This is a genomic window from Bacillus pretiosus (assembly GCF_052947655.1).
Genome location: NZ_CM129593.1, coordinates 310,001 through 367,671, shown reverse-complemented (window position 1 = coordinate 367,671; position 57,671 = coordinate 310,001). Strand labels below are relative to the sequence as shown.

52 protein-coding genes, 2 rRNA genes, 1 pseudogene and 3 riboswitches (2 of these 58 running past the window's edge) are annotated in these 57,671 nt (G+C 37.1%); of the genes and pseudogenes, 15 read left to right on the top strand and 40 right to left on the bottom strand.

Annotated elements, in window-relative coordinates; genetic code table 11:
* Positions 1 to 301 carry the 5' end (the start) of a transcriptional regulator gene (locus ACU8YW_RS01965; protein ID WP_106383453.1) on the bottom strand. It extends 971 nt beyond the left edge of the window, so 301 of the gene's 1,272 nt are visible here — the first part of the coding sequence; the start codon lies at positions 299 to 301; its stop codon lies beyond the left edge, outside the window.
* A 92-nt stretch (positions 302 to 393) separates the two neighbouring features.
* On the opposite strand from ACU8YW_RS01965, the gene ACU8YW_RS01960 reads away from it, so the two are divergent.
* Both ACU8YW_RS01960 and ACU8YW_RS01955 read left to right on the top strand, forming a co-directional pair.
* The gene (locus tag ACU8YW_RS01960) at positions 394 to 1,503 is read left to right on the top strand and encodes a mandelate racemase/muconate lactonizing enzyme family protein (RefSeq protein ID WP_106383454.1); all 1,110 of its coding nucleotides are present in this window, start codon (positions 394 to 396) and stop codon (positions 1,501 to 1,503) included.
* Between the two features lie 14 nt (positions 1,504 to 1,517).
* Complete coding sequence (locus ACU8YW_RS01955; protein WP_097889283.1) at positions 1,518 to 2,213, top strand: GNAT family N-acetyltransferase; 696 nt, start codon at positions 1,518 to 1,520, stop codon at positions 2,211 to 2,213.
* 201 nt (positions 2,214 to 2,414) lie between these two features.
* On the opposite strand, the gene ACU8YW_RS01950 is transcribed toward ACU8YW_RS01955, so the two are convergent.
* The 5 genes and pseudogenes from ACU8YW_RS01950 to rlmD all read right to left on the bottom strand — a co-directional run bounded on the left by ACU8YW_RS01950 (position 2,415) and on the right by rlmD (position 9,040).
* Positions 2,415 to 3,122 carry a M48 family metallopeptidase gene (locus tag ACU8YW_RS01950; protein ID WP_426934235.1) on the bottom strand — a complete coding sequence of 236 codons (708 nt, stop codon included), beginning with the start codon at positions 3,120 to 3,122 and terminating at the stop codon, positions 2,415 to 2,417.
* Between the two features lie 94 nt (positions 3,123 to 3,216).
* A complete protein-coding gene (locus ACU8YW_RS01945) occupies positions 3,217 to 3,735 on the bottom strand; it encodes a YehS family protein (protein ID WP_098856828.1) in 519 nt (172 codons plus the stop codon).
* A 490-nt stretch (positions 3,736 to 4,225) separates the two neighbouring features.
* Positions 4,226 to 6,243: pseudogene (locus ACU8YW_RS01940) on the bottom strand (GAF domain-containing sensor histidine kinase).
* A 182-nt stretch (positions 6,244 to 6,425) separates the two neighbouring features.
* Complete coding sequence (locus ACU8YW_RS01935) at positions 6,426 to 7,415, bottom strand: tRNA dihydrouridine synthase (protein WP_097889279.1); 990 nt, start codon at positions 7,413 to 7,415, stop codon at positions 6,426 to 6,428.
* A 248-nt stretch (positions 7,416 to 7,663) separates the two neighbouring features.
* Positions 7,664 to 9,040 carry a 23S rRNA (uracil(1939)-C(5))-methyltransferase RlmD gene (gene rlmD, locus ACU8YW_RS01930; protein WP_097889278.1) on the bottom strand — a complete coding sequence of 459 codons (1,377 nt, stop codon included), beginning with the start codon at positions 9,038 to 9,040 and terminating at the stop codon, positions 7,664 to 7,666.
* A gap of 121 nt (positions 9,041 to 9,161) precedes the next feature.
* Positions 9,162 to 9,263: riboswitch (purine riboswitch) on the top strand.
* A gap of 202 nt (positions 9,264 to 9,465) precedes the next feature.
* Between rlmD and ACU8YW_RS01925 the strand changes: the two genes are divergently transcribed.
* The 4 genes from ACU8YW_RS01925 (at position 9,466) to ACU8YW_RS01910 (ending at position 14,723) form a co-directional block, all read left to right on the top strand.
* Positions 9,466 to 10,662, top strand: coding sequence for a NupC/NupG family nucleoside CNT transporter (locus ACU8YW_RS01925; protein ID WP_001200509.1), 1,197 nt, complete (start codon positions 9,466 to 9,468; stop codon positions 10,660 to 10,662).
* A 280-nt stretch (positions 10,663 to 10,942) separates the two neighbouring features.
* Positions 10,943 to 12,046 (top strand): polysaccharide deacetylase family protein, encoded by a 1,104-nt coding sequence (locus tag ACU8YW_RS01920; protein WP_097889277.1) that lies wholly within the window; start codon positions 10,943 to 10,945, stop codon positions 12,044 to 12,046.
* A gap of 248 nt (positions 12,047 to 12,294) precedes the next feature.
* The gene (locus tag ACU8YW_RS01915; protein WP_097889276.1) at positions 12,295 to 13,377 is read left to right on the top strand and encodes a polysaccharide deacetylase family protein; all 1,083 of its coding nucleotides are present in this window, start codon (positions 12,295 to 12,297) and stop codon (positions 13,375 to 13,377) included.
* 116 nt (positions 13,378 to 13,493) lie between these two features.
* Positions 13,494 to 14,723: an aminopeptidase gene (locus tag ACU8YW_RS01910; RefSeq protein ID WP_097889275.1), complete on the top strand. Its 1,230-nt coding sequence runs from the start codon at positions 13,494 to 13,496 to the stop codon at positions 14,721 to 14,723.
* 40 nt (positions 14,724 to 14,763) lie between these two features.
* On the opposite strand, the gene ACU8YW_RS01905 is transcribed toward ACU8YW_RS01910, so the two are convergent.
* From ACU8YW_RS01905 to ACU8YW_RS01860, 10 genes are all read right to left on the bottom strand, one after another.
* A complete protein-coding gene (locus tag ACU8YW_RS01905; protein WP_000263259.1) occupies positions 14,764 to 15,087 on the bottom strand; it encodes a DMT family transporter in 324 nt (107 codons plus the stop codon).
* A 47-nt stretch (positions 15,088 to 15,134) separates the two neighbouring features.
* Positions 15,135 to 16,586 carry an NADP-dependent succinate-semialdehyde dehydrogenase gene (gabD, locus tag ACU8YW_RS01900; RefSeq protein ID WP_426934236.1) on the bottom strand — a complete coding sequence of 484 codons (1,452 nt, stop codon included), beginning with the start codon at positions 16,584 to 16,586 and terminating at the stop codon, positions 15,135 to 15,137.
* The gene (locus tag ACU8YW_RS01895; protein WP_097889274.1) at positions 16,579 to 17,946 is read right to left on the bottom strand and encodes a sigma-54 interaction domain-containing protein; all 1,368 of its coding nucleotides are present in this window, start codon (positions 17,944 to 17,946) and stop codon (positions 16,579 to 16,581) included. Before ACU8YW_RS01895 ends, gabD begins: the two co-directional genes overlap by 8 nt.
* A 115-nt stretch (positions 17,947 to 18,061) precedes the next feature.
* Positions 18,062 to 19,426 carry a 4-aminobutyrate--2-oxoglutarate transaminase gene (gene gabT / locus ACU8YW_RS01890; RefSeq protein ID WP_176518829.1) on the bottom strand — a complete coding sequence of 455 codons (1,365 nt, stop codon included), beginning with the start codon at positions 19,424 to 19,426 and terminating at the stop codon, positions 18,062 to 18,064.
* A gap of 154 nt (positions 19,427 to 19,580) precedes the next feature.
* Positions 19,581 to 20,327, bottom strand: a complete 747-nt coding sequence (locus ACU8YW_RS01885; protein ID WP_097889272.1) for an HAD family hydrolase — start codon at positions 20,325 to 20,327, stop codon at positions 19,581 to 19,583.
* 137 nt (positions 20,328 to 20,464) lie between these two features.
* A complete protein-coding gene (locus ACU8YW_RS01880; RefSeq protein ID WP_000977669.1) occupies positions 20,465 to 21,370 on the bottom strand; it encodes a diacylglycerol kinase in 906 nt (301 codons plus the stop codon).
* A 469-nt stretch (positions 21,371 to 21,839) separates the two neighbouring features.
* Positions 21,840 to 23,267, bottom strand: a complete 1,428-nt coding sequence (gene gatB / locus ACU8YW_RS01875; RefSeq protein ID WP_001047688.1) for an Asp-tRNA(Asn)/Glu-tRNA(Gln) amidotransferase subunit GatB — start codon at positions 23,265 to 23,267, stop codon at positions 21,840 to 21,842.
* Positions 23,268 to 23,281: 14 nt separating this feature from the next.
* Entirely contained in the window at positions 23,282 to 24,739 is a 1,458-nt protein-coding gene (gene gatA / locus ACU8YW_RS01870; protein WP_446894028.1) for an Asp-tRNA(Asn)/Glu-tRNA(Gln) amidotransferase subunit GatA, read from the bottom strand.
* Between the two features lie 15 nt (positions 24,740 to 24,754).
* A complete protein-coding gene (gatC, locus tag ACU8YW_RS01865) occupies positions 24,755 to 25,045 on the bottom strand; it encodes an Asp-tRNA(Asn)/Glu-tRNA(Gln) amidotransferase subunit GatC (RefSeq protein WP_000086999.1) in 291 nt (96 codons plus the stop codon).
* Positions 25,046 to 25,186: 141 nt separating this feature from the next.
* Positions 25,187 to 25,423 (bottom strand): YiaA/YiaB family inner membrane protein, encoded by a 237-nt coding sequence (locus ACU8YW_RS01860; protein WP_001254393.1) that lies wholly within the window; start codon positions 25,421 to 25,423, stop codon positions 25,187 to 25,189.
* A 231-nt stretch (positions 25,424 to 25,654) separates the two neighbouring features.
* Between ACU8YW_RS01860 and ACU8YW_RS01855 the strand changes: the two genes are divergently transcribed.
* The 4 genes from ACU8YW_RS01855 to ACU8YW_RS01840 all read left to right on the top strand — a co-directional run bounded on the left by ACU8YW_RS01855 (position 25,655) and on the right by ACU8YW_RS01840 (position 28,107).
* Positions 25,655 to 26,137: a MarR family winged helix-turn-helix transcriptional regulator gene (locus ACU8YW_RS01855; RefSeq protein WP_098133545.1), complete on the top strand. Its 483-nt coding sequence runs from the start codon at positions 25,655 to 25,657 to the stop codon at positions 26,135 to 26,137.
* Positions 26,138 to 26,212: 75 nt separating this feature from the next.
* Positions 26,213 to 27,394 carry an ArsA family ATPase gene (locus tag ACU8YW_RS01850; protein WP_088061535.1) on the top strand — a complete coding sequence of 394 codons (1,182 nt, stop codon included), beginning with the start codon at positions 26,213 to 26,215 and terminating at the stop codon, positions 27,392 to 27,394.
* Positions 27,387 to 27,578, top strand: a complete 192-nt coding sequence (locus ACU8YW_RS01845; protein WP_087982231.1) for a DUF3926 domain-containing protein — start codon at positions 27,387 to 27,389, stop codon at positions 27,576 to 27,578. Before ACU8YW_RS01850 ends, ACU8YW_RS01845 begins: the two co-directional genes overlap by 8 nt.
* A 61-nt stretch (positions 27,579 to 27,639) precedes the next feature.
* Positions 27,640 to 28,107, top strand: coding sequence for an HXXEE domain-containing protein (locus tag ACU8YW_RS01840; RefSeq protein ID WP_141542816.1), 468 nt, complete (start codon positions 27,640 to 27,642; stop codon positions 28,105 to 28,107).
* Between the two features lie 167 nt (positions 28,108 to 28,274).
* Here ACU8YW_RS01840 and ACU8YW_RS01835 read toward each other — a convergent pair whose 3' ends face one another.
* The 3 genes from ACU8YW_RS01835 to ACU8YW_RS01825 are packed head-to-tail and all read right to left on the bottom strand — an operon-like array spanning position 28,275 to position 30,825.
* Entirely contained in the window at positions 28,275 to 29,129 is an 855-nt protein-coding gene (locus ACU8YW_RS01835; protein WP_097889269.1) for a MetQ/NlpA family ABC transporter substrate-binding protein, read from the bottom strand.
* A gap of 21 nt (positions 29,130 to 29,150) precedes the next feature.
* Positions 29,151 to 29,816, bottom strand: coding sequence for a methionine ABC transporter permease (locus tag ACU8YW_RS01830; protein ID WP_071757779.1), 666 nt, complete (start codon positions 29,814 to 29,816; stop codon positions 29,151 to 29,153).
* Positions 29,806 to 30,825, bottom strand: a complete 1,020-nt coding sequence (locus ACU8YW_RS01825) for a methionine ABC transporter ATP-binding protein (protein ID WP_046953719.1) — start codon at positions 30,823 to 30,825, stop codon at positions 29,806 to 29,808. The genes ACU8YW_RS01830 and ACU8YW_RS01825 overlap by 11 nt, the downstream gene beginning before the upstream one ends.
* A gap of 123 nt (positions 30,826 to 30,948) precedes the next feature.
* Positions 30,949 to 31,055, bottom strand: a riboswitch (SAM riboswitch).
* Between the two features lie 242 nt (positions 31,056 to 31,297).
* On the opposite strand from ACU8YW_RS01825, the gene ACU8YW_RS01820 reads away from it, so the two are divergent.
* Entirely contained in the window at positions 31,298 to 31,861 is a 564-nt protein-coding gene (locus tag ACU8YW_RS01820; protein ID WP_088061531.1) for a cysteine hydrolase family protein, read from the top strand.
* A 232-nt stretch (positions 31,862 to 32,093) separates the two neighbouring features.
* Here ACU8YW_RS01820 and ACU8YW_RS01815 read toward each other — a convergent pair whose 3' ends face one another.
* The 7 genes from ACU8YW_RS01815 to pcrB all read right to left on the bottom strand — a co-directional run bounded on the left by ACU8YW_RS01815 (position 32,094) and on the right by pcrB (position 41,193).
* Positions 32,094 to 32,243 carry a hypothetical protein gene (locus ACU8YW_RS01815; protein WP_000521654.1) on the bottom strand — a complete coding sequence of 50 codons (150 nt, stop codon included), beginning with the start codon at positions 32,241 to 32,243 and terminating at the stop codon, positions 32,094 to 32,096.
* Positions 32,244 to 32,437: 194 nt separating this feature from the next.
* Entirely contained in the window at positions 32,438 to 33,985 is a 1,548-nt protein-coding gene (pruA, locus tag ACU8YW_RS01810) for an L-glutamate gamma-semialdehyde dehydrogenase (RefSeq protein ID WP_087982225.1), read from the bottom strand.
* A gap of 153 nt (positions 33,986 to 34,138) precedes the next feature.
* Complete coding sequence (locus tag ACU8YW_RS01805) at positions 34,139 to 34,909, bottom strand: TSUP family transporter (protein WP_048567196.1); 771 nt, start codon at positions 34,907 to 34,909, stop codon at positions 34,139 to 34,141.
* Positions 34,910 to 35,006: 97 nt separating this feature from the next.
* Positions 35,007 to 36,200, bottom strand: a complete 1,194-nt coding sequence (locus ACU8YW_RS01800) for a CamS family sex pheromone protein (protein WP_098133542.1) — start codon at positions 36,198 to 36,200, stop codon at positions 35,007 to 35,009.
* A 16-nt stretch (positions 36,201 to 36,216) separates the two neighbouring features.
* The gene (gene ligA / locus ACU8YW_RS01795; RefSeq protein ID WP_000031462.1) at positions 36,217 to 38,226 is read right to left on the bottom strand and encodes an NAD-dependent DNA ligase LigA; all 2,010 of its coding nucleotides are present in this window, start codon (positions 38,224 to 38,226) and stop codon (positions 36,217 to 36,219) included.
* Between the two features lie 15 nt (positions 38,227 to 38,241).
* Entirely contained in the window at positions 38,242 to 40,491 is a 2,250-nt protein-coding gene (pcrA, locus tag ACU8YW_RS01790; protein WP_002108861.1) for a DNA helicase PcrA, read from the bottom strand.
* A gap of 12 nt (positions 40,492 to 40,503) precedes the next feature.
* The gene (gene pcrB, locus ACU8YW_RS01785) at positions 40,504 to 41,193 is read right to left on the bottom strand and encodes a heptaprenylglyceryl phosphate synthase (protein WP_000272092.1); all 690 of its coding nucleotides are present in this window, start codon (positions 41,191 to 41,193) and stop codon (positions 40,504 to 40,506) included.
* A 338-nt stretch (positions 41,194 to 41,531) separates the two neighbouring features.
* Between pcrB and ACU8YW_RS01780 the strand changes: the two genes are divergently transcribed.
* The 3 genes from ACU8YW_RS01780 (at position 41,532) to ACU8YW_RS01770 (ending at position 43,155) form a co-directional block, all read left to right on the top strand.
* Positions 41,532 to 41,909 carry a YgaP family membrane protein gene (locus ACU8YW_RS01780; protein WP_000812332.1) on the top strand — a complete coding sequence of 126 codons (378 nt, stop codon included), beginning with the start codon at positions 41,532 to 41,534 and terminating at the stop codon, positions 41,907 to 41,909.
* A gap of 219 nt (positions 41,910 to 42,128) precedes the next feature.
* Positions 42,129 to 42,974: an SPFH domain-containing protein gene (locus ACU8YW_RS01775; RefSeq protein ID WP_097889264.1), complete on the top strand. Its 846-nt coding sequence runs from the start codon at positions 42,129 to 42,131 to the stop codon at positions 42,972 to 42,974.
* 16 nt (positions 42,975 to 42,990) lie between these two features.
* Positions 42,991 to 43,155, top strand: a complete 165-nt coding sequence (locus ACU8YW_RS01770) for a type II toxin-antitoxin system antitoxin (RefSeq protein ID WP_001085171.1) — start codon at positions 42,991 to 42,993, stop codon at positions 43,153 to 43,155.
* A gap of 36 nt (positions 43,156 to 43,191) precedes the next feature.
* On the opposite strand, the gene purD is transcribed toward ACU8YW_RS01770, so the two are convergent.
* The 12 genes from purD to purE all read right to left on the bottom strand — a co-directional run bounded on the left by purD (position 43,192) and on the right by purE (position 56,327).
* On the bottom strand, positions 43,192 to 44,463 hold the full coding sequence (purD, locus tag ACU8YW_RS01765; RefSeq protein WP_426934237.1) for a phosphoribosylamine--glycine ligase: 1,272 nt from the start codon (positions 44,461 to 44,463) through the stop codon (positions 43,192 to 43,194).
* Between the two features lie 302 nt (positions 44,464 to 44,765).
* On the bottom strand, positions 44,766 to 46,301 hold the full coding sequence (gene purH, locus ACU8YW_RS01760) for a bifunctional phosphoribosylaminoimidazolecarboxamide formyltransferase/IMP cyclohydrolase (RefSeq protein WP_000745429.1): 1,536 nt from the start codon (positions 46,299 to 46,301) through the stop codon (positions 44,766 to 44,768).
* 24 nt (positions 46,302 to 46,325) lie between these two features.
* Positions 46,326 to 46,913 (bottom strand): phosphoribosylglycinamide formyltransferase, encoded by a 588-nt coding sequence (gene purN / locus ACU8YW_RS01755; protein ID WP_000088583.1) that lies wholly within the window; start codon positions 46,911 to 46,913, stop codon positions 46,326 to 46,328.
* On the bottom strand, positions 46,910 to 47,950 hold the full coding sequence (gene purM, locus ACU8YW_RS01750; protein WP_088061523.1) for a phosphoribosylformylglycinamidine cyclo-ligase: 1,041 nt from the start codon (positions 47,948 to 47,950) through the stop codon (positions 46,910 to 46,912). The genes purN and purM overlap by 4 nt, the downstream gene beginning before the upstream one ends.
* A gap of 101 nt (positions 47,951 to 48,051) precedes the next feature.
* Positions 48,052 to 49,467, bottom strand: a complete 1,416-nt coding sequence (gene purF, locus ACU8YW_RS01745; RefSeq protein WP_199695758.1) for an amidophosphoribosyltransferase — start codon at positions 49,465 to 49,467, stop codon at positions 48,052 to 48,054.
* Positions 49,452 to 51,671, bottom strand: coding sequence for a phosphoribosylformylglycinamidine synthase II (purL, locus tag ACU8YW_RS01740; RefSeq protein ID WP_046958904.1), 2,220 nt, complete (start codon positions 51,669 to 51,671; stop codon positions 49,452 to 49,454). The genes purF and purL overlap by 16 nt, the downstream gene beginning before the upstream one ends.
* A complete protein-coding gene (gene purQ / locus ACU8YW_RS01735) occupies positions 51,655 to 52,338 on the bottom strand; it encodes a phosphoribosylformylglycinamidine synthase subunit PurQ (protein ID WP_000666772.1) in 684 nt (227 codons plus the stop codon). Before purQ ends, purL begins: the two co-directional genes overlap by 17 nt.
* Complete coding sequence (gene purS, locus ACU8YW_RS01730) at positions 52,335 to 52,589, bottom strand: phosphoribosylformylglycinamidine synthase subunit PurS (protein WP_000278821.1); 255 nt, start codon at positions 52,587 to 52,589, stop codon at positions 52,335 to 52,337. Before purS ends, purQ begins: the two co-directional genes overlap by 4 nt.
* On the bottom strand, positions 52,582 to 53,301 hold the full coding sequence (gene purC / locus ACU8YW_RS01725; RefSeq protein WP_001170543.1) for a phosphoribosylaminoimidazolesuccinocarboxamide synthase: 720 nt from the start codon (positions 53,299 to 53,301) through the stop codon (positions 52,582 to 52,584). The genes purS and purC overlap by 8 nt, the downstream gene beginning before the upstream one ends.
* An 88-nt stretch (positions 53,302 to 53,389) precedes the next feature.
* A complete protein-coding gene (purB, locus tag ACU8YW_RS01720) occupies positions 53,390 to 54,697 on the bottom strand; it encodes an adenylosuccinate lyase (RefSeq protein WP_000625686.1) in 1,308 nt (435 codons plus the stop codon).
* Complete coding sequence (gene purK / locus ACU8YW_RS01715) at positions 54,694 to 55,845, bottom strand: 5-(carboxyamino)imidazole ribonucleotide synthase (RefSeq protein WP_098856837.1); 1,152 nt, start codon at positions 55,843 to 55,845, stop codon at positions 54,694 to 54,696. Before purK ends, purB begins: the two co-directional genes overlap by 4 nt.
* Complete coding sequence (purE, locus tag ACU8YW_RS01710; protein ID WP_000839368.1) at positions 55,842 to 56,327, bottom strand: 5-(carboxyamino)imidazole ribonucleotide mutase; 486 nt, start codon at positions 56,325 to 56,327, stop codon at positions 55,842 to 55,844. Before purE ends, purK begins: the two co-directional genes overlap by 4 nt.
* A 110-nt stretch (positions 56,328 to 56,437) precedes the next feature.
* Positions 56,438 to 56,539: riboswitch (purine riboswitch) on the bottom strand.
* Positions 56,540 to 56,789: 250 nt separating this feature from the next.
* Between purE and ACU8YW_RS01705 the strand changes: the two genes are divergently transcribed.
* On the top strand, positions 56,790 to 57,056 hold the full coding sequence (locus tag ACU8YW_RS01705; RefSeq protein ID WP_426934238.1) for a hypothetical protein: 267 nt from the start codon (positions 56,790 to 56,792) through the stop codon (positions 57,054 to 57,056).
* Between the two features lie 43 nt (positions 57,057 to 57,099).
* Here the strand turns inward: ACU8YW_RS01705 and rrf are convergent.
* Positions 57,100 to 57,215, bottom strand: a 5S ribosomal RNA gene (rrf, locus tag ACU8YW_RS01700).
* Positions 57,216 to 57,264: 49 nt separating this feature from the next.
* A 23S ribosomal RNA gene (locus ACU8YW_RS01695) occupies positions 57,265 to 57,671 on the bottom strand (it continues 2,515 nt past the right edge of the window).

Below are 57,671 nucleotides of genomic sequence, written 5' to 3'. Positions count from 1 at the left end.
GTGGTTGAATACGTTGGTGATACATGACAGAAAGAATGGAAGATGCGACAGTTGTCTCGTCTTGCTGTAAGTACGTACTTGGAATTCGTAATTGTTCTCTTATTTCTTTTGCCATATAATAAGGTAAAGCACCTGAGAAAAAGATGAAATCACAAGGCTTTAAACGCTTTAAAAGTTCAGAAGATTCCGCCGGATGAAGGTAAATATATGGATCAATCTCTATTTCTTCTAGTTTATGAGCAATAGGTAAAAGATTCTCCATAAACTCTTTTGAACCGACAACTGCAATTTTTATCATCATTTCTTTAACTCCTTATCATTAATTAACGACTATTTAACGTCAACTATATCAAATGTACAAAACTATTGTAAACAGGAAGGGGTCTCTACCTAATGAAAATTACAGCTATTCATCTTTACGCAATTCGTTTACCACTTCGCGATCCGTTTGTTATTAGTTATGGTTCTTATTCTGACATGCCTTCTATTATCGTCAAAATGGAAACAGATGAAGGCATTATCGGTTACGGTGAGGGCGTTGCTGATGATCACGTTACAGGCGAATCATGGGAAAGTACTTTCCATACTTTAAAACATACACTTGCTCCTGCGCTCATCGGGCAAAATCCAATGAATATCGAGAAAATACACGATATGATGAACAATACCATTTACGGTGTTCCTACTGCAAAAGCCGCAATAGATATTGCTTGTTTTGATATAATGGGCAAAAAACTAAATCAACCTGTATATCAATTAATTGGCGGACGCTACCATGAAGACTTCCCTGTCACTCACGTCTTAAGTATCGCCGAACCTGAAGACATGGCTGAAGAAGCTGCTTCCATGATTCAAAAAGGTTACCAATCTTTCAAAATGAAAGTCGGTACGAATGTAAAAGAGGATGTAAAAAGAATTGAAGCTGTACGTGAACGTGTAGGAAATGATATTGCGATTCGCGTTGATGTAAACCAAGGATGGAAAAATAGCGCCAACACATTAGCGGCACTTCGTTCATTAGGTCATTTAAGCATCGACTGGATTGAACAGCCTGTTTTCGCAGACGATATTGACGCAATGGCTCACATTCGTTCTAAAACAGACCTTCCGCTTATGATTGATGAAGGATTAAAAGGTTCTCGTGAAATGCGCCAAATCATTAAATTAGACGCGGCTGATAAAGTAAATATAAAACTAATGAAATGCGGCGGCATATATCCCGCTGTAAAACTCGCTCATCAAGCAGAAATGGCAGGCATTGAATGCCAAGTTGGATCCATGGTCGAATCATCCGTTGCCTCTTCCGCAGGATTCCATGTCGCTTTCTCGAAAAAAATTATTACGAGCGTCGAGCTAACAGGTCCATTAAAGTTCACGAAAGACATCGGAAACTTACATTACGACGTACCATTTATTCGCTTAAACGAAAAGCCAGGACTTGGCATTGAAATAAACCAAAATACATTACAAGAACTAACCGTCTTTCAAGACGTTGTACGCTAAAGGAGGACTAACGCATGACAGTTCTATACAAAGGATCATTAAAACAAAATAACGAACCATTTCACGTTACATTACTAACACTAGAGAACATTGAACAAACCTTATCACTACAAAACGTTGTAGTTGAGGCGCTAGAGGATAAAAGTCGCTTACAGCCACTCTCGCTAGAAGAATTTCAATACATTCTAGAAGGAAACGGCATGATGATCGGTGCTTTTATCGAAAACGAACTCATCGCATTTCGTGCCCTACTCGTTCCTCCTATCGACGACGAACATTTAGGACTTGATATTGGCATAGCAGAAAGCGAACTACATCGCGTCATCTATCAAGAAATTTCAAATGTTCACCCGAACAGCCGAGGAAATGGGATCCAAAAAATATTAGCGACAGTCATCATGGACGAATTACAAAAAGAAGATGGCCAGTACGACTATGTTTGCTGCACCGTTGCTCCTTTTAACATTCCAAGTTTAAAAGATAAGTTTTCGCAAGGAATGGAGATTGCTGCATTGAAGGAGAAGTATAGTGGTAGTATGCGGTATGTGTTTGTGAAGGAATTGCGTGGAAGCAAGAAAAGAAATTGGACGGATGTTAAGAGTGTTCCGATGAGTGATGCTGTTGGACAGCAAGCTTTACTTTCGAACGGTTATCGTGGGTATGGAATGGAGAAAGTAGACGGAGATTTTGTTGTGAAGTTTGGACGATGATTTATATACCTGAAAAAAAGGAGATGTCTGCTGTGACATCTCCTTTTACTTTCTCTTCATTGAACATATCGATTGCAACTCCAAATATATCAGCGATTTTCGATATATATCGGCGCAATTTCAAATATATCAGCGATTTTTGAATTATATCGACTTACCGACAAGTATTGACAATAATCGCAACCTATATAAATTTCACCACTAAACCGTCATCTTCCAACTAGATAACGCTAACCAGTTTTCCATTTCCTTATAATCAGGCATTATCTTCCCGACAAGACGCCAAAAAGAGCGATCATGATTTAAATGAACCATATGGCACATTTCATGAACAACTACATAATCAAGTACTCGCTGTGGTGCCATCGCTAGCTTCCAATTGAATGTTAGCTGTAAATTTGAATCACAAGTGCCCCATGTGCGGCTACTATCTGTAATACGTATAGAACGCGGTTTTGTTTTGAAGTTACTTTGATGTGCTTTAATACTCTTCTCTACTAATGACTTACACTGCTTATAGTAAAATCGTTTTAACGCTTGTTGGATTTTCTCATCCTTAAGCTCTTTCACATAAATATGTAGCTTATCTTCTTCAAACACTGCATTGTCTTGCGTAATACTTGCATCTTGGGAGATCTGTATCGGATACGTATTCCCTAAATACAGAAAACCCTCTCCTTGATCATAATCCTTTTCCTGTGGTCCAAGCGCTCGCTCCTGCATTTCCTTACGTGTTTTCTGAATCCACTCCCACTTCTCCTCTAGCAACTGGACTAAGTATTCAACAGGTGTTCCCTTTGGAGCCTGCACTTCCACATTTCCGTACGAATCTACAAAAAGACGCACCGATTTTTTCTTTTTATAAGTTATATGAAAATTAATCGTCTCACCTAAATATGTATGTACCATTTCATCACCTAGTGTATTATTTTACAAATAAAAAAGAGTAGGATACGAACGCCCTACTCTACCTATTATATCATTTACCGCGTTAACCGACTCATTACCCTCTATACTTTACACCTAATCCCTTAATGAAATTCCTTGCGTATCTATCGCCGCACTCTTTATAATTTTTATGGCCTTTTTTTCTTAATAGGGCGCCTAGTTCTCCCTTTGTTACTATAACGCCTACGCTATCTAATATATCAAGTACATCCTCACTCGTTAAAGATAGTGCGATTTTCATTTTCTTTAGCAGAAGGTTATTCGCACTCTCTTTGCTTTGTACAGGTGCCGGTTGTCCTGGTTTCGGATCTTGCTTCCCTCTTTTTAAAGTAATAAATCCATTTAAAAATGCCTCTAACATCATCATATCGCATGTTTTTACGTACTCGTCTTCAGCTACATCATCATTTTCAGCTTCATGCTGAGGTGCTCTCTTTATTTTTGTAAGCATATCAACTACGTCTTCTTTCGTTACTTCCATACCACCAAGTTTAAAGATTTCTACCATATCTATATCTCTTATATCTAAAGCGTACCTTACTCTTTTTAATATATCGTTGTTGCTCATTGCCATTGTTTTGCCTCCTGAAATGTTGATTATAGTAATGCTTTTAGCATGTGTAAATGAATGTCGTTAAGTTACTACTTTAACATTTTAGGGGGAGGTTTTGTAGCCTTAGGTGGATTAATGGTTGTGGGGATGATTTTATTTATTATTAAGATACTTCTAATAACGAATTTATTGTATTAGAAATTAAGAAAGATCCTATCGATAGAAACGCCTTCAAATACTGTAAAAAGTATTTTAGTTGGTAGTGGGATAGCTCCTTCATTTAAGGATGATATTAATAAAGCAAAAAAGGATGGGGATTTACTATTAATTAACACACTTAAAAATGGACTAACCTAATATAGGTTAGTCCATTTCTTTTTATGCAACTCTAATTTAGTAGGCAACTCAAACGTGAATGCTACGCAAAATTCAGGTGAAATAGATTGATTATGTTTACTTAGGTTTTACTTTTCATTTGTGGTACAGTTCACTGTAACTAATCTAAATGAGGTTATTGTTCATTATTTTTATAATTAAATTTAACAAAAAAGGTAGTGCCTTCGGATCCCGTTTGAATTTCTATTTTTGCATTATGACGGGCAGCAATGGCATAACATACACCTAACCCCAATCCAGTTCCATTATTTTTGGTCGTGTAAAATGGAGTACCTAGTTTCTCTAATACTTCAGGCCTGATACCTTTTCCTTGATCCCGCACTGCAAGCACCACACAATCTCGACCTTCTTTATAGGTGCTAATGGTTAGAACTTTCTCTTTGTCCATCGCTTCTAAGCCATTACGGTATAAGTTTATTAATAATTGCCGTATCTCATTACGATTTAAAAGTAATTCCGGAATGTCATTTGTATCGACTTGAATATATTTATTTTGATTATGCGTATCAATCTTTATTAAAGGAATAATATCGCGGATAATTGAATTTAAATCTAACATCTGCAAATCCGATTTCCTTGTATTACCCATTGAGAGAAATTCAGTAATAATAGAATTGGCACGGTCAAGTTCTTCAATCATTAAATTAAAGTGCTTATTATGTTTCTCATAGGTGGGCTCTTCTTTTAATAACTGCAAAAATCCTCGTACTGTTGTCATTGGATTTCTAATCTCATGGCTGATACCTGCTGCCATTTTCCCTATTAAATCTATGTTCGATAATCTTTTCAATTCCTGCTCATATTGCTTTTTTTCCGTTATGTTTTTAAAAATACAAGAAATACCATCATCATACGGGTATGCAATAACTTCGTACCAATATTCATCAGGGGCAGAAAAAAATTCAAAATACACTGTAGTTCGCTCTGACATTACACGATGAAGTTCCTTATACATGACTTCGTCAATGCTACTCGGGAAAATCTCCCATATATTCTTGCCTAATACATCTTTTGCTGTTTTTCTTTGTGGAAAATATTGATGCTTATTTACATACGTAAATTCCCATGTATTATTCAAAGTAAAAAATCCATCTGTAATACTTTCAATCACACTTGTAATTTTTTCATTAGCAACAGCTAGTTCTTTCGTTCGCTCTTCCACCATGCTTTCAAGTCGATCCATATATAACAAGTTTGAAAACGTAGGCGCTGTGGCATCAACGATAGATTTTGCCAGTTGCATCTGGGAATTATCATAATTATGAGCTTTTCCCTCTTTGTCAACGACGATTACCCCTAATACTTCTCCCATTGAAACCAATGGAATCATCAGTAGACCCTTACTATCTATATTTTTTGTTTGAATAACCTCTTGGATCTTAGCTTCATAGCTTTTCTCCATCCAATCCGCTTCTGTCCAATCACAGTCCTTGCTTAACTTCGTTGTTTTAATCGTTGTTTTGTCTAGGGGGTCTAAAAGGTGAGCTGCCATGCTGTTACTCTCTAAAATCTGTCCTAAGTAAAAAAACATTTATCAAAACTCTCCTGTATCGAGGAACACATTGATAAATCACGGGTAACATTTAGTAACAGCTGCTTCTCGGCAATAAGGTTTTCCTTTTGCGTTAAATTATTTGCGTTTTGAATTGCAACCGCAGCCATATTTACATAAGCTTCAACACTTTGAATTTCTGAATTTGTTAAGTTCATTGGAATTCCATAATCAAATAAAAAAACCAGACCAAATAACTCTTGCCCAAATGAGATAGGTAGAGCTAATAAGGACTTAATTTTGAACGCAGCAACTGGTCTCGGATCCGGTCGATGATCCTTTGATGTATCAGGAATATAAATGGTTTTTTGGGTTTCAATAACTTCTTTTGCCAGTAAGTCTATTTCAGGATCAATTACCTGAGTATCGAGCGTTACGCCATTTATTGTCTCTGGTTTTCCTGCAAACCCTCTAAATGTTCCATCTTCCTGGGGTAAATAGATTCCAACAGCGTTGCACTTAACAATCTCCTCTGATATCGCCATTGTTACACGCTGCAATACTTCACGTAGTTCTAATTTTGTATTTATTATTTTTGTTATATTCGCGAGCCTAGAATATCTCGCCTGATCACTTAACATTCACATGGCCTCCAATTATAGGCATAATAAAATAAACATGATACTATCATTGAAAATCAAGACCAACCTACCATTTTCACTTTTCTCCTGTATTCTTTTCTTACCCCTTTTTACATAGAATACCTCACTTACTTATGATACGGTTCACCTTAATTAAAATGAAACAGTGTAACTTTCAAAAGTTACACTGTTTCACTACCTTCTACCACATTCACACTCGCCTCAAACTTATCAAGTAATGCGCGTACTTCATCAGTTGATTTTGTGCTCATCAATTGATTTCTTAGTTCAGCAGCTCCAGGGAAGCCTTTTACATAAATTTTGAAGAAGCGATGTAGTCCTGTGATGGAGCGTGGTAATACTTCTGCATATTGATCTTGAAGATCAAGTTGTAGTCTTAAAAGATCTAGATGTTCTTTACTGCTATGCTCTCTTGGCTCTTTTTCGAAAGCAAACGGATTTTTAAAGATACCTCGTCCAATCATAACACCATCAATGCCGTATTTTTCAGCAAGTTCCAGTCCGACTTTACGGTCAGGAATGTCTCCGTTGATTGTTATTAGCGTATTTGGTGCGATACGGTCACGTAATTTTTTAATTTCCGGAATTAGTTCCCAATGCGCATCCACTTGGCTCATTTCTTCTCTTGTACGTAAGTGAATAGAAAGGTTTGCGATATCTTGTTTGAAAATATGCGTTAACCAATCTTCCCATTCGCTTAACTCTTTAAAGCCCAGTCGCGTTTTTACGCTGACAGGTAGTCCGCCCGCTTTTGCTGCTTGAATAAGTTCTGCCGCAACGTCTGGACGTAGAATAAGACCACTACCTTTTCCTCTTGATGCTACGTTCGGTACAGGGCAACCCATGTTAATATCAATACCTTTAAATCCTAACTCTGCCATACCAATACTCATTTGACGGAAATATTCAGGATTATCTCCCCAAATATGCGCCACGATTGGTTGTTCATCTTCTGTAAAAATTAAACGGCCACGTACACTTTTCATACCTTCTGGATGACAATAGCTATCCGAGTTTGTGAACTCTGTGAAGAATACGTCTGGGCGACCTGCCTCACTTACTACGTGACGGAAAACAACGTCTGTCACATCTTCCATTGGTGCAAGTACGAAAAATGGTCGTGGTAAATCATGCCAAAAATTATCTATCATTTCAAATTCAAATCCTCTCACTATGAATACAATTTCAAACTCTCAATAAAGTGAAACTTTAATCAGTGGGGTTTTTCTTCATTCCCCACTGATTATTAGTTGAACCAATCGGACTTTTATGGGCAGTTGATCCCCCACCTAACTTCTTTGCTTTCGCTGAATTTTGAGGTGGGGGTCTTACTGCCCATTAAAGCGGGATAAACCAAAAAGCAGATGGTATAGATTCTCCTATATCAACTGCTTTCCTATTATACCAACTTCAGCCAAGCTACACACTCCACATGAGTCGTATGCGGGAACATATCAACAGGTTGTACTTCCTGCGTTTTATATCCGCCTTCTTCCAGTACTTTTAAGTCACGTGCTAATGTTGCTGGGTTACATGATACGTATACGACGCGTTTTGGTTTCATGTCGATGATTGTGTTTAGTAGTGCATCATCACAACCTTTACGCGGTGGATCTACGACCATTGTGTCGGCGATTATGCCTTCTTTGTACCATTTTGGAATAACTACTTCTGCTTCTCCTACGCCAAATTCAGCGTTTGTCATGTTGTTTAGTGCTGCGTTTCGGTTTGCGTCTTCGATTGCTTCTGGGACGATTTCAACACCGTACACTTTTTTCGCTTTTTGCGCTAGGAATAAGGAGATTGATCCAATTCCACAATAGGCGTCAATTACTGTTTCGTTGCCATCTAATTTTGCATATTCTAACGTTTTATCGTATAACACTTTCGTTTGTTCTGGATTTACTTGATAGAATGAACGTGCTGAAATTGCAAACTTAATGTCACCGATAAAGTCATAAATGTATTCTGATCCGTACAGTACTGTCGTTGTGTCTCCGAAGATTACGTTTGTACGTTTCGTGTTTACGTTTTGAACAATCGATTTTACTTCTGGGAATTTTGCAGCAATTTCTTCAATGATTGCTTTCTTGTTTGGTAATTCTGCTGTACGAGTAATGAAGACAAGCATAATTTCCCCTGTTACTTGTCCGTAACGAGCCATTACATGGCGAAGTGTTCCTTTATTACGCTCTTCGTTGTATGCCGAAATACCGTGTTTTTCACAAATACGTTTTACTTCCTGGATTAATGTATCGTTTTCTTCTGCCTGAATTAAACATGATTCCATATTAATGATGTCATGTGTTCCTTGGCGATAGAAACCAGCGACAAGTCCACCTTCACGTTCTCCAATTGGTACTTGTGCTTTGTTACGGTATACCCATGGGTTCTTCATGCCAAGTACAGGGTGCACAGGAACATCGCTTAATCCGCCAATACGCTGCATAACGTCACGTACTTGTTTTTCTTTCGCTTGTAATTGTCCTTCATATGTTAAGTGCTGAAGTTGACAACCGCCGCACTGATTGTACACTGGGCATTCTGCATCTTTACGATATGGGCTCTCTGCATGAAGCTTCATTAAACGACCGAATGCGAAGTTTTTCTTCACTTTAATAATTTTAATTTGTGCTTCTTCACCTGGTAATCCGTTTTTAACGAAAATAGGATAGCCCTTTACTTTCGCAACACCGGCACCATCATGTGTTAAATCTTCAAATACTACATCTATAAACTCATTTTTCTCAACTGGTGGCGTCATTTTTGTACTCATTTTCCGACCTCTCTTTTTCATAACACTGCGTTACATTTTATCATACTTATATGGTCTATTTCTATCGGAAGAAAAAAAGCTATTGACGATAGTTCTCCGTTAATGTTACGCTACTACTAATTTAATACGGACGATGTTACCTCATATATATTCGATAATATGGATCGAGAGTTTCTACCCGGCAACCTTAAATTGCTGGACTATGGGGAAAACTAATGAATATTAGCCTATGTGCAAAAAAAGACTCATATTGATTAGCTTTCTCTCATAGATGAAAGTGAATCCATATGGGTCTTTTTTTATTTTTATTTTTCTAAAAGGTCAGACATCTTACGTATGACATAAAACCTCTTTGTTTTATTTTTTGTAATATAACGAGCGTTTTATGTACAAACTTTATACGAACTTCTGAAAGGGGCAACTACATGCAATATGTAATGAGCATTATCGGTATTCTTGTCGTTTTAGGTTTATGCTTTGCTTTGTCAAACAATAGAAGTAAAATCAACTTCCGTGCAATTGCTATTATGATTGGTTTTCAAATTTTAATCGGTTGGTTTATGTTTGGCACAAAGATTGGTCAACAAATCATTATTTTCATTGGTAAAGTTTTCAACAAACTAATTAAACTTGGTACGACAGGTGTCGATTTTCTCTTTAATGGAATTCAAAGAGATTTTGTCTTTTTCTTAAACGTACTATTAATTATCGTATTTTTCTCAGCACTACTTTCTATCTTTAGTTATTTAGGTGTTTTACCATTCATCGTTCGCGTTGTCGGCGGTGCAATTTCAAAAATTACTGGTTTACCACGCGTTGAGTCATTCCACGCAGTAAACTCTGTATTCTTCGGTTCAAGTGAAGCGTTAATCGTTATTAAAAACGATTTACAGCATTTTAACAAAAACCGTATGTTTATCATTTGTTGTTCTGCAATGAGTTCCGTTTCTGCTTCTGTTACAGCATCATACGTAATGATGTTAGATGCGAAATATGTACTAGCAGCTCTTCCGCTAAACTTATTCTCAAGCTTAATCGTTTGTTCGCTATTAACACCAGTTGATACGAAGAAAGAAGATGAAGTGATTCAAAAATTTGATAGAACTTTATTCGGTGACAGCTTTATCGGTGCAATGATTAACGGTGCGCTTGATGGTTTAAAAGTAGCTGGTATCGTTGCTGCATTAATGATTGCCTTCATCGGTGTGATGGAAGTTGTAAACTACGTAATTAGTGCCGCTTCAGGTGCAATGGGATATGCTGTTACTTTACAACAAATTTTCGGTTATATACTTTCTCCATTCGCATTCTTAATGGGTATTCCAACTCAAGATATTATCCCAGCTGGTGGTATTATGGGTACGAAAATTGTATTAAACGAGTTTGTAGCAATCCTTGATTTAAAAGATGTTGCATCAACATTATCTCCACGTACAGTCGGAATCGTTACAGTATTCTTAATTAGTTTCGCAAGTATTAGCCAAATTGGTGCGATTGTTGGTACAATCCGTGCCCTTTCTGAAAAACAAGGAAGCATCGTTTCTAAATTTGGTTGGAAAATGTTATTTGCATCAACACTTGCTTCTATTTTATCTGCAACAATCGCTGGATTGTTTATTTAATAAAAAACTCCACCTTACTTCTCCTTTTCCAAAAGGAAATTTAGGTGGAGTTTTTTTACTTTCTTCTATATGTATTTTTATGTAAACCTCACCAGAAAAATATAAGGGTTTTTTCCGAATTATTCCAAAAATGTATTCCCCTCTATATTCTATAGTGATATGATGTACAAGGGTATAATTCAAATTTTTAAAATCGAAAATTTGAATTATTGTCACTTATACGAATGATAATTTCAAGACATAAGTGATGATAATTAAAACACAATAGAAGGATGATAGAATGAAAAAATATACATATATCGCTTTACTTTCTTCTGCTATTCTCGTAGGTTGTAACACTAGTAGCACTAGTGATAAACAAATAAAAGAAGCAACGGCGAAACAAACAGTTGAACAAAAAAAAGCGAAAGCGGTTGAACTGCCTTTAACACAAGGAATTATTACATGGGATCCGTATGAATATAACGCACAAAACACCACGCTTTATACAAAGGACTTAAGAGATTCATTCACACAAGTGCGTTACAATATTTGGCGTACTGCTGATGGTCCTGAAAGCAAACAAACTTTTACTTCACAAGAAAAAGAACGTGACTTTGCCCTCCCACTACATTTAAAATCATTTCATTTAAAACGTGGCGAATTTCAAATTGAAACAGTAGGAATCAAAGAAGATCATACTGAAACAACTCTAGTAACATCTAAAATTACATTCCAGCAACATGTACCCGTATTAATGTACCATGCGATTGAAAAATACCCTGGACCAAGTGATGGGGATTACGGCTTATACGTACCACCTGAGCAATTCGAAAAACATATGCAATATTTAAAAGATAACGGTTATACGATGCTTACATTTGAACGTTGGAATGATATAAATCGTGTAAATAAACCTGTTTTTGTAACGATGGATGATGGTCGAAAAAATAATATGAACGCTCTTCATATTTTACAAAAATTAAAAGATGATAGATTTCAACCTATGGCTACTGAATTCCTTACTGCAAATGAGATAGACAAACCCAATCGTCTATCAACAGATGAGATAAAACAAATGATGGATTCAGGCATTTTTTCTATTCAATCACATACTGCTAATCATACGATGATGGCTCATTCAAGCAATTATGATGAGGAATTACGTAGTTCGAAAGAAAAAATCGAAGCCCTTACTGGTAAAAAGGTCATCGCTCTCGCCTATCCAGTAGGTTCTTATAATGACCCAGCTGTTGAAGAAACAAAAAAACATTATGAGTTCGCAGTAACTACTGATCACGGTAATCACATTACAAAAGGGATGCCAAACGAACAGTACTTAATTAAACGCCACTTTGTAGGGCCTAATACATCAATGGAAAAATTCATATCTCTTATAAAGTAAAACTTGATCAGTAGGGGTTTTGTTCACCCCCACCTAACCTCTTTGCTTTTGCTGAATTCTGAGGTGGAGTCTTACTGCCCACAAATAGCGGGATAAAGTAAACTTTACTAAAAGATGATAGAAATAAGTCACTAACCTATCTCATTACTAAAATGATATGATGAACAAGGGTATGTCCCCACCTCTCTTACAGCGGTGGGGATTTTAAATATAAGTATGCAACATAATACACAATAGAAGGTGATTTTATGAGAAAATACGCAGCAATCGCTTTATGTACGTCTGCCATTTTAGCTGGCTGTAAAAGTAGCAATGTAAACCAGGAACCTAAAAAAGAGAAAAAGGTTCAAGAAGTTAAGAAACAAGAAGAGACTGTGCAAGAACAAGGTAAAATTTCTTATCATCCGATTACACACGAATCTACAAACACTACTATTCATATGACAGATATAAAAGATACTTTAAGTGAGGTACAATATAAAATTTGGCGCACAGCTGATGGGAAGGAAAGTGCTAAATCTTTTTCTTCTAAAGAAAAGGAGAAACAATTTACACTTCCTTTTGACATAAAAGAATTTGAAGGAAAACGCGGTGAGTTTCAAATTGAAGCAATAGGAATGAAAGAAGATGGGAAAAACATTCCACTCACAAAATCTACTATTACTTTCGAGCAAAAGATTCCCGTTCTTATGTACCATGCAATCGATGATTATCACGGACAAGGCATTAAAGATTTATTCGTATCACCTGCTAATTTTGAAGCCCAAATGAAATATTTAAAAGACAACGGCTATACATTACTAACTTTTGAACGTTGGGGCGATATTAATAAAGTAAATAAACCTATCTTTGTTACATTTGATGACGGTATGAAAAATAATATGAATGCATTTCATGTTTTACAAAAACTAAAAGACGATACGTTTAAACCTACAGCAACAGAATATATGATTGTTGATAACGTTGATGTAGAAGGATCACTTTCTACATCTGACATAAAAGAAATGGTTGATTCCGGCATTTTCTCTATGCAATCTCATACTGCAACACATGCAGACTTGCCGAAAATTACAAACTATGAAGAAGAATTAAAAGAATCAAAGGAAAAGCTAGAGAAAATAACAGGTAAGCCTGTTATTGCAGTTGCTTATCCATTCGGTCATGTGGATGATAAAGTTGTTGCAGAAACGAAGAAATATTATCAATTTGCGACGACAACAAAACCCGGAAAGTTCATTACGAAAGGTGAACCCGATGAATTACTAAAAATGAAGCGTGTTCGCATACACAATTCGACGACTGTAGAACAATTTGCTTCTTCGATTAAATAACGATGAGAGCTCAATATATTTTGAGCTCTCTTTTTACGCTATATTTATATATATTTTTTGAATTTTCTTGTATTATATATAGTAAGAAATCTTTCAAATTAAAGGAGATTATACATATGTCATTTGAACAAACGTTAGAGAAATATGCTGCCCTTGCAGTCAATGTTGGTGTTAATATTCAACCAGGACAAACATTATCAATTAGTGCACCTCTTGAAGCTGTACAATTTGTACGCCTCGTTACAGAAAAAGCATATAAATCTGGTGCAAAACACGTATATGTGGACTGGAATGATGAGACGTTAACACGCTTAAAGTTCGACCTAGCCCCTGAAGAAGCATTCGCTGAGTTCCCATCTTGGAAAGCACATGCTCGTGAAGAATTAGCAAAAGAAGGTGCTGCATTTATGTCTATTTATGCAGAAAACCCTGATTTATTAAAAGGTGTAGAATCAACGCGTATCGCAACAGCTCATAAAGTAGCTGGTGAAGCAATGAAAGTATACCGTGATTACGTACAAGCTGATAAAGTAAGCTGGTGTGTCATTTCTGTTCCTACGAAAGAATGGGCTGCGAAAGTATTCCCTGACGTTGCACCAGAAGAACAAGAAGCAAAACTATGGGATGCTATTTTCAAAGCTACTCGTGCGGATTTAGAAAATCCTGTGGAAGCATGGAAAGAACACGATAAAACGTTACATACAAAAGTTGATTACTTAAACGAAAAGCATTATAAAGCCCTTCACTATACAGCTCCTGGAACAGATTTAACGATCGAACTTCCAGAAAAGCATGTATGGGCTGGTGCTGGTAGCTTAAATGAAAAGAACGTACCATTTATGGCGAACATTCCAACTGAAGAAGTATTTACAATGCCACTTAAAACAGGTGTAAACGGCCAAGTATCTAGCACAAAACCGTTAGCATTTGCAGGTAATATTATCGATAACTTCACGTTAACATTTGAAAACGGACGTATCGTAGACTATAAAGCTGAAACTGGTGAAGAGGCTTTAAAACATTTAGTAGAAACAGATGAAGGCTCTCACTTCTTAGGCGAGGTTGCTTTAGTACCTCATGATTCACCAATTTCAAATACAAATATTTTATTCTACAATACACTATTTGACGAAAACGCATCTTGCCACCTTGCAATCGGAAGTGCTTATGCTTTCAACTTAGTTGGCGGAAAAACAATGTCTAAAGAAGAACTTGCCGAAAATGGAGCAAACAATAGTATTACACACAACGACTTCATGATTGGATCAGCTGAGCTTGATATCGATGGTATTACAGATGATGGAAGACATGAACCAATCTTCCGTAAAGGTAACTGGGCATTTTAATAAAAACAAAAGGCTATCTTCCACACCGGAAGATAGCCTTTTATGATGCCGATGAAACCTTAAGTCCAATTACTCCTAAAACAATAAAAAGAATACAAAATGCTTGGAATAAGTTAATGTGCTCTTTGAAGAAATACACGCTAATAATTGTAATAAGTAATGTTCCTACACCAGACCAAATCGCATAAGCAATACTTAAATGAATTTTTTTGACAACGATAGCAAATACGCTGAAACAAATTCCATAAAATACGAAAATAAGTACACTGGGAACGAGCTTTGTTAAACCATTTGATAGTTTCATCGCAATTGTTCCAGCTACTTCAAAAATAATTGTAACAAGTAATAATAGCCAATATACCATACTAGAATCTCCTTCTCTGTTACCTTATAGAGATTCTAGTATACTACTTATAGTCCTAATGAAATATATTTAATTTCTAAATATTCCTCGATACCGAAATGGCCTCCTTCACGGCCAATACCACTTTCTTTAAAGCCACCGAATGGTGCTTGTGCAACTGATGGAAGTCCATCATTTAATCCGATAATACCGTACTCTAATGCTTCGCTAACTTGGAATGCTTGACTAATATCTTTTGTGAAAATATAAGCAGCTAAGCCATATGGTGTATTATTTGCACGTTCGATTACTTCTTCAACCGTTTTAAATTTCGCAACTGGTGCTACTGGTCCGAATGTTTCTTCATTCATACAAAGCATCGTATCGTTCGCCAATCCAATTACAGTTGGTTGCATAAAGTGTCCATCTAGCTCTGCAACCTTTTGACCACCAAATAAAACTGTTCCACCCTTTTGAATAGCATCTTCGATATGTTCCTGTACTTTCGAAACTGCATTCTCGTCAATAAGTGGTCCTACAGTCGTTCCATCACCGAAACCGTCTCCTACTTTTAACTGCCCTACTGCCTTTTGAAGCTTCTCTGCAAATACTTCATACACTTCCTCCTGAACAAATACTCGGTTTGTACATATACACGTTTGTCCTGCGTTACGGAATTTCGAACCGATTACCGCCTCTACCGCTTTATCTAAGTCCGCATCATTCATAACAATAAACGGCGCGTGACCACCTAACTCAAGTGAAACCTTTTTCATCGTTTGTGCAGCACTAGCCATTAATTCTTTCCCAATCTCAGTTGATCCTGTAAAGGAAACTTTTCGAACACGCCCATCTTCCATCCACGTATCAGCAATTGCTTTCGCACTACCTGTTACAATATTTATTACGCCTTTTGGAATGTCCGCTTCATGGGCTAATTCAGCTAATTTCAAAGCAGTTAAAGGCGTTTGGCTTGCCGGTTTTACAACTGCCGTACATCCCGCTGCAAGCGCCGGGGCTACCTTTCTCGTAATCATAGCAGCCGGGAAGTTCCAAGGTGTAATAGCGGCCATAACTCCAACCGGTTGTTTCATAACTAAAATACGTTTATTCGGATGAGAAGCAGGAATCATTTCGCCATATACGCGTTTACCTTCTTCTGCATACCATTCAACAAAGCTATTGGCATAATTCACTTCACCAAGTGCTTCTACAAATGGCTTTCCTTGTTCTCTCGTCATAATCGCTGCAATCTCTTCTTTATTTTCATCGATAAGTGTGAACCATTTTTTTAACTTCACTGCACGGTCTGCTGCTGTTAACTTAGACCATGATTTAAAAGCTTCATGAGCAGCATCAACAGCTTGCTTTGCCTCTGTTACCCCGCCCTTTGGTACCGTCGCAAATATTTCCTTCGTTGCTGGATTATTTACTTCGATTTGTTCTTGCAATGTAATCCACTCACCATTTATATACATCGCCTTTTTCTCTACATTTACAAACGTCGCTTTTTTATCCAATGTTTTCTTCCTCCTCTATAAGTTTCTTTATCTTCCTAGTGGCAGCAGATTGACTTATTTTTAAAAACTCCGCTACTTTATAACTCGATCCATATGTTTTATATGCTTTCAAAATAATATTCCGTTCTACTTCTTCTAACATTTTATAGAGACTTTGGCCGGACTGTTCAACCGTTGATTCTTGCATCGCTATTGGCAAATCTTCTATCGTAACGATATCATCAGCAGTTATAACAATTCGCTCAATCACATTTTCAATCTCTCTATTATTTCCTTCCCACGGGTAACCAACAAACATTTGCAATGTGCTAGGCGCTAATTTTACATTCCGGCCATATTTTTCGTTAAAGTGCTGTAAATAATGATAAATGAGTGGCAAAATGTCTTCAGTTCTTTCCCTGAGTGGTGGAATTACAATTGGAATGACATTTAGACGATAATATAAATCTTTCCGGAATGTTCCTTGTTTCACCATCATACTTAAATCTCTATTTGTAGCCGCTACAATTCTAACGTCCACCTTTTTTAATTCTCTTCCGCCAATAGGACGAAACGTTTTTTCTTGCAACACTTGCAAAAGTTTCGCTTGAATTTCAAGTGGCATTTCGCCAATTTCATCTAAGAAAAGAGTTCCTTTATGAGCTGATTCTAATAATCCCTTTTTCCCTTCACGATTCGCACCTGTAAAAGATCCACCTGAGTATCCAAAAAGCTCTGATTCAATTAAATTCGTTGGCAATGCCGCACAATTAATTTCATAGAAACTTTCATTCTTCCTGTTACTCACTTCATGTAAATGACGTACTAATCGACTCTTCCCTACTCCTGTCTCACCTAAAACGAGAACTGTACTATCTACCACGGATACTTTCTTGATTGTCTCGACTATTTTTTGCATAGCGATACTTTTAAAAATAAGTCCTTCATGTTCATATGTTTCTCTTAATTCTTTTTTATATGTTTTTAACTGATTATCCATTTCCTCTACCTTTTGACGTAATTGGTAGAGCTCTGTCAGATCACGTGAATAACTAATTACTCTTCTTAAATTTCCCTCATTATCAAAAACAGGCCTTGTACGAACGTGTAAATACTCTCCTGATTTTGTCGTTTGAACGAGTTCAATCGGTCTCTTTTTTTCAATTACTTCTAACGTTGCCGATGGATAAAAGATACCATCCTTCTGCAATTCTTTCACATGCTTACCTACCAACTCTTTAGCAGCTAGTTGATAGTGCCTTTCACATGTACTATTTACACGCACAACGATTCCCTTTTCGTCAGTCACAAAAATTTCGTCAAACGCATATTCAAATACATCTTGTAAATCCATTAACACTCGTTCCTTTTCTCCAACCATCCTAGCCACCCCTAACTTCCAATCCATCGATTCACTTCACTACCTTTATTATAAAGTGAATTTTCTGTATTTTATATAGAGTCAGCTAGAATGTTTGCGATTTATTATTTAGCTTTTAAACACGAGCAGTATTCGCTTTCTCATAACAGACTTGCAATGATTCTTCAATTATAGTTAATCCTTCTTCAAGTTGCTCATCTGTAATAACTAATGGCATTAACACACGAATAACATTACCGTATGTCCCTGCTGATAGTAGAAGTAATCCGCGTTTATTTGCCTCTGCGCACAAATTAGCTGTTAACGTTTTATCAGGTGCTTTCGTCTTCCGATCTTGAACGAGCTCGAATGCACACATTGCTCCTAAACCACGCACATCACCAATGCAATTATATTTATTTTTCATCTCTTCGAATCGGTTCATTACGACTTTTCCTAATTCTATCGCTCTATCATTTAAATTCTCTTTTTCTATTACATCAAGTACTGCCAATGCTGCTGCACATCCTAGTGGGCTTCCTGCATACGTTCCACCAAGCTCTCCCGGCGCAGACTCATTCATAATTTCCTTGCGCCCAATAACACCACTAATCGGTACACCAGCGCCTAATGATTTAGATACCGTAATTAAATCTGGAACGACATCATAATGATCAATGGCAAAATATTTTCCTGTACGACTAAATCCTGTTTGAATTTCATCCGCTACAAATAAGATGCCGTGTTCTGAACAAATATTGCGTACTTCTTGCACAAACTTCTTACTTGGAACGATAAATCCGCCTTCCCCTTGAACAGGTTCCATTACAACGGCTGCAATTGTTTCTGGTGCTACTTCTGATATGAAGAAATTCTTAAACTCTTCAATCATAAAGTCATCGTACTGCTCTTCCGTTAATCCTTCTGGGCGGCGATATTCGTACGGGAATGGTGCTTTATAGACTTCAGGCGCAAATGGACCAAATCCAAATTTATATGGTTTTACTTTACTTGTCATCGTCATTGTCATTAATGTACGCCCATGGAATCCTTTAGAAAATGCGATAATACCAGGTCTTTTTGTATATTTACGAGCGATTTTCACAGCGTTCTCAACCGCTTCTGCACCACTATTTAAAAATAGTACTTGCTTATCAAAACTTCCCGGCGCTAATGCCGCAAGTTTTTCTGCTAATTCAATATATGGCTCATACATCATGACATTAAATCCAGTATGAATGTATTGATCTACTTGTTTATGGAGCGCCTCTTTAACAGCTGGATGACAATGCCCTACGTTAATTGTTCCGATTGCTCCCGCGAAATCAATGTACTGATTGCCATCAACATCTGTTACAAGAGAACCATTTGCAGATTGTACAAACGTTGGGATGCCGTTACTTACTCCTTTTGGTACTATATTTTGGCGGCGTTCTAATAAAGACGCTGCTTTCGGTCCAGGAATTTGTTCATTTACTTTAGCAAATTTTTTTGTGTTCATTACGTACCCCATCCTTTTCTTTACATTGTTTTCTCTTTTCATTGCAAAATGTATGCCAACGTTCTTTCCCAGCATTCATCCTGCATACCTTCTATGTCGACATAAAAAATAAGTCTATAAAGACTCATTAAGAGTCCTTATAGACTTATTTTTCTTACACATTAGACTTTCCTTGTTCCCAAATCAACTCACCCGAATGAGAAATAAACTCCCCAACAGATTGTACTACTAAATCTGCAAGTGGTTCTAACGTTTGACGATCTCCTGTACCAGACAGTACTCCAATTGCATAGCAATTGCCACCATTTCTCGCTAAATGTAAATCAGTTGGTGTATCTCCAACGACGGCTACTTCACATGCTTCTAAATGAAACTTCTCACAAAAATATTCTACAATTCTTTTATCTGGTTTTTGTGCCGGAAATGTATCTGAAGCTACAACATAATCAAAAAAGGACTCTAATTGATATTGTTTCAAAAATAATTCTGTTGGTGCAAAATCATCAGCTGTCACAACACCTAAAATAAATCCTCTATCCTTTAAACCTTGTAAAATCCTCGGTAAATCCGCCGTCATTTTCATATAGGAGCGGTGTTCATACATAAGAGAAAATAATTTTTCACTTACCCACTCATGCATTTCCTCTTCCTTAGATGACGTAATATACTTACAAAGCCCCTTTGCTACATCGAGGCTTGTTCCAGCAGCTATTGCACTACGAGGATGAACAAATGCCCCATCCACACCGATTTCTTTTAATAAAGCCTGCTGCATTGAATGTGGGAGTTGATATAATTTTATACATTCAGCAACAAGCTCTTCAGCCACTTTTATCCAAATTGAATAAAAATCCATTAATGTCCCATCTTTATCAAATAGTATTGCCTTTACCTTCTCCATAGCATCCTACCTCTCGTTTCTTATCTCCTCCAGTGTATCAATAAAGTATGGATATAAAATAAACGAATTGTAAAAATACCATAAAAATCAAACTAACTTCCAATTTACAATTCCTCTATATAATAAAAAGGATGCCTTTACAGGGCATCCTCTTGTTGTTCAGGAACAAATAGTTCAAGACAATGATATATATTTTCGAATTCCATCGGTGCATCTCCACCGTATTCACCGTCTAAGTTAATCATTAGTTTATCTGGTGAATGCACTTTAATTCGATTTGCTTGTGTGTATAGTACTTTTGGATTGTTAATATGTTCACCACGCTGCGCTTGTGTTGCTGCTTTAATTAAGTCAGCAATAGAACCTTTTTTCAGTACTAATAAATCAAATAATCCATCGTTAATCGATGCATATGGTGCTACCTTTTCAAAGCCGCCCACTGAACGAGTATTCGTAATTAAAAACATCGTAATTTCTTCTTGTAGTAATTTCCCATCATACTCAATTTCAACATATGTTGGATGTAATGACGGTAACATTTCGATTCCTTTTAAATAGTAAGCAAGTTGGCCTAATACCGTCTTTAGCTTGCTTGGCACTTCATATGTTAATTCTGTAATACGGCCGCCACCAGCGATATTAATGAAATATGTATCATTCGCTCTACCAAGATCTAACGGAACTGTTTTCCCTTCACAAATAATATCCGCAGCCTCTTCAATAGCACGAGGTACACCGATCGCACGCGCAAAATCATTTGTCGTTCCAACTGGAATAATTCCAAACTTTGGACGATGTTCATGTCCTACTAAGCCGTTCACCACTTCATTTAATGTACCATCACCACCAGCTGCGATAACAACATCAAACTTACGATCCGCAGCTTGCCTCGCTGCCACAGTCGCATCTCCAGGACCAGTTGTCGCATGACAAGACGCTTCATATCCAGCTTGTTCTAATTTTTGTAATACTTCCGGTAAGCTCTTCTTAAATAGCTCGCGCCCAGAAGTAGGATTATAAATAATTCTTGCTCGCTTCATCATTTATTAGCACAGGAAATTTCTTTATATATTGAAAAAGAACATACCGAACTTCTATTCAGTATTCCCATGCCTACCTCCTCTCATCTTCCTATCCTTCTTTTATCTCGCTCAAACAGGCAGTAAGAACCCGATTCGTGTAGTCCATCAAAAGTAAATATTCATTTCAATGGTTTTGTTTTATTTGACAAAAAATTTATGTCCATCTATTTCCTCACAACAATTTACATATAACGAATAATAATTATCTATTATTTCATGAGATGAAAAAACCTCTATGTCTAGATTTATCATTATTCCCACCTTTTTGCAACTATCATACCATAGTTGCTATACAAACATTTTTACACTTTTGACAGTTAATCAAACGTTTGTTTAAACGATCTTCTCTCATTTAAACAAACGTTTGATTAACCTAGAAAAACACCCATGTACGGGTGTTTTTCTGCTTAATCTTTACAAGTTACTATTATTATCGCTTATTAATCTCTTCAAGTAAGATTTTGTTAACAAGCGGCGGATTTGCTTGTCCTTTTGTAGCTTTCATAATTTGACCAACTAAGAAGCCAATTGCACGGTCTTTACCGTTTTTAAAGTCTTCGATAGATTGCTCATTATTATCAAGAATTTCTGTTACAACTTTACGAAGTGTACCCTCGTCAGAAATTTGAACAAGACCTTTTGCTTTAACGATTTCCTCTGGGTCTCCACCTTTTTCAATTAACTCGTTAAATACTTTCTTCGCGATTTTAGAAGAAATTGTACCTTTTTCAATTAATTGAACCATTTTAGATAAACCAGCAGGCGTTAATGCAACGTCTTTTAATTCTTTTTGTTGTTTGTTTAAGTATGCAAGCACTTCACCCATTAACCAGTTTGATGTTAGTTTCGCATCTGCTCCATCTTCAATTGCTGCTTCAAAGAAATCAGACATCTCTTTCGTTAATGTTAATACGTGTGCATCATAAGCTGGTAAGCCAATTTCTGCAACGTAGCGAGCTTTACGTGCATCTGGAAGTTCTGGAATCGAAGCACGAATTTCTTCTTTCCACTCATCATCGATGTAAAGTTCAACTAAGTCTGGCTCTGGGAAGTAACGGTAATCGTCAGATCCCTCTTTCACACGCATTAAGATTGTTTTCTTCGTTGCTTCATCATAACGACGTGTTTCTTGTTGGATGATACCACCAGATAACAATTCTTTCTCTTGGCGCACTTGCTCGTGCTCAAGACCTTTTTGTACGTAAGTGAATGAGTTTAAGTTTTTCAGTTCCGCTTTTGTACCGAACTTCTCTTGTCCAACTGGACGAAGGGAAATGTTCGCATCACAACGCAAGGAACCTTCTTCCATCTTACAATCAGATACGCCAGTGTATTGAATGATTGATTTTAACTTCTCTAAGTATGCATATGCTTCTTCTGGCGTACGCATATCTGGCTCAGATACGATCTCGATTAAAGGCATACCTTGACGATTGTAATCTACTAATGAACCATCAGCTGTATGCGTTGATTTACCAGCATCTTCTTCTAAATGAAGACGTGTAATACCGATACGTTTCTTTTTACCGTCTACTTCAATTTCAATCCAACCATTTTCACCAATTGGCTTATCGAATTGAGAAATTTGGTAAGCTTTCGGATTATCTGGGTAGAAATAGTTTTTACGGTCGAACTTCGTTTCCGTTGCGATTTCACAGTTTAATGCCATTGCAGCTTTCATTGCAAAGTTAACTGCTTCTTTATTTAAAGTAGGAAGTACCCCTGGGTATCCTAAGTCAATTACACTTGTTTGTGTATTTGGCTCCGCTCCGAATTCTGTTGGACTCGCAGAGAAAATTTTCGAATTTGTTTTTAACTCAACGTGAACCTCTAAACCAATAATTGTTTCTAAATTCATCTATGCTCGCCTCCTTACAGACTTGCTTTTTTTGTATGATAGTCTGTTGCTTGCTCAAACGCATGTGCAACGCGGTAAATTGTCGCTTCATCGAAGTGTTTACCAATGATTTGTAGACCAAGTGGCATGTTGTTAGCACCGAATCCACATGGAACAGAAATCGCTGGAACACCCGCTAAGTTTACTGGGATTGTTAAAATGTCATTTGCATACATTGTCATTGGATCATCAACTTTTTCGCCCACTTTAAATGCCGGAGTTGGCGTTGTTGGTCCAATAATAACATCGTAGTTAGCAAATACATTTTCAAAGTCGTTTTTAATTAATGTACGTACTTGTTGTGCTTTCTTGTAGTATGCATCATAGTAACCAGAGCTAAGTGCAAATGTACCAAGCATAATACGACGTTTTACTTCATCACCAAAACCTTCGCTACGTGTGTTTTTGTAAAGGTCTAATAAATTATTTACATTATCAGAACGAACACCGTAACGTACGCCATCAAAGCGTGAAAGGTTAGCAGATGCTTCAGAAGAAGATAATAAGTAATACGTTGCTAGAGCGTATTTAGAGTGTGGAAGAGATACTTCCTCCCAAGTTGCGCCCATACCTTCTAATACTTTTAAAGCAGCTAGTACTGACTCACGAGCTTCTTCGCCAACACCTTCTCCTAAGTATTCTTTCGGTACAGCAATGCGTAAACCTTTAACGTCGCCTGTTAAACCAGCTAAGTAGTTTCCTACTTCAACGTTAGCAGAAGTTGCATCCATACGGTCAATACCTGAAATAGCTTGTAATAAGTATGCATTATCTTCTACTGTACGTGTAATCGGTCCGATTTGGTCAAGTGAAGATGCGAATGCTACTAATCCGTAACGAGATACGCGTCCGTAAGTTGGTTTTAAACCTACAACGCCGCAATATGCAGCTGGCTGACGGATAGAACCACCCGTATCAGAACCTAGAGAGAATAATACTTCTCCTGCTGCTACAGCTGCTGCAGAACCACCACTAGATCCGCCTGGAACGTAATCTAAGTTCCATGGATTTTTCGTAGCGTAGAAACCTGAGTTTTCATTTGAAGAACCCATTGCGAACTCGTCCATATTTAACTTACCGATTGTAACTGTGTCAGCAGCTTTTAGCTTTTGCACAACTGTTGCATCATAAATTGGATCAAAGTTTACTAACATTTTGCTCGCACAAGTTGTACGAAGACCGTTAGTTACAATGTTATCTTTTACACCAATTGGCATACCGAATAATAAACCATTATCTTCAGCACCAATTTTCGCGTCTAATTCTTTCGCTTTCGCGCGTGCGTTTTCTTCATCTAATGTAAGAAAAGCTTTTACGTTATCTTCAACATCCGCAATACGTTTGTAAGATTCTTCTACTAAATCCGTAACGGAAATTTCTTTGTTGTTTAACTTCTTATGTAACTCTGATACGGAATGATCAAATAATGACATCGAAATTCCCCTCCTCTATTCTAATACTGCTGGAACACGGATTTGATTATCTTTGTGATCCGGTGCATTTTTTAATACTTCTTCGACTGGTAAACCTTTTTCTGGTACATCTTCACGCATAACATTTTTCATAGTTAATACATGAGTTGTTGGTTTTACATCAGTTGTATCTAATTCATTTAACTGTTCTGCAAATGTAACAATTGCATCTAGTTGTTTTTGAAATTTTTCAGCTTCTTGATCAGTAATTGCAAGACGTGCTAAATGTGCTACGTGCTTTACATTCTCAACGGAAATTCTTGACACGGCTAGGCCACCTCCATAATATATCGTTCAATCTACAATACTATTGATGATACCAAATTTTCAGTACTTCAAGCAAGTCAACACACGGCACTTACTGCATTTTTACATAAAAAAAGAAAGGCAAATGCCTTTCTTTACGATTTACTCTTTATCTAACGGTTTATTTTTCGGAAATCTCTCGTTATCTTCTTCATTATCACGAATTGTTTTTTGTAATACAAAACAAGACATCGTTAAAAATAATGTTCCAATTAAATAATATCCTTTTACACTAAGCGTTTCATCTAACGTATAAATTCCAATTAGCATACCTGAAAGTGCACAAACAAATGAAGTCCATGCTAAAAACGTGAACGCTTGCGTATTACGTCTTCTCATTGTTCTCCCCCTCGTTAGCTGTACATCCATTATAGATAAGTATATTTACTATGATGGATTTTTATGTAAATTCTAGTTTTATATTTATAAATCTATCATAAAAGAATACTATTTTAAAGTTAGTTTTCTGTCTAATCTGAAAAAACAGTTAAAAATATTGACATTTATTTCAATTCTGCATAAAATAAAAACAAATATTACGAACCTCGAAATATACGGGAGTGGAAATAATTGTTGCAATACGAACATTTTTTAGACTTACTGCTAGATAACGCCAAGAAACTTTTTTATCCTGAAGAATGGGTAAGCCTAGATTTAACACTTTCTAAAACAGAAGTATTTTGTTTACTTTGGATGGAGCGAAATACAGATATTACAATGACAAAAATCGCTGACCTTCTTGATATACCGATGAGTACAACGACAGGTGTTGTAAATCGCCTCGTAAAAAAGGGATATGTTGAAAGGTACCGTGATGAAAACGACCGACGCATTGTATTAATTCGTTTAACAGAAAACGGCGTAATGCTCGTTCAAGAAGTAAAACAAAATGCAGCCCATTACTTTAGCCTAGTGACAGAAGCATTATCAGAAGCAGAAAAAGCATTCTTACTACAAATCTTCCAAAAGATCATGAATCACATTGCTACGTCACAGCAAAAAACAGAAGAAAAGGTTTCTACACCTAAAATGAAAAACATTCCGATTGAATAAAACCCTAGTTGGGTTTTTATTCAACATTTTATTTCGGTACTCGTAATATTCGATACTCGAAACAAAGGGGATAGAATAATGAGAATTATTTTGTATACAGGTAAAGGCGGCGTAGGAAAAACTAGCATTTCAGCAGCAACAGCACTTCAAAGCGCAAAACAAGGATTAAAAACATTAGTAATGAGTACAGATCCTGCTCATAGTTTAGGAGATTCATTTGGTATAAAGCTATCTTCTGAGCCATTAGCAATTCGTGAAAATTTGTGGGCACAAGAAATTAATACGATTTATGAGATGGAAAAAGGCTGGGGGAAATTACAGAAATATATTACACTACTCTTCACTTCCAAAGCAGCTGATGATATTACAACAGAAGAATTAACAATGTTTCCTGGTATGGAAGATTTAATTAGCTTACTTCGCGTACTCGATTATTATAAACAAAACACATATGATGTTATCATCATTGATTGCGCTCCAACAGGAGAAACATTAGCAATGCTCAGCTTTCCAGATATGCTCGGCTGGTGGATGGAAAAACTCTTTCCTATTAAAAGAAAAGTTTTAAAAGTTGTTCGTCCTGTAGCTCAACCACTTCTTGGTGTCCCCCTTCCAACCGATGATATTATGGACGAATTAACGAATACACTTGAACAACTTGGAGAAATGAGAGATATTTTATCAAACCGAGACATAACAAGTATCCGCATCGTTGTAAATCCTGAAAAGATGGTCATTAAAGAAGCTCAGCGCAGCTTTACGTATTTAAACTTATACGATTATAACGTGGATGCCATTATGATTAATCGCGTCATCCCTAACACTGTCACCGATCCTTATTTTCAAGCATGGAAAGATACTCAAAAGAAATATAAAACATTGATTCAAGATAGTTTTCAGCCGCTTCCTATTTACGAAGCTCCTATGTTTGAACAAGAGGTTGTCGGTTTGTCTATGTTAGAGCGTGTAGGAGATGCTTTATTTAAATCAGATTCTTCTCCTACGGAAGTGAAATTTAACGGTCGCACTCAATATGTAAAAAAAGATGGCGATGAGTATATTTTCGTTCTCTCCATTCCCTTCTCAAACAAAAGTGAACTTTCATTAAATCAAAAAGGTGATGAACTTATCATTCGTTCAGGTTCTGTGAAACGGAACATCACATTACCAAAAACGTTAACACACCTTTCTATTCAAGGAGCAAAATTCGAAGATGATGTACTAAACATTCGATTTGGAGGTGTAGTGCATGCGTGAGGAACTACTAAGGAAGGTAATTCGTACAAAAATAAAAGTCGGTATGAATATATTAGAAGAGTTACCTGCCCCAATCCAGCAATCAGCTAAGCAAGCACTAAACATTTTGCAAGAGGAACTAGCTACTTATCCGAAAAAACAAGAGCATCATGAGGATAATTTAAAAAGTATCATAATTGAATAACTATCCCTGTATAGAGGGCCTTTTTTAGGCTTTCTATATTTTATTGGAGTGATGTCAGTTGATGAAAAAACATTCAACTATTATACCCTGGATCATTCCTTTATTATTTTTCGTTCATAACCTTGAAGAATCTTTTCAAATGCCACAATATCTTGCTAATCAATTTTCAATTTATTTTATAACAAGCCGACAATTTTTCATTGCGATTTTCGTATTAACAATCTTTGTCTTACTTATCGTCTTTCTATATCAACTAAACTTCTTGTCTTCTATATACTGGATTATTTTTATACAGGGGGCGATATTCTTCAACTCTGTTCAACATATTATTTTGTTTTTCATTTATCGTTCATATAATCCTGGCGTAATATCAGCCGTTTTCATTATGATTTTTTCTATTTTCTTTTTTTCATTCGAAAAACACCTCATTCATAAAAAACAATTCGTAATTACACTCATTTTTAGCTTATTTGCTTACCCTTTTATAATTTGGATTACCTTACTATTCGCTAGCTACTTTCATTCATAAAAAAAGACCAGGAAAACTCCTGGTCCATCACTCTACTTAACAAACATTGGATTCTACGTTATACAGAATTGGAAGGTACAGAATTAGGGTTTTGTTTGTTAAGTAGATTATATGTTGAACGAGCTAACAGCGGAGGGGTTCCTACTGTTAATCGTTAAACCCGATAATTATTTTACGATTTTTTCAAGCTCCTCAAGTGAAAGATCTACTGAAATGGAACCATCATTTGTTTCTTTCTTAATTGCATCTGTTACTTCTTTTGAATGATATAGTTCAATTACTTTTTTCAGTGTTGAATCATCTTTATCTTTTGTACGAGCTGCGAAAATATTAATATATGGCTTCGCATTTTCATTCTTTGGATCTTCTAAGAAAATTGGATCCTTCGCTGGATCTAATCCAGCTTGACCAGCAACACCGTTATTAATAACTGAAGCTGCAACATCTTTTAATACACGAGGTGTTTGCTGTGCGATAACCGGTGTAATTTTTAACTTCTTCGGATTTTCAGCAATGCCACTTGGATCTCCGAATAAGCCAAAGTCTTTCTTAAGCTTTAATAATCCAGCTGCATCAAGAAGTTTTAATGCACGAGCTTGGTTCGTTGGATCATTTGGAATCGCAATTTCTGAACCATCTGGAATTTCATTTGCCTTCTTATATTTTTCAGAGTATAAGCCCATTGGTGCAATTTGCGTTGTACCGACAGCTGTAATATCTAACTTATGCTCTTTTTTAAATTGCTCTAAGAAAGCAACGTGCTGGAATGAGTTTAGTTCAATATCTCCATCAGCTAACGCTTTATTTGGCGTTGTGTAATCAGAGAACTCAACCAGTTTAATTTTAATTCCCTCTTTTTCAGCTTTTTTCTTTAAAATTTCCCAAGCGTCTCCATCTGTTCCGGTTACGCCAACGCGAACTACTTTCTCTTTTGCTCCTGCCCCCGTGTCTCCACTTGAGCAGCCGCTTAACGCTGAAATTCCTACAATCGCTGATAATGCAAATGCTAAAATTTTCTTCATTTTCTTTTCCCCTCTTCCTTTTTATGATCTACGTAAAAAGACTTTCGCAAAGTAGTTTCCTAAATTTTGAGCTATCTGTACGAGAATAATAAGTAAAACGACCGTTACGAACATAACTGATGTATCAAAACGTTGATAACCATATGTCATCGCTAAGTCACCAAGACCGCCACCACCGACAAGCCCAGCAACTGCAGAAAATTCAATTAAACCAACTGTCATAAACGTAACACCTAAAATCAATGGCGCTAACGCTTCTGGTACAAGAATTTCAAAAACAATTCTAAATGGTGAAGCACCCATCGCTTGAGCTGCTTCAATGACTCCCTTTGGAACTGAAACAAGATTTGTTTCAACCATTCTAGCAATACCAATTGACGCAACTAACGTCATTGGAAAGATTGCTGCTGCTGTTCCAATCGTCGTTCCGATAACACTTCTTGTTAGTGGGCTTAAAGCTACTAAGAAGATGATGAATGGAACCGGACGAATTGTATTAATAATGATATTAAGAATAGAAAAGACCCATTTATTTTCTAAAAAGTTTCCTTTCCTCGTTACATACAACAGTAAACCTAGGGGTATACCAAGAATTGTAGCAAATATAAGGGTTACGATTACCATTAAGAGGGTATCCCCCGTCGCATCTACTATGCGAGGCCAAAATATACTCCAATCAACTCGCATGAGCTTCTACCTCCTTCAGCTGCACTTGCAGTCTTAGATGTTGTAATGCTTTTTGAATTTCCTTCTGTTCACCTTGCAATTCTACAAGAAGATTTCCAAATAGCACATTTTGAAGTTCAATAATATTTCCGTACAGTACGTTTACATCGACGTTATAATTTTTCGCGATATATGATAGTACCGGCTGCCCTGTCTCTTCCCCAGTAAATGTTAAGCGATAAATCTGTCCACCATTTTGAATTTTCCCTAGAACACTTTCCGGTAAATGATCATTAATAATGGAGCGTACAAAGTTTTGAGTTGTCTTTGTTTTTGGTTGTGTGAAAACATCAAACAGTTTTCCTTCTTCAATAACCTTTCCCTTCTCCATTACAGCTACACGGTGACAAATTTCTTTCACAACATGCATTTCATGTGTAATAAGAAGAATTGTTACATTGTATTCTCGATTTACTTTCTTTAATAAGTTCAAAATTTCTGTCGTTGTTTCTGGATCTAAAGCTGATGTTGCCTCATCACATATAAGAATGTCTGGCGATGTTGCAAGTGCTCTTGCAATGCCAACACGCTGCTTTTGTCCGCCTGATAGTTGCTCTGGATAATAGTTTGCTTTATCTTCTAATCCTACAAACTTTAGCAGTTCATTTACTCTTTCTTTTATCTCATTTTTTGGTACTTTCGCTAACCTTAATGGATAAGCAATATTCCCAAACACTGTTCTTGAATTAAATAAATTAAAACTTTGAAAAATCATCCCGATTCTTTGTCTTAGCTTCCGTAATTCTTTCGTCGATAGTGATGTAATATCTTTATCATCTATTGAAATCGTTCCCGCCGTTGGTCTCTCTAACATATTTACTAGGCGTAATAACGTACTCTTTCCAGCGCCACTAAAACCGATAATGCCAAAAATTTCGCCCTTCTCAACTGATAATGTTACATCCTCCACCGCATGAACAGATTGCCCACCTGATTCATATACTTTACTTACGTTGTTAAAAGAAATCATTTTTTCCCCTCCTATATGCTGTAAAAACTTGAAGTAGAGCTTTCGAGGTAAAATAAAAAGTGCTCTCCTTCTTATCAACCATAAAGATAAGAAGGAGAGCACTTATATGTACTCGGTCACATCTTCTCATCTTCCAAGCCTTTTATAAGGCTTGCTGGAGTTAGCACGGTATTAAAAAACCCGTTGCTGAGGTATCGTAGGGCCAGTCCCTCCACCTCTCTGGATAAGAATGTATCGATTTAATTGTCGTTTAATTAATTCTCATTATAGAACTCAGAATAATAAGAGTCAATACATTTTTTAGAAAAATATTAATTATTTATCTATTAAAATTTTCAAATAAAAAATCACAATATAATATTGCTTTTTAAAGTTATGTAAAATTCTTCTCCTTCATATTTTTTTAAAAGGAGAATCACCTCTATAAATTGAATACCATTATTTGAATATGAAACCGGAGGAAGATAAATATATGAAAACAGCTCTTTTACTCGTTGATATTCAAAATGATTATTTTCAACACGGAAAGATGGAATTGCGTAATCCAATAGAAGCAAGCAAATATGCTCGTCAGCTGCTACAACTCTTTAGAACGAAAAACGAACCTATTTTTCATATCCAACATGTAGCAATAAAAGATGACGCTACTTTTTTCCTGCCCAATACAGAGGGTGTACATATTCATGAAAGCGTACGTCCACTTAGAGAAGAAACCGTTATACTCAAACATTATCCAAATAGTTTTCGCGAAACTGATCTTCTAGAACAATTACAACGTTTAGACATTGAGCACGTCGTCATATGCGGGATGATGACTCATATGTGTATTGATGCTACCGTAAGGGCTGCTTTTGATTTCGGCTTTCCATGTACCGTTATACATGATGCTTGTGCTACAAAAGATCTTTCTTTTAAGAATGCTACTATACCAGCCGTTTATATTCATAACACAATTTTGGCTAGTTTAAATGGAGTATATGCAACTGTAATGAGTACAGAGGAGTTTGTGGCTACAAAAAAACACTCCCTTCAGTGAGCAAAACCGAAAAGAGTGTTTCTTGTCAAACCATAGATTTTCTTTCAAATTGTATTATACAGGAAATCCTTAAAATGAATACTAAAAAATATGACTAATAAGTCAACTTTTCTCGTTGTTTTGTTTCTATTTACATGTTTATCCCGATATTAATAGGATTTAGCTAGTTCTAATTACCTAATGGTAATATACGGTAATTGAAACTAGTTTCTCCTCTCAAAAACGTAACATATTATTTATCTGTTTGTTTTTGCTTCTTTTTCAAATACTCCGCACGCAATTTTTCAATTTGCTGCTTTTTATCAAATTTGGCAGGCGTCTGTTTTTCATGAAACTTTGCCACAGATACCTGACTTTTGTAATCCAATTGATATTTCCCCACTTTGTTCACCTACTTTTCTTGTCTTTAAAGAGAATCTATTCAACAAATATAATATACCTTATTTACTGAAGTAAACCTTATTACTTTATTAGTTTTTCTACTTATATCTATCTTAATCCACATATAGAAATTTTTTCAAAAAAAAAAAAAAAAAAGAGATCTTCACAGACTGCGAAGATCTCTTCTACTATTTCTTATAAAGTTTCAGAAGTAGTTTTTGCTTGCATGTGAAGTGCTAAGTAGTCAGGGCCACCAGCTTTAGAGTCTGTACCAGACATGTTAAAGCCACCGAATGGTTGGTAACCTACGATTGCACCAGTACATCCACGGTTGAAGTATAAGTTACCCACATGGAATTCTTCACGTGCTTTTTCAATATGGTCACGGTTATTAGTAACAACAGCACCTGTTAAACCGTATTCTGTATTGTTTGCAATTGCAAGTGCATGATCAAAGTCTTTTGCTTTACAGAATGCTACTACTGGTCCGAAGATTTCTTCTTTCATTAAGCGAGCATCTTCTGCAACGTCAGCAACGATTGTTGGTTGGATGAACCAGCCTTTAGAATCGTCTCCTTCGCCACCTGTTAAGATTCTACCTTCTTCTTTACCAATTGCAACATAGCTCATCACTTTATCAAATGCAGCTTGGTCATTAACAGGACCCATGTTTGTACCTAAAACAGCTGGATTAGCAACTGTTAATTCTTTCGTTAATTCAACAGCACGATTTAATACGTAATCGTATACATCTTCATGGATTACTGCACGAGAACATGCAGAACATTTTTGTCCTGAGAATCCGAATGCTGATGCTACGATAGATTTAGCTGCTAATTCAAGATCTGCTTCTTTATCAACAACGATTGTATCTTTACCACCCATTTCAGCGATAACGCGTTTTAACCAAATTTGGCCTGGGTTTACTTTCGCTGCACGCTCATAAATACGGATACCTACATCACGAGATCCAGTGAAGCTCACGAAACGTGTACGAGGGTGATCTACTAAGTAGTCACCAACTTCAGAACCATTACCTGGAACGAAGTTTACTACGCCAGCTGGTAAGCCAGCTTCTTCTAATACTTCCATGAATTTCGCTGCTACTACAGGAGTTGTACTAGCTGGTTTTAGTAATACTGTGTTACCAGAAACTAAAGCAGCTGTTGTCATACCTGCCATAATTGCGAATGGGAAGTTCCAAGGAGAAATGATAACACCTACTCCTAATGGAATGTAAGAGAAACGATTATATTCAATTGGACGGCTTTCTACTGGAATTCCGTCTTTTAATTTTAACATTTGACGACCATAATATTCCATAAAGTCGATTGCTTCTGCTGTATCAGCATCTGCCTCATTCCACGGTTTACCTGCTTCTTTTACAAGAATAGCAGAGAATTCATGCTTTCTGCGACGAACGATTGCTGCAGCACGGAATAAAATGTCTGCACGCATTTCTGGCTTTGATTTTCTCCAAGTTTGGAATGTTTCATCCGCTACTTGCATTGCTTTTTCAGCTAACTCACGGCTTGCTTTTGAAACGCGACCAACAAGTTCCTCTTTATTTGCAGGGTTTACAGAAACAATTTTGTCTTCTGTAGTGATTTTTTCTCCCCCAATAATTAATGGATAGTCTTGTCCAAGATAAGATTCTACTTTCTTTAAACCTTCTTCAAACGCTAATTTGTTAGCCTCCACTGAAAAATCTGTAAATGGCTCATGTTTGTATGCTACTACCATTCTTTTTAGCCTCCCCTTAGAAAAACGTTTACATTTTACAACATTATTCTACACGATAATTTAGATTTATTCAAATATTCCTAGACTTATATTTTAAAAATTAATTAATTTTTAAAATATAATAAAAAAATAGAGTTATACATACGTATAACTCTACAAAATATGAGTATATTCCAAAATGTTTTTTCCAATCAATAAAATAGTTACTAACAAAAATAAAGTTCTTACATATCCAACACCTTTTTGAACTGCAAACTTCGATCCAAAATAAGCGCCAAAAATCATCGACAATCCCATAATAATACCGTATTCAAAATGAATTACGTCTAAAAATAAAAAAGTAATTAAAGATACGATATTACTAACAAAGTTCAAAAGTTTTCCAGATGCTGCCGCTTGAATAAAATCCAAACCAACTAATAAAAATGCAAAAATTAAAAAGGATCCTGTCCCTGGTCCAAAAAATCCATCGTAAAACCCTATCATTAAAATAACAAAGAAAAATATTAATGTTTTTCTTTTCGTCATCTTCTTATAGGTAGATACACTTCCCCAATCCTTTTTTGCAATAATATAAATGGCAATAAACACCAACATCACAAGCACTAACGGACGTAAAATATCCGGCGGAATAAACTTTACTACTAAAGCGCCTGCGACCGCTCCTATAACAGTTAACGGGATTAACTTTCCTACAATTTTAAAATCGACCTTTCCTGATCGAATAAAATAAACTGCACTCGTAAACGTCCCCATCGTTGCAGCTAATTTATTCGTTGCAATTGCCGAAGCTGGTGGTAAACCAACAAACATAAGTGCTGGAAGCGAAATTAATCCTCCACCGCCAACAACTGAATCAATAAAAGCTGCTAAAAAGCCGAATGCAATTAATAAAATAATGACTTGAAAACTTAATTCGTCCATGTGCTTTACCCCTTACCCCCCATTATTTATAACATTTTAAATTATAACAAAATTCCTCAAGAAAAAAAGCCGTTCCATAAAGGAACAGCCCTCCTATTTAATCTAAAATTTTCACAAATGGTTCATCTTGCTTCGCTTCACGTATAATAATCGCTTCTGGACGTTCTACAGATTTAATCGTTACTTGTACTTTCATATAATTCGGGAAGTATTCCATAACAAGCCCAGCTACATATTGTGTAAAACCAATTATTTCTGCTTTCCCATTAAACTGGACAGGAATATCAAGCTTTATTTCTCTTAATTCATCATCTCTATACATACCAGTACCGATAACAGCTGTGTAGTCGCCTTGGAAATAATCGCTTAGTTTTGATTTAAAGTTCGATACTCTCGCCAGATCTTCACGTTTATTATCTGTTTTCGCTTGTTCAGATGGGAACAAATAATATTTCTCATTAATTTGTTTCCAATCCTCAACCGTTTCACTGCCTTTTTCAACATTCGCATAAGAAACAAAGTTACCTGGCACGAGTGAAGCCTTTGGAGCCTGACGATAAATTGCAAATGTTATCGGAAGGTTTTTTGTTTCAGGCTGTTTTTGATGCATAAATTTCAAGACTTCTTGCGCCATTTTTTTCCCTTCAGCTACCATTTTTTCTTGCTCAATTTTAGCCTCACGCGGATAACCATGCTCTTCCTCGTAATAATGAACCGAGTTCATCGCTAAACCAACTACTATGCCTTTGCGCTCATCTGTTTCGCCTTTTTTCACATAATAATCATGCTCTAAAATATTTGAAATATATATTGGATTTTTTTTATTTTTTGCCTCTAATGATTCAGATCCTCCACCTAACGCTGGGTTTAACCCAATGTTTGGAAATTTAACTGCATCTTTTTTTAATTTGTCCTCTAGTTCCTTTTGTTCAGCATCTGTACGCTTTCTTTTAACAAGCATCTGCACATTTTGAGTATCTAGAACATCTCCACCTTTAAAGAAATGATCTTTCGTACTAAAGGATTCTTTTGCAATACGCATTAATCCTGTTTCAAATTCATCTATATCAAGACGATTACTTACTCCTTGTACAACTAAACCACGTGCAGCTCCTGCTTGAAATGGAATAGTCGCCTTATAGTATTCATCCGAAATAGCGTACTTCGGAACGATTGCTTGCTCTTTTGCTTTCCCCGATTTCTCAACCACTTTTTCATCTTTATCGGCACCTGCACTACACCCACTTACGAGTAGGCCAAGGCTTAATACCGCTAATGCTATTTTTTTCATGGTAAGTTTGCACCTCTTACTTATTTAGCTCTTGTAAGAACCTCTCTTCATTCCAAACCTCAACATTATGCTTCTCTGCTTGTGCTAATTTCGAACCTGCTGCTTCACCTGCAACAACTAAATCCGTACTTTTACTAACACTTCCTGTTACTTTTCCACCTAATGCCTCAATCTTTTTCTTCGCTTCACTACGTCCCATAACTTCTAATTTCCCTGTTAAAACGACAGTTTTTCCTGCGAAGTACGACTCAACATTTTGTAAATCAGCAATTTTTATGCCTTTGTATGCCATATTCACGCCATACTCTTTAAATTGTTGTAATAGCTCTAATACGTCTTCATTATCAAAATACGTCACGACGGATTGAGCCATTTTTTCACCAATTTCATTAATTGCTTTTAGTTCTTCTTCCGTTGCTTTCACAAGCGCATCCATCGTTTCGAAATGCTCGGCAAATGTACGGGCTGCTTTCGCTCCAACATGGCGAATACCAAGACCAAATAATAATCGTTCTAATGAGTTTTCTTTAGAATTCTCAATTGCTTGTACTAAATTCGTTGCTGATTTTTCACCGAATCGTTCTAGCTGTAATAATTGCTCTTTCGTCAACGAATATAAATCAGCAAATGTACGAATATAATCCGCATCAAAGAGTTGTGTAATGACACGTTCTCCAAGTCCATCAATATTCATTGCATTTCTTGAAACGAAATGAATTAATCCTTCTCGAATTTGAGCTGGACAAGTTGGATTTATACAACGAAGTGCTACTTCTTCTTCTAAACGAACTAGTTCACTCTCACATGCTGGGCAATGCGTTGGCATATGATATTCTTCTTCCTCACCAGTACGCTTATCGAAAATAACGTTCACAACTTCAGGAATAATATCTCCAGCCTTCTTCACTACAACATAGTCACCAATTCGAATGTCCTTTTCACGAATTAAATCTTCGTTATGTAAAGAAGCACGACGAACGATAGTACCAGCCACTCGCACTGGCTCTAGCTCTGCTGTCGGTGTTACAACCCCTGTGCGACCAACACTTAATTCAATGCCTGTTAATCTTGTTACAACTTCTTCAGCCGGGAATTTATAAGCAATCGCCCATCTTGGACTCTTTGCTGTAGTTCCTAAACTTTCTTGAAGAGCAACATCATCTACTTTTATAACGATTCCATCAATCTCATAATCAAGATGCGGACGTTTTTCTTGCCATTCTTCTACATAAGCTATAACTTCTTCAATTGTCTCACATGTACGCCGATTTGGATTTGTTTTGAATCCAAGTTCACCTAAGAAATCAAGCGATTCACTATGTGATGGAATTGTTTTTTCTTCTACATTCGCAAGACCGTACACAAACATAGATAAGTTACGCTTCGCTGCAATTTTTGGATCAAGTTGGCGTATTGAACCTGCTGCCGCATTACGCGGATTCGCAAATACATCTTCACCATTTTGCTCTTTTTCTTCATTTAACTTAACGAATGAACGCTTCGGCATATAAGCTTCGCCTCGTGCTTCTAACGTTACTTCTTCATTTAAACGGAGCGGGATCGCTTTAATTGTTTTTAAATTTTGGGTAATATCTTCCCCTGTTACACCATCACCACGCGTTGCCCCTTGAATGAAGCGTCCTTTTTCATAATGAAGTGAAACAGCAAGTCCGTCAATTTTTAATTCGCATATATATCTTACATTCGCATCATCAATTCCTTGGCGTACTCGTCGGTCGAAATCACGTAAATCTCCTTCGTTAAATGCATTTCCTAAACTTAACATCGGTGACTTATGTGTTACTTTTTCAAATATATCAAGAACCGTTCCCCCAACGCGAATGGAGGGGGAGTCTTCACTCATAAACTCTGGATTCTCTGCTTCTAATTTTATAAGCTCCTGCATATTACGGTCATACTCCGCATCAGAAACAGAAGGATTGTCTAATACGTGATACTGATAGTTAAATGTATTTAACAAATCACGCAGTTCTTCTATACGTTGTTTTGCTATCTCTTTTGACATATCCTCATTCCTTTCCTATTGTTTCGTCACAGGTGCAAATTTTGCTAACAAACGTTTAACACCAATCGGGCTTGGGAACGCAATATCTAATTCTTTTGCATCACCTTCACCTTTTACACTGACAACTGTACCGACTCCCCATTTTTGGTGGGAAGCTTTATCGCCTACTGCCCAGCCAATTTGCTCGCCACCTGTCGTCTTAGCTGCAGGACGCGCGAAAGCTGAACGAGAGCGTGTTGTGGTTGTAGTTGTCATTCTACTTGTACTTGTCGTTCTGCCTTTTGCACCAAACGAAGTTTCACGCTTTGGCGCTGTTTCATTTAACGATTCTACTAGCTCTGCCGGGATTTCTGTAATAAATCGAGAAGCAGCGTTCATACTTGTTCTACCAAATAAAGTACGCATTTGTGCATTGGATAAATATAACTCTTCTTCTGCACGCGTAATACCTACATAAGCAAGGCGACGCTCTTCTTGCATTTCATCTTCTTCCATTAGAGAACGAGTATGTGGGAATATTCCTTCCTCTAACCCAACAATAAAGACAACTGGGAACTCTAACCCTTTCGCTGAGTGCATCGTCATTAAAATAACTTCCTCACCCGCAGTTGGATCTTCATCGACACGATCAATATCAGCAACAAGCGCTAAGTCTGTTAAGAATGCAACAAGGCTCTTATCTTCGCTTTGAGATTCAAATGTTTGCGTAACAGATAAAAACTCATCTAAGTTCTCTAAACGACCTTCTGCTTCTAAAGTACGCTCGTTTTTCAACATATCGCGATAGCCTGTTTTTTCAATAACTTCTTCTACCAATTCTGTAACAGATAAATACTCTTGCATATTTACCCAGTTGTGTAATAGACCTGCGAATTCTTTTACTGCCTTTGTTATTTTTGCACTTACACCAACATGCTCAATCTCATCGAATACAGCAGTTAATGAAATTCCATTTTGTACACCGTAATTAATAATTTTATCGATAGAAGTCGCACCAATTCCGCGCTTTGGCATGTTAATAATACGTGCGAAACTAATCTCATCATCTGGATTCCCAATTAAACGTAAATACGCCAAAATATCTTTAATCTCTTTACGATCGTAGAACTTCGTACCGCCGACAATTTTGTAAGGAATATTAGATTTCAGGAAAATCTCCTCGACCATACGAGACTGGGCATTTGTACGATATAATACTGCAAAGTCCGTATATTTTCGTTTTCCCATTTGAATATCGTCACGAATTTTTTTCGCAACAAAATATGCTTCGTCTTTTTCCGTCGCAGCACGGTAATATGAGATTTTGCTTCCAACTTGATTGTCTGTCCATAATTTTTTCGGTTTACGGTTTGAATTTTTTTCAATAACAGCATTCGCTGCATTTAAAATATTTTGTGACGAACGATAGTTTTGTTCTAACAGAATAACTTGCGCATTCTCATAGTCTTTTTCGAATGACAAAATGTTAGAAATGTCAGCCCCGCGCCAGCGGTAAATAGACTGATCTGAGTCACCTACAACACATAAATTTTTAAAACGTGCTGCTAAATGTTTTACAAGAAGGTACTGCGCTTTGTTCGTATCTTGATACTCATCCACGTGAATATATTGGAACTTACGCTGATAAAACTCTAGTACTTCTGGAACACGTTCAAATAGCTGAATCGTTGTCATAATTAAATCATCAAAGTCTAATGAGTTATTTTTCAGAAGACGTTTTTGATATTCTGTATATACATCGCTCGTTAATTTTTCATATGGATCAGCGATTGTAATTTTTTTCGCATATTTATCTGCAGATAACAATTCATTTTTCGCATTACTAATACCAGCTAAAATAGAGCGCGGCTCAAATTTCTTCGGATCAATATTGCGCTCTTTCATAATTTTTTTGACTACAGTTAACTGATCGCCTGAATCTAAGATTGTAAAGTTACGATTAATACCAATACGATCGATATCACGTCGTAAAATACGTACACACATAGAGTGGAACGTAGAAATCCAAATATCTTCTGCTTCTGGTCCGACAAGTGTATCAATACGCTCGCGCATTTCACGCGCCGCTTTATTTGTAAAGGTAATAGCTAGTACATTCCATGGCGCTACACCTTTTTCACCAAGTAAATACGCAATACGATGTGTTAACACACGTGTTTTACCACTACCTGCACCTGCCATTAATAGAAGTGGTCCGTTCGTTGTTTGTACTGCTTTTTGTTGCTGCGGATTTAAACCATTTAATAACTTATCTGTCTTACTCATATACGCCTGCACCTACTCTCCTTTTACTGCTTTAACTGTTTTTAGCGCGGATTTTATATCATCATAAATAATATTCCCAACCACTACTGTATCAGCGTATTGTGCCATTTCCTTCGCTTGTTCAGCATTAGAAATACCGCCGCCATAATATAACTTCGCTTGTTTTAATTCTGCTTTTACATTTTTAACAAGTTCAACGTCTCCATACGTACCGCTATATTCTAAATAAAATATCGGTAAACGTAATAGCTTGTCTGCTAAACGCGCGTATGCAATTACATCATCTTCTGTTACATCACATTTCGCATCTGTAAGCTGAGCTACTTTCGCTTCCGGATTTAAAACACAATACCCTTCCATGAAAATTTCGTCCCAGTCCATAATATCCCCAAATTCTTTCAAAGCCTCGTGATGAACACCTGTTACCCATTCTACCTTTCGGCTATTTAAAACGCTTGGGATATAATAAAAATCAAATCCTGGTGTAATTGCTTCCACATCAGAAACCTCTAACACACAAGGAACTGCATATCTACGAATGCTAACTAGCATGTGTAATACATTATCAATTGTAACTCCATCACTTCCGCCTACAATAACAGCATCTGTTCCAGACTCACAAATCATTTCTAAATGTTCGTCACTTAACTCCTTATTTGGATCAAGCTTAAATACATGTTTCCACCCGGAAATATCGTACATGAAAACACCCTTTCTTTTCTCTAGTTATATATATTTCTGTTCAAAATAACAGTTTATTTTCATCAGGATTTTTTTAACTTCATCTTAAATATTTGTTTAAAACGGAGAATTAAGTTTGGAATTCCCTCTTCCATAGTTTTTCAAACGAGAGGATTTAACTTTGAACTTCCTTTTGTGCATTCTTTCATTATAACAAAAAAAGCTACTTACACACACGCACATTCCAACATCTTTTTCAACGTCAAATGTTGGATTACATATCCCCAAAATCACACGGGATACTAATAAGAGAAATAGTATTATCTATTTCAACTTTCATAAAAAGGAGTGTTTTTCTAATGAAGCAAAACATCGGTACAATAAATGCCCTAATTCGAATTACACTCGGACTTATCCTCTTCGGCTGTAGTAGTGCTAAACTTGTACGCAAGCCGTGGTGCACTTGGTCTAACGTCTTGCTATGGATTGGTGCAATGAAAATCGCAGAGGGAATTGTTCGTTTCTGCCCCGTTGTTGAAATGTGGAAATTCGGAAAATACATGAATATGGGGGCATTTAAAATGCCTAGCATGAATTTTACCGAAAAGGGACATGCTAAAGAAGAAGTGAATCAAACTTCCAATCACGACAAACCACAGTCAAATGGAAGTTTTGACGCTTCTGACAAAGAGATTGAGTCAGCGATTGAAGATATAATCCTGGCAAAACCGCTTTGAATCATTTGTCACGATGCAAGATGCTCTCAAAGGGACTTAGCTGCTGCAGTGGGCGGTTAAGTCTTCTTTATTTTACCATAAAACAGAACGTACATTCTCGTTTCAGACCTCAAAATATACATAAGAAATACCTAATCAATAATTTCAGAAAATTAAGTGTAAAGCCCTTGCATAAAATGATATAAAAGTGATATCATTTTTATATCAGGAGGCGATCATATGAAAGAAAAACAAGTTTTTTATGTAAATGGTTTTCTCGGTGTTATTGGGATTTTAATTTTAGCCGCTATTGGTGTATTTTTCCTTGTACAAGAAATTTTCATAGGAGCGGCATTAACTATTATTTTAGCCGCCGTTCTTGCTACAGGTATTGGTATTGTTCAACCAAACCAAGCAAAAGTTATTACGTTTTTCGGTAATTATTTAGGAACAATTCGTCAAAACGGTTTATTTTTAACAATTCCATTCGCATTCCGTCAAACTGTATCGTTACGTGTTGAAAACTTTAATAGTAAGAAGTTAAAAGTAAACGATATTGAGGGAAATCCAATTGAAATTGCAGCCGTTATCGTATATAAAGTAGTTGATTCTGCAAAAGCAATGTTCGGTGTTGAACATTACGATCGATTTGTAGAAATTCAAAGTGAAACAGCAATCCGCCACGTCGCAACAAAATATCCTTATGATAATTTCCAAGATGAAACTTGCATCACGTTACGCGGAAATACTGAAGAAATCTCTGAAGAATTAAAACGTGAGTTAGAAGCGCGCCTTCAAATCGCTGGCGTAGAAGTATTAGAAACTCGTTTAACACATTTAGCTTACGCAACAGAAATTGCCCATGCAATGCTACAACGTCAACAAGCAAAAGCAGTATTAGCTGCTAGAAAAGAGATTGTTGAAGGTGCTGTGAAGATGGCGAAAGATTCAATCCATATGTTAGATGAGGAAGGCGTACTTGAATTAGATGACGAGCGTAAAGCAAATATGGTGAACAACTTATTAGTTGCCATCGTTTCAGATAAAGGTGCGCAACCAGTTATTAATACAGGAAGCCTATACTAAAGGGTTGTAAATCATTATGGCTAAAAAGAAAAGCTTTCCATTACGTATTGATCCTGAATTACACGCAGTCATCGAAAAATGGGCGAATGATGAGTTTCGTAGCGTCAATGCACACATCGAGTATTTACTTCGAGAAATGGCAAAGCAAAAAGGAAAATTGAAAAAAGATAAAGATGCATAAAAAATCCCGCTGAGAAATCAGTGGGATTTTTACATATTAGCTTCTCGTCACCTCATGACCAATTGCACGATATCCTATATCACTTCGGTAAAATAGACCATCACTCTCAATTTTACCGATTTCTTTATACACCTTATCTTTCGCCGCTTGTAAACTGTCCGCCTTACAAGCAACAAATAGTACACGGCCACCATTTGTTACAAAGTCACCATGCTTCATCGCTGTACCTGAATGGAAAACAATTACATCGTTCAGTGCATCTAATCCTTTAATAATGTCACCTTTTTTATATGCTTCCGGATACCCTTTCGAAGCAAGTACAACACCAATTACCGCTTCCTCTGACCACTGTAACGTTAATTCACTTTCATTTAATACAGCGTTACATACATCAACTAAATCATTTTCTAAGCGAGGTAATACTACTTCCGTTTCAGGATCACCAAAGCGTGCATTAAATTCAATTACCTTTGGGCCATCATTTGTTAAAATAAGTCCCGCATATAAAATCCCTGTAAACGATCGATTTTCTGCAATCATCGCTTTAGCAGTTGGATGTAATACTGTTTTTATCGCCTCTTGAACTGCTGATTCCGAAATTTGTGGTACTGGAGAATACGCACCCATTCCGCCTGTATTTGGACCTTTATCACCATCAAAAGCTCGTTTATGATCTTGCGCAATTACCATCGGATGCACAGTTGTTCCATTTACAAATGCCATTAATGAAAATTCTTGTCCATCTAAAAACTCTTCAATAACGACCTTCTTGCTCGCTTCGCCGAACTTCACATCTTGTAGCATCTCTTTCACAGCTTGTAATGCTTCTTCAAGCGTTATTGCTACCGTTACACCTTTACCAGCAGCTAGGCCGTCAGCTTTAATAACGATTGGCGCACCAACTTTTTGAATATACTGTACTGCTTCTTCATAGTTTGTAAAAGTTTCATATGCCGCAGTTGGAATATCATATTTTTTCATCAATTCTTTCGTAAAAGCCTTACTACCTTCAATAACAGCAGCCGCCTTATTTGGGCCAAACACACGAAGTCCCTCTTCGTTAAATCGATCAACAATTCCATTCATAAGCGGAATTTCTGGTCCAACGAAAGTTAATTCAACCTTATTCTCTTTAGCAAATAAAACTAATGCATCAAAATCATTTTCATCAATATCAACTGGTGTTGCAACATCGCGCATACCTTCATTACCAGGTGCTACATATACCTTTTCCACCTTTTCAGATTGCGCAAACTTCCAAGCTAAAGCATGCTCACGCCCACCGCGGCCAATTACTAAAACATTCATATTTCATCCCCCAATACTTAAATAAGTACAAACTAGAAGCTCTGCTCCTAGTTTGTTTTCATATCAATCAAAGTTTAAAAGGGAGGATCAAGAGCAACGACGACATGCGACAGTTATCTTGACCGGACCTTTTAAATATCCATATCAATAAAAGTTTAAAAGAGAGGATCAAGAGAACCGAGCAGGTCGAGGCGCATTTGACAGGAGGACACGGAATGTAGCTTTCCTACATGAGTACCGCACTGGCAATGCAACGACGACATGCGACAGTTATCTTGACCGGACTTTTTAAATATCCTCTATTAGTGTTTGAAATGACGTACGCCAGTGAACACCATCGTAATCCCATACTTATCCGCAACTTTGATAGAATCTTCGTCACGGATTGATCCGCCTGGTTGAATGATTGCTGTAATCCCTGCTTTTGCTGCTTCTTCTACTGTATCTGGCATTGGGAAGAAAGCATCAGATGCAAGTGCGCTACCTTGTGCCTTTTCGCCAGCTTGTGTAATTGCGATTTTTGCAGAACCTACACGGTTCATCTGTCCCGCGCCTACACCAACTGTCATGTTATCATTCGCTAAAACAATTGCGTTTGATTTCACATGTTTTACAACTTTCCAAGCTAGTTTTAAATCTTTCCACTCTTGCTCTGATGGTTCACGTTTTGTCGGAATTGAAATTGTACTTTCATCTAATGATAACGTATCTTCCTCTTGAACGAGAAGACCACCTTGTACAGAAGTTAGTTTTTTGCTTGCACTTGTCGCTTTTTCAATATTTACAGTTAGTAGACGTAAGTTTTTCTTACTTTGCAATACTTCTAAAGCTTCTTTTGAGAAAGAAGGTGCAATAATGATTTCTAAGAAAATTTCGTGTAACTTTTCTGCTGTAGCTTTATCAATTTCACGATTTGCTGCAATAATTCCACCAAAAATTGATACTGGATCTGCTTCATAAGCGCGTGTGTATGCTTCATGAATATCAGTACCCACTCCAACACCACATGGATTCATATGTTTTACTGCTACTACTGCTGGCTCTGTAAATTCTTTTACAATACTAAGTGCTGCATCTGCATCATTAATATTGTTGTAAGATAATTCTTTACCGTGTAATTGTTCTGCGTATGCAACAGAAGAAGTTACAGCGAATGGTGCTTTATAGAAGGTTGCTTTTTGATGTGGATTTTCTCCATAGCGTAAATCTTGTTTTTTCTCAAATGTCACTGTTAATGTTTCTGGGCTTTCTTCACCCATTTGCTCTGTTAAGTAGTTAGAGATTAACGCATCATATGCCGCTGTATGACGGAATACTTTCGCTGCTAATTTACGTTTTGTTTCTTCTTTTACTTCACCGTTCTCTTTCAGTTCTGCTAATACAACATCGTAATCTACTGGATCTACAATTACCGATACAAATTTATGATTTTTCGCAGCAGAGCGAATCATTGTTGGACCACCGATATCAATATTTTCAATTGCATCAGCAAATGTTACATCAGGCTTAGCGATTGTTTCTTTAAATGGGTATAAGTTAACAACAACAAAATCAATTGGCTGCATACCTAACTCATTCATTTGCGCTACATGCGTTTCATTATCACGAACCGCTAATAGACCACCATGAATATTTGGGTGTAATGTTTTTACACGTCCATCCATAATTTCCGGGAAACCAGTTACTTCAGAAATACCGATTACTTGTAAGCCGTTTTCTTCTAGTAATTTTTTCGTACCACCTGTTGAAATAACTTCAATCCCTTGTTCTAGTAAACCTTTAACAAATTCTACTACTCCTGTTTTATCTGAAACACTTACTAATGCACGCTTTTTCATTTATCCTTCACCCCTGGTTGTATGTTAGTTAACAGTTGTTTCTTTCGCAGACTGAACAATTTGATTCACTGTATTTACGTATAATTTATGTTCAACTTGTTGAATTTTCTTTTGTAAGCTTTCTCTCGTATCCCCTTCAGAAACAACTACTGCTTCTTGCGCAATAATTGGACCTGTATCCATACCTGCATCTACATAATGAATTGTTACTCCAGTTACTTTCACACCTGCTTCTAACGCTTGACCGACAGCATCTTTACCAGGAAAACTCGGTAATAGTGACGGATGAATATTAATAATCTTCCCACCGTACGCTCCTAATAAAGTCGGCCCAATTAAACGCATATATCCAGCTAAAATAACATAATCAATCTCATACTCTTCTAGCTTCTTTAATATTTCTTTTTCAAATGCTTCTTTTGACTCATATGCTTTCGCTGAAAAGGCGAAACACGGAATATGATGATAATGTGCCCGTCCAACAGCACGTGCTTCTGGTTTATCACATACTAATAAACTAATTTCTGCATCCAATCTTTTTTCTTCTACCGCATTAACGAGAGATTGAAAGTTAGAGCCGCTTCCAGAAGCAAAAACTGCTAATCTACTCATAGTGCCGTGCCCCCATTGAAGGTAACGCCAGTTCCTTGTACAGTACGTCCAATAATACGAGCTGTTTCTCCTTGCTCTTCAAGAAGACGAACGATATCTTTTGCCTCTTCTTCCTTCACCGCTACTACCATACCAATACCCATGTTAAAAATATTGAACATTTCTTTCTCTTCTAGTTTTCCCACTTCTTGAAGTAAACTGAAGATCGGTTGAATTTTCCAAGATCCTAATTCAATTTCTGCACCGATTCCTTCTGGTAACATACGTGGAATATTTTCAATGAATCCGCCACCTGTAATATGCGCCATACCGTATACTTCATATTTCTTCAATAGTTCTAAAATAGGTTTGACATAAATTTTCGTTGGTTTTAATAATTCTTCACCAAGAGGTAGTTCTAAGCGTCCGTAAATGCGATCTAAAGATAGTTCTCCATCTTCTAGTAATACTTTTCGTACTAAAGAATAACCATTACTATGAATACCGCTAGATGCTAAGCCAATTAATACTTGACCACCTTCAATTTTTTCACCTGTTACAATTTTCTTTTTATCAACAATTCCAACTGTAAAACCAGCTAAATCGTATTCTTCCATAGAATACATTCCTGGCATTTCAGCTGTTTCTCCACCAATTAATGCACAACCAGCTTGGCGACAGCCCTCTGATATACCTTTGACGATGTTTTCAATTTTACTAGGTTCAGCTTTACCACAAGCAATATAATCAAGGAAGAAAAGCGGCTCTGCTCCTTGGACAACAATATCATTTACACACATTGCTACTGCATCAATACCAATTGTGTCATGTTTATCTGCCATAAAAGCGAGCATCAATTTTGTTCCCACGCCATCTGTTCCAGATACTAATACAGGTTCTTCTAATGCAAATTTTGATAAATCAAACATACCTCCAAAACCGCCTAGACCGCCTAGTACTTCTTTTCTCATTGTTGTTTGTACGTGTTTTTTCATGCGAGATACCGCTTCATATCCAGCTTCAATATCTACTCCTGCTTGCTTATATGCATTCGCCATCGTTATCTACACCTCGTCTTTTAATTTCTCCCTATTCAGGGCGGGCCATTTTAAGAAAGAAGCTAGCTTCTACATCAAAAGAAGTAGAAGCTTTTTTCTTCTTATTTCATACTTTCTAAAAGCTCTTGCTCATAATCATAAAGAGCTGTTGGATAATCTCCATTGAAGTACGCCATACATAGACCGCCGTATTTCCCTTCATATGGACGTCCAATTGCATCTACTAATCCATCTTCACTTAAAAACGTTAAAGAATCTGCTCCGATGATTTGACGGATTTCTTCTATTGAATTATTTGCTGCGATTAATTCTTTTCTCGTTTGAATATCAATGCCATAGAAACATGGATACTTAAGAGGTGGTGAAGCAATTCTTACATGGACTTCTGTCGCTCCAGCCTCGCGAAGCATACGAACAATTCGTTTACTCGTCGTTCCTCTTACGATAGAATCGTCAATCATCACAACTCGTTTTCCTTCAACTACGCCTCTTACTGCTGAAAGCTTCATCTTAACCCCTTGCTCACGCAGTTCTTGAGAAGGTTGAATAAACGTACGTCCAACGTAACGATTTTTAATTAATCCTAACTCATATGGAATTCCTGTCGCCTCCGCATAACCAATTGCCGCTGAAATACTAGAGTCTGGTACACCAGTAACAACATCAGCTTCAATAGGAGCTTCTGCCGCCAAACGTTTTCCCATGTTTTTACGTGCTGCATGGACGTTAATACCTGCAATATTAGAATCCGGACGTGCAAAGTAAATGTACTCCATACTACAAATTGCATGATCTACTTCATTTGTAAAACAATCTACATGAATTCCTTCATCATTGATGATAAGTAATTCACCTGGTTCTACATCACGAATGTATGTTGCACCTACTACATCGAAAGCACATGTTTCTGATGCTACAACGTAAGCATCTCCCATCTTTCCAATTGAAAGAGGACGGAATCCATTCGGGTCTAGCGCAACGATCATTTCATTTCCAGTTAGTAAAAGATATGCAAACGCACCTTTCACTTTATTTAGAGCCTCTTTTACACTTTCAATTAAAGAATCTTTCGTACTACGTTTAATGAGATGTAAAAGTACCTCTGTATCTGAACTTGTTTGGAAAATACTTCCCTCTGCCTCTAATTCACGACGAAGCATCTTTGCGTTAATTAAATTTCCGTTATGAGCTAATGCCATACTATGATCAGAAAAACGGAATAATAATGGTTGAACATTAGCAACTTCACTTCCGCCAGCTGTCGCATATCGTACGTGTCCAATTGCTGATTTTCCGTTTAAGCCTTCTAGCTCACCTCTTGAAAATACTTCCGATATTAAACCTAACCCCTTGTGACCGACGATTTTCTCACCATTATTTACGACGATGCCTGCGCCTTCTTGTCCACGGTGCTGTAAACTATGCAATCCGTAGTACGAAACTTGTGCTGCATTTTCATGCCCCCAAATTCCGAAAACGCCACATTCTTCATTTAACCCCTTTATTTCAGCAAGCATGGGATTGCCCCTTTCCAAGCCTTTCTCATTTCATCTACATTTGCTGTAAGTAATACTTCATTTTCTTCATTATGAATTGTTACTTCATTTGTATTTGTCACTTCTCCAACTTGAATTGCTTCTACCGCCGTCTCAAACGCTTCTTTATTTTCACGTTTTACAGTTATAACGAAGCGAGATTGTGATTCAGCAAATAATGCCGCTGTTGCTTCTCCGTCTAATTTCACAGTAGCACCTAAACCATTTGCACCGATTGCACTCTCAGTAATTGCAACTGCTAAACCACCTTCTGCAACATCATGAGCAGATTGAACAAGGCCAGCTTGAATTGCTGCTAATACTTGTTTTTGACGTTTTAATTCTACGTCTAGATCGATGCTTGGTGATTGACCGAAAATTTTGCCGTGAATCATTTTCTGTAATTCACTTCCACCAAACTCAGCTTTCGTCTCTCCGATGATATAAACTAAATCGCCAGCTTGCTTAAACTCTTGTGTTGTTACATGTTTTAAATCGTGTACAAGTCCAACCATCCCAACTGTCGGTGTTGGGTATACAGCTTCACCACTACGTTCGTTATACATTGATACGTTTCCGCCGATAACTGGCGTTTGTAATGTGCGACAAGCTTCACTCATACCATCTACTGATTTCTCAATTTGCCAGAAGATTTCTGGTTTTTCTGGATTACCGAAGTTTAAGCAATCTGTAATTGCAAGTGGCTCTCCCCCAGAACATACGATATTACGTGCTGCCTCTGCTACTGCAATTTTACCGCCCACTTCTGGATCTAAATAAATGTAGCGAGAGTTACAATCTGTCGTCATTGCTAATCCTTTTTCTGTACCGCGTACACGTACAACTGCTGCATCTGAACCTGGTGTAACAACTGTGCTTGTGCGAACTTGATAATCATATTGATCATAAACCCACTCTTTACTTGCAATCGTCGGTTGTTGTAATAGAGCGAATAACGTTTCTTTATAATTTTCTACTTTTGGTGTTTCCATTTTCATTGCCTGGAATTCAGCAAAGTATGCTGCTTCTTTTGATGGCTTATGATAAATTGGTGCTTCTTCTGCAAGAGCATCTGCTGGTACTTCAGCTACCTTTTCACCTTTATGGAATAAGCGAAGCATTTTGTCTTCCGTTACTTTCCCCATCGTAACGGCTGCAAGACCATACTTCTCAAATAAATCTACTATTTCTTGCTCTCTACCCTTTTTCACAACGATTAGCATACGTTCTTGTGATTCAGATAGCATCATTTCATATGGTGTCATTCCTGTTTCACGTTGTGGTACATCATCTAAGTACATTTCAATACCCATACCTGCTTTACTTGCCATTTCTGCAGAAGATGATGTTAAACCAGCTGCACCCATATCTTGAATTCCAACAAGTGCATCCGACTGAATAAGTTCTAAGCAAGCTTCAATAAGAAGTTTTTCCATAAATGGATCTCCTACTTGAACTGCTGGACGCTTCGCTTCTGAGCTTTCAGATAACTCTTCAGATGCGAATGTTGCACCGTGAATACCGTCACGACCAGTTGATGCTCCTACGTACATTACTGTATTTCCAGCACCGTGCGCTTGCCCCTTTTTAATATCTTCATGATTAATTAAGCCTACGCACATTGCATTTACAAGTGGATTTCCTTCATAACATGGATCAAATTGTACTTCGCCGCCAACAGTCGGAATGCCGATACAGTTACCGTATCCTGCAATCCCTGCTACTACTTCTTCGAATAAATATTTCACACGTGGTGACTGTAATTCACCGAAGCGAAGTGAGTTTAATAGAGCTACCGGGCGTGCTCCCATAGAGAATACGTCACGGATAATACCACCAACGCCTGTTGCTGCTCCTTGATATGGTTCAATAGCAGAAGGATGGTTATGACTTTCCATTTTAAATACAACCGCTTGATTATCACCGATATCTACAATTCCAGCACCTTCCCCAGGTCCTTGCAGAACGCGTTCACCTGTTGTTGGGAATTTTCGAAGTACTGGTTTTGAATTTTTATAACTGCAATGTTCAGACCACATAACAGAGAATAATCCTGTTTCTGTATAATTTGGCAGACGGCCTAAAATCTTTTCAACCATGGCAAACTCTTCGTCTGTTAGCCCCATTTCCGCATATATGCGCTCTTCTTTAATTTGTGTTGGATTTGGTTCAAGCATTAACGACATATGTTTCCCTCCACTGTTTTAAGATAGATTGAAAGACTTTTAACCCTTCAGCACCGCCAAGTAATTCATCTACAGCACGCTCTGGGTGTGGCATCATACCAAGTACATTTCCTTTTTCATTTACAATACCAGCAATATCTGAAACGCTTCCATTCGGATTTTCTACGTAACGGAATGCGATTTGATTATTCTCTTCTAATTGTTTAAGAGTCTCTTCATCACAATAGTAATTCCCCTCACCATGCGCGATTGGAATATTGATTACTTCATCTTTTTCATATTGTGATGTAAACATCGTTTCATTATTTTCAACACGCAGCTGAACTGTTCGGCACATAAATTTTAAATTTTCGTTTCTCATTAACGCTCCTGGTAGTAATCCTGATTCAACAAGAATCTGGAATCCATTACATACACCTAAAATCGGCTTTCCTTGCTCAGCAGCTTTTTGCACTGCTTTCATTGCATTCGCGAAGCGAGAAATAGCACCACAACGTAAATAGTCACCGTAAGAGAATCCACCAGGTAGTAAAATTGCATCATATTCATCTAAATTCTCTCTATCGTGCCAAACGTAATCTACTTCTTCACCTAGCTCATCTTTAATTGCATGGAACATATCGACATCACAGTTCGAACCTGGGAATACTATGACTGCAAATTTCACTGTGCGACAACCTCCTCAACTTCATAACGGAAGTCTTCCATTACAACGTTTGTTAATAGTTTTTCACACATTTCTTTTACCTTTGCGTCAAGGTCAGATACTGATTTATCAATTGTTAATTCCATATATTTTCCGATTCGAACGTCTTGTACTTCTGTGAACGAAAGACTATGAAGTGCCCCTTTTACTGCTGTTCCTTGTGGATCTAATACGCTTTCTCTTAACGTTACATATACCTTAACTTTATACATGTGAAATTCCCCCTAAACGTTTTAAAATCTCTTCATAAGCTTCTGTTAAATTTCCAAGGTCACGACGGAATACGTCTTTATCAAATTTTTCATTGCTCGTTTCATCCCATAAACGGCAAGTATCTGGTGAAATTTCATCTGCTAAAATGATTTCTCCTTCATCTGTTACACCAAACTCTAATTTGAAATCTACTAGTCTTACACGACAGCTTGCGAAATGATCAATCAACACTTGATTGATTTGTAGAGCCATATCTCGTAATACGCTTACTTGCTCTGGTGATGCAACGTTTAATACACGAATATGATCTTCCGTTACAAGCGGATCTCCTAAATCATCATCTTTGAAGTAAAATTCTACGATCGGTTCTGCAAGTACAGTTCCCTCTTCCATTCCTAATCGTTTTGAAAGACTTCCTGCAATTACATTTCTTGTGACAACTTCTAGAGGAATAATACTCACTTTTTTAACAAGTTGCTCTGTTTCAGATAACTTCTCTACAAAATGTGTTTTTATTCCTACTTCTTGTAACTTTCTGAACAATAAAGTTGTAATCTCATTGTTCAAACGACCTTTTCCTGTAATCGTCTCTTTTTTCTCCCCATTGAAAGCAGTCGCACTATCTTTGTACTCTACCCAAACCATATCTGCTGATTCTGTACGATAAATTCTTTTTGCCTTACCTTCATACAGCAATTCTAGCTTTTGCATTTCGCAAGCCCCCTGTAGTTTGAAAAATGTGAATAATGTTTTTATAAAGAATGGCACAGAATGACTCTATTCTGTGCCATATGAAATTTTACGCTTCGTTTAACCCAAGGCGTTCAAAGATTGTATCAACGTGTTGCATATGATGCTCATAGTTGAAGCATTCATTAATTTCTTCTTGTGATAACTTGCTCGTAATACGCTCATCAGCTTCTACAAGCTCTTTAAATTGTACTTGTGTTTCCCAAGCTTCCATCGCTTTAGGCTGTACGATATCATAAGCTTCTTCACGTACCATACCTTTGTCGATTAATGTAAGCATTACACGCTGAGAATAAATTAAGCCGTATGTTCTTGTCATATTGCGTTTCATATTCTCTGGGTATACAGTTAAGTTTTTAACGATATTACCGAAACGATTTAACATGTAATTTAATGCGATTGTAGCATCTGGTAAAATTACGCGTTCTGCCGAAGAGTGAGAAATATCACGCTCATGCCATAATGGAACATTCTCATACGCTGTCATCATATAACCGCGGATAACACGAGCTAAACCAGTCATATTTTCTGATCCGATTGGATTACGTTTATGTGGCATTGCAGAAGAGCCTTTTTGGCCTTTTGCAAAAGCCTCTTCAACTTCACGTGTTTCACTCTTTTGTAAACCACGAATCTCAACTGCCATCTTTTCGATAGATGTTGCGATTAGTGCAAGTGTTGACATGTAATGAGCATGGCGATCACGTTGCAATGTTTGTGTTGAAATTGGTGCTGCTTCTAAGCCTAAGTTTTCACAAACATACTTTTCTACGAATGGATCGATATTTGCGTATGTACCAACCGCACCAGATAATTTACCAACGCGAACTGTATCAGCAGCTTGTTTGAAACGCTCTACGTTACGTTTCATTTCTTCATACCAAAGACCAAGTTTTAAACCAAATGTTGTTGGTTCTGCATGAACACCGTGTGTTCTTCCCATCATGATCGTGTATTTATGCTCTTTCGCTTTGTTAGCTAAAATGCTTACAAAGTTTTCTAAGTCTTTTAATATGATTTCATTCGCTTGTTTTAAGATGTAAGATAGCGCTGTATCTACTACGTCTGTAGATGTTAAACCGTAATGAACCCATTTACGTTCCTCACCTAATGTTGGTGTTTCTGATACAGCACGAGTGAATGCAACTACGTCATGACGTGTCTCTTTTTCAATTTCATAAATACGATCAATATCAAATGATGCATGCTCACGGATTTTTTTTACATCTTCTTTTGGAATATCGCCAAGCTCAGCCCATGCTTCACAAGCTAAAATCTCAACTTCTAACCACGCTTTAAATTTATTCTCTTCCGTCCAAATTGCACCCATTTCTGGGCGTGTATAACGACTAATCATCTTTTTCCCTCCAACAGTTGTTCTTGATGGTCCCAAATATGCAAACTCTTCGCTTTTTCTAGAGCGACTTCAATATTATCATTTAAAATATTAACATGCCCCATTTTTCGCTGCGCTTTTGCTTCTTCTTTTCCATACAAGTGTAAATAGCACCCGGTTAATCTATTCACTTGTCTTAGGACCCCTTCTATATGTTCGCCTAAAATGTTTACCATGACAACTGGTTTTAACAAATTTGTTTCTCCAAGAGGTAAATTACAGATTGCTCGAATATGTTGACCGAATTGACTCGTTTCACATGCATCCTGTGTATAGTGTCCTGAATTGTGAGGTCTTGGTGCTAATTCATTAATGTAAATCTCACCATCAGCTGTAGCAAACATCTCTACCGCTAGTGTTCCCACAAGTTCTAGTTCATCCGCGAGCACTTTTGCATAAGCAATTGCTTTTTGAGAAAGTTCTTCTGTAATGCGAGCTGGAACGATAGATTCATGCAAAATGTTATTTACATGAATATTTTCCGCTACCGGAAATACTTTCGTTTCACCACTTACACTACGAATCACAATAACTGATACTTCTTTTTCAAAAGGCACCCATTTCTCTAAAATACACTCTGCTGCATTCGCAAGCTCTCGCGCTTTATCAACGTCAGCCTCACTTCTTAAAACAACTTGACCTTTCCCATCATATCCGCCTGTCGTCGTTTTCAAGACGGAAGGATATGATAACTCAGTGATTGCTTCAGTAAGCTGATCTTGATTTTGAACTAATCTATACGTTGCTACTGGTAGCCCAGCTTTCTCAATCGCATTCTTTTCTGTAAAACGATTTTGTGTTTTACTTAACAACTGACTGCCTTGCGGTAAGTAAGCATGTTTTTCAAGCCATTTTAAACATCTATAATCAATATTCTCAAATTCATATGTGACAACATCACTGATCTCCGCTAAATGCTGAATTGCTTTTAAATCGTCATATGGTGCAACAATTTCAATATCAGCAACTTGTGCACATGGTGAATTTTTTGTAGGATCTAAAACAGCAATTTTATATCCCATCTCCTTAGCCGCCAATGCCATCATTCTTCCTAGCTGGCCGCCTCCAATAATGCCGATTGTTTTTCCAGGTAAAATGATTCTCGTCATACTAGCTCACTACCTTCGCGCACATCTTTTTTAATTGCTTCTCTTCTCAATTCTAATGCATCATGTATATCATCATGGAATGATCCAAGTATTTGTGCAGCAAGTAAACCAGCATTTGTTGAACCAGCCTTACCAATTGCAACAGTTGCAACTGGAACCCCTCCTGGCATTTGGACGATGGATAATAATGAATCTAAGCCGTTTAACGCTTTTGATTGAACTGGAACTCCGATTACAGGAAGATTCGTCTTCGCTGCAACCATCCCTGGTAAATGCGCTGCTCCACCAGCTCCAGCAATAATAACTTTCAACCCACGTTCACGAGCCGTCTCTGCATATTCAAACATATAATCCGGAGTCCGATGAGCAGATACAACTTTTTTCTCATACGGTATATTTAATTCATCTAAAATGTCACAAGCATATTTCATTGTTTCCCAGTCTGACGTGCTTCCCATTATGACTCCAACTAGTGATTTCATATTAGAATCCCCCCGATTCAAATAAAAAAAGCCTGAAATAGAACAGTTTCTCTTTTACTATGAGAGAAAGTGCTCTACTCAGGCATACGTATCCCTTGTGAATAGAAAAATACCGAGTGACTTTCCCTCATAGTCTAACGAATAACGGTCGTTAGGTAGAGACTTGCAGGCCATATCCCCGCGATTATATGAGGTCTTATATATTATTCTTTCTATGGCTATATTAACAATATTTCATAAACAATGTCAATAAATAATCGAATGTTTTTTTATTACTCACCAATAACGTTCGTGTTTTAGTTATATTCAAAAGAATAATTGTAATTATATGCAAGAAGGATAAGAAATTAGAATTTATATTTCTAGAGATCTATTGTACACATAACGGTTTGTATACTTATTCCGTATGCTTTAATATAAAGCATATCATTTATATTCATTTTATCTATAAGGAAGACAATAATGAAAAAACGAACTACACTTTTTTCGTATTTATTCCTTTTTATCGCAGTCTTTGCTGTAATGATTGAATACTTATTTATATCATCCCACTTTTTTAAATATATACTTGTGGTAGAAATAACGTTTCCTATCATAACGATTATTTTAGGAACACTCGGAAAACCTAGAAAACAAAAAATCATTGCTAGTACTTTAAACAGCCTCTATTCCATTCTTTTTTCTTCTTTAGTGTCATTCAATTTATGGATTATGAGATTTGGTAAATAAAAATAAACAAAAAAAAACCTAAGTCGAATCGACTTAGGTTTTTGCTTGGCGACGTCCTACTCTCACAGGGACAAGGTCCCAACTACCATCGGCGCTAGAGAGCTTAACTTCCGTGTTCGGTATGGGAACGGGTGTGACCTCTCTGCCATCATCACCAAACTATGAAGGCATATTCCTTCAAAACTAGATAACATTTGCTTCATATTATATGGTTAAGTCCTCGATCTATTAGTATTCGTCAGCTCCACATGTCACCATGCTTCCACCTCGAACCTATCAACCTGATCATCTTTCAGGGATCTTACTAGCTTACGCTATGGGAAATCTCATCTTGAGGGGGGCTTCATGCTTAGATGCTTTCAGCACTTATCCCTTCCGCACATAGCTACCCAGCTATGCCCTTGGCAGAACAACTGGTACACCAGCGGTGCGTCCATCCCGGTCCTCTCGTACTAAGGACAGCTCCTCTCAAATTTCCTACGCCCACGACGGATAGGGACCGAACTGTCTCACGACGTTCTGAACCCAGCTCGCGTACCGCTTTAATGGGCGAACAGCCCAACCCTTGGGACCGACTACAGCCCCAGGATGCGATGAGCCGACATCGAGGTGCCA

Excerpts from the sequence above, each read along its gene's own strand:
- purD (WP_426934237.1), bottom strand. The coding sequence starts at position 44,463 with ATGAATGTTTTAGTAATTGGCCGCGGTGGGCGTGAGCATGCTTTAGCT.
- purM (WP_088061523.1), bottom strand. The coding sequence starts at position 47,950 with ATGGCGAATGCATATAAGCAAGCAGGAGTAGATATTGAAGCTGGATAT.
- gabT (WP_176518829.1), bottom strand. The coding sequence starts at position 19,426 with ATGAACACAAAAAAATTTGCTAAAGTAAATGAACAAATTCCTGGACCG.
- purS (WP_000278821.1), bottom strand. The coding sequence starts at position 52,589 with ATGTATAAAGTTAAGGTATATGTAACGTTAAGAGAAAGCGTATTAGAT.
- pcrA (WP_002108861.1), bottom strand. The coding sequence starts at position 40,491 with ATGAGTAAGACAGATAAGTTATTAAATGGTTTAAATCCGCAGCAACAA.
- purF (WP_199695758.1), bottom strand. The coding sequence starts at position 49,467 with ATGCTTGCTGAAATAAAGGGGTTAAATGAAGAATGTGGCGTTTTCGGA.
- ACU8YW_RS01925 (WP_001200509.1), top strand. The coding sequence starts at position 9,466 with ATGCAATATGTAATGAGCATTATCGGTATTCTTGTCGTTTTAGGTTTA.
- ACU8YW_RS01880 (WP_000977669.1), bottom strand. The coding sequence starts at position 21,370 with ATGATGAAGCGAGCAAGAATTATTTATAATCCTACTTCTGGGCGCGAG.
- ACU8YW_RS01920 (WP_097889277.1), top strand. The coding sequence starts at position 10,943 with ATGAAAAAATATACATATATCGCTTTACTTTCTTCTGCTATTCTCGTA.
- ACU8YW_RS01780 (WP_000812332.1), top strand. The coding sequence starts at position 41,532 with ATGAAGCAAAACATCGGTACAATAAATGCCCTAATTCGAATTACACTC.
- ACU8YW_RS01910 (WP_097889275.1), top strand. The coding sequence starts at position 13,494 with ATGTCATTTGAACAAACGTTAGAGAAATATGCTGCCCTTGCAGTCAAT.
- pruA (WP_087982225.1), bottom strand. The coding sequence starts at position 33,985 with ATGGTAGTAGCATACAAACATGAGCCATTTACAGATTTTTCAGTGGAG.
- ACU8YW_RS01895 (WP_097889274.1), bottom strand. The coding sequence starts at position 17,946 with ATGGTTGGAGAAAAGGAACGAGTGTTAATGGATTTACAAGATGTATTT.
- ACU8YW_RS01955 (WP_097889283.1), top strand. The coding sequence starts at position 1,518 with ATGACAGTTCTATACAAAGGATCATTAAAACAAAATAACGAACCATTT.
- ACU8YW_RS01825 (WP_046953719.1), bottom strand. The coding sequence starts at position 30,825 with ATGATTTCTTTTAACAACGTAAGTAAAGTATATGAATCAGGTGGGCAA.
- ACU8YW_RS01705 (WP_426934238.1), top strand. The coding sequence starts at position 56,790 with ATGAAAAAACGAACTACACTTTTTTCGTATTTATTCCTTTTTATCGCA.
- purK (WP_098856837.1), bottom strand. The coding sequence starts at position 55,845 with ATGACGAGAATCATTTTACCTGGAAAAACAATCGGCATTATTGGAGGC.
- purB (WP_000625686.1), bottom strand. The coding sequence starts at position 54,697 with ATGATTAGTCGTTATACACGCCCAGAAATGGGTGCAATTTGGACGGAA.
- ligA (WP_000031462.1), bottom strand. The coding sequence starts at position 38,226 with ATGTCAAAAGAGATAGCAAAACAACGTATAGAAGAACTGCGTGATTTG.
- pcrB (WP_000272092.1), bottom strand. The coding sequence starts at position 41,193 with ATGTACGATATTTCCGGGTGGAAACATGTATTTAAGCTTGATCCAAAT.
- purE (WP_000839368.1), bottom strand. The coding sequence starts at position 56,327 with ATGAAATCACTAGTTGGAGTCATAATGGGAAGCACGTCAGACTGGGAA.
- ACU8YW_RS01830 (WP_071757779.1), bottom strand. The coding sequence starts at position 29,816 with ATGCGAGTTGATTGGAGTATATTTTGGCCTCGCATAGTAGATGCGACG.
- ACU8YW_RS01800 (WP_098133542.1), bottom strand. The coding sequence starts at position 36,200 with ATGAAAAAAATAGCATTAGCGGTATTAAGCCTTGGCCTACTCGTAAGT.
- gatA (WP_446894028.1), bottom strand. The coding sequence starts at position 24,739 with ATGTCATTATTTGATCATTCCGTATCAGAGTTACATAAGAAGTTAAAC.
- purC (WP_001170543.1), bottom strand. The coding sequence starts at position 53,301 with ATGCAAAAGCTAGAATTGCTGTATGAAGGTAAGGCAAAAAGAATTTAT.
- gatB (WP_001047688.1), bottom strand. The coding sequence starts at position 23,267 with ATGAATTTAGAAACAATTATTGGTTTAGAGGTTCACGTTGAGTTAAAA.
- purH (WP_000745429.1), bottom strand. The coding sequence starts at position 46,301 with ATGAAAAAGCGTGCATTAGTAAGTGTTTCAGATAAAACAGGAGTAGTA.
- ACU8YW_RS01950 (WP_426934235.1), bottom strand. The coding sequence starts at position 3,122 with ATGGTACATACATATTTAGGTGAGACGATTAATTTTCATATAACTTAT.
- ACU8YW_RS01960 (WP_106383454.1), top strand. The coding sequence starts at position 394 with ATGAAAATTACAGCTATTCATCTTTACGCAATTCGTTTACCACTTCGC.
- ACU8YW_RS01935 (WP_097889279.1), bottom strand. The coding sequence starts at position 7,415 with ATGATAGATAATTTTTGGCATGATTTACCACGACCATTTTTCGTACTT.
- ACU8YW_RS01820 (WP_088061531.1), top strand. The coding sequence starts at position 31,298 with ATGAAAACAGCTCTTTTACTCGTTGATATTCAAAATGATTATTTTCAA.
- ACU8YW_RS01845 (WP_087982231.1), top strand. The coding sequence starts at position 27,387 with ATGCGTGAGGAACTACTAAGGAAGGTAATTCGTACAAAAATAAAAGTC.
- ACU8YW_RS01775 (WP_097889264.1), top strand. The coding sequence starts at position 42,129 with ATGAAAGAAAAACAAGTTTTTTATGTAAATGGTTTTCTCGGTGTTATT.
- ACU8YW_RS01915 (WP_097889276.1), top strand. The coding sequence starts at position 12,295 with ATGAGAAAATACGCAGCAATCGCTTTATGTACGTCTGCCATTTTAGCT.
- ACU8YW_RS01835 (WP_097889269.1), bottom strand. The coding sequence starts at position 29,129 with ATGAAGAAAATTTTAGCATTTGCATTATCAGCGATTGTAGGAATTTCA.
- purN (WP_000088583.1), bottom strand. The coding sequence starts at position 46,913 with ATGAGTAGATTAGCAGTTTTTGCTTCTGGAAGCGGCTCTAACTTTCAA.
- purL (WP_046958904.1), bottom strand. The coding sequence starts at position 51,671 with ATGTCGTTAATGCTTGAACCAAATCCAACACAAATTAAAGAAGAGCGC.
- ACU8YW_RS01885 (WP_097889272.1), bottom strand. The coding sequence starts at position 20,327 with ATGGAGAAGGTAAAGGCAATACTATTTGATAAAGATGGGACATTAATG.
- ACU8YW_RS01840 (WP_141542816.1), top strand. The coding sequence starts at position 27,640 with ATGAAAAAACATTCAACTATTATACCCTGGATCATTCCTTTATTATTT.
- ACU8YW_RS01905 (WP_000263259.1), bottom strand. The coding sequence starts at position 15,087 with ATGGTATATTGGCTATTATTACTTGTTACAATTATTTTTGAAGTAGCT.
- ACU8YW_RS01805 (WP_048567196.1), bottom strand. The coding sequence starts at position 34,909 with ATGGACGAATTAAGTTTTCAAGTCATTATTTTATTAATTGCATTCGGC.
- rlmD (WP_097889278.1), bottom strand. The coding sequence starts at position 9,040 with ATGAGTACAAAAATGACGCCACCAGTTGAGAAAAATGAGTTTATAGAT.
- ACU8YW_RS01945 (WP_098856828.1), bottom strand. The coding sequence starts at position 3,735 with ATGGCAATGAGCAACAACGATATATTAAAAAGAGTAAGGTACGCTTTA.
- ACU8YW_RS01770 (WP_001085171.1), top strand. The coding sequence starts at position 42,991 with ATGGCTAAAAAGAAAAGCTTTCCATTACGTATTGATCCTGAATTACAC.
- ACU8YW_RS01860 (WP_001254393.1), bottom strand. The coding sequence starts at position 25,423 with ATGAGAAGACGTAATACGCAAGCGTTCACGTTTTTAGCATGGACTTCA.